46 protein-coding genes, 2 tRNA genes and 1 other RNA gene are annotated in these 50051 nt (G+C 59.7%); 27 read left to right on the top strand and 22 right to left on the bottom strand.

The window, feature by feature from the left end:
* The 9 genes from G7Y52_RS08935 to G7Y52_RS08895 form a co-directional block, all read right to left on the bottom strand.
* Window positions 1-230, bottom strand: a 230-nt coding sequence (locus G7Y52_RS08935; protein ID WP_165065509.1) for a helix-turn-helix domain-containing protein, incomplete at its 3' end; no start/stop codon positions are given.
* Between the two features lie 259 nt (window positions 231-489).
* A tRNA-Arg gene (locus G7Y52_RS08930) sits at window positions 490-566 on the bottom strand.
* Between the two features lie 44 nt (window positions 567-610).
* Entirely contained in the window at window positions 611-1165 is a 555-nt protein-coding gene (locus tag G7Y52_RS08925; RefSeq protein ID WP_241159678.1) for a hypothetical protein, read from the bottom strand.
* A 135-nt stretch (window positions 1166-1300) separates the two neighbouring features.
* On the bottom strand, window positions 1301-1759 hold the full coding sequence (locus tag G7Y52_RS08920) for a PTS sugar transporter subunit IIB (protein WP_165070612.1): 459 nt from the start codon (window positions 1757-1759) through the stop codon (window positions 1301-1303).
* A gap of 2 nt (window positions 1760-1761) precedes the next feature.
* Window positions 1762-2205: a PTS sugar transporter subunit IIA gene (locus G7Y52_RS08915; protein ID WP_165070610.1), complete on the bottom strand. Its 444-nt coding sequence runs from the start codon at window positions 2203-2205 to the stop codon at window positions 1762-1764.
* Between the two features lie 34 nt (window positions 2206-2239).
* A complete protein-coding gene (gene rapZ, locus G7Y52_RS08910) occupies window positions 2240-3178 on the bottom strand; it encodes an RNase adapter RapZ (protein ID WP_165070608.1) in 939 nt (312 codons plus the stop codon).
* A gap of 170 nt (window positions 3179-3348) precedes the next feature.
* A complete protein-coding gene (gene raiA, locus G7Y52_RS08905) occupies window positions 3349-3888 on the bottom strand; it encodes a ribosome-associated translation inhibitor RaiA (RefSeq protein WP_165070606.1) in 540 nt (179 codons plus the stop codon).
* 35 nt (window positions 3889-3923) lie between these two features.
* A complete protein-coding gene (gene rpoN, locus G7Y52_RS08900) occupies window positions 3924-5351 on the bottom strand; it encodes an RNA polymerase factor sigma-54 (RefSeq protein WP_165070603.1) in 1428 nt (475 codons plus the stop codon).
* Window positions 5352-5668: 317 nt separating this feature from the next.
* Window positions 5669-7312 carry a CTP synthase gene (locus tag G7Y52_RS08895; protein ID WP_165070601.1) on the bottom strand — a complete coding sequence of 548 codons (1644 nt, stop codon included), beginning with the start codon at window positions 7310-7312 and terminating at the stop codon, window positions 5669-5671.
* A gap of 243 nt (window positions 7313-7555) precedes the next feature.
* Here G7Y52_RS08895 and G7Y52_RS08890 point away from each other — a divergent pair, with 243 nt between their 5' ends.
* Entirely contained in the window at window positions 7556-8365 is an 810-nt protein-coding gene (locus G7Y52_RS08890; protein ID WP_165070616.1) for a phosphoribosylformylglycinamidine synthase subunit PurQ, read from the top strand.
* On the opposite strand, the gene G7Y52_RS08885 is transcribed toward G7Y52_RS08890, so the two are convergent.
* A complete protein-coding gene (locus G7Y52_RS08885; RefSeq protein WP_206215241.1) occupies window positions 8347-8526 on the bottom strand; it encodes a hypothetical protein in 180 nt (59 codons plus the stop codon). The two genes, G7Y52_RS08890 and G7Y52_RS08885, sit on opposite strands and share 19 nt — an antisense overlap.
* Window positions 8527-8628: 102 nt before the next feature.
* Between G7Y52_RS08885 and G7Y52_RS08880 the strand changes: the two genes are divergently transcribed.
* From G7Y52_RS08880 to G7Y52_RS08820, 13 genes are all read left to right on the top strand, one after another.
* Window positions 8629-8799: a hypothetical protein gene (locus G7Y52_RS08880; protein ID WP_165070596.1), complete on the top strand. Its 171-nt coding sequence runs from the start codon at window positions 8629-8631 to the stop codon at window positions 8797-8799.
* Window positions 8786-9580 carry a Nif3-like dinuclear metal center hexameric protein gene (locus G7Y52_RS08875; protein WP_165070593.1) on the top strand — a complete coding sequence of 265 codons (795 nt, stop codon included), beginning with the start codon at window positions 8786-8788 and terminating at the stop codon, window positions 9578-9580. The genes G7Y52_RS08880 and G7Y52_RS08875 overlap by 14 nt, the downstream gene beginning before the upstream one ends.
* Before the next feature lie 19 nt (window positions 9581-9599).
* Complete coding sequence (locus tag G7Y52_RS08870) at window positions 9600-10367, top strand: C4-type zinc ribbon domain-containing protein (RefSeq protein ID WP_165070583.1); 768 nt, start codon at window positions 9600-9602, stop codon at window positions 10365-10367.
* Between the two features lie 148 nt (window positions 10368-10515).
* Window positions 10516-10929, top strand: an RNA gene (gene rnpB, locus G7Y52_RS08865) — RNase P RNA component class A.
* 216 nt (window positions 10930-11145) lie between these two features.
* Window positions 11146-12387, top strand: a complete 1242-nt coding sequence (gene ispD, locus G7Y52_RS08860; protein WP_165070579.1) for a 2-C-methyl-D-erythritol 4-phosphate cytidylyltransferase — start codon at window positions 11146-11148, stop codon at window positions 12385-12387.
* Window positions 12388-12685: 298 nt separating this feature from the next.
* Window positions 12686-13039 carry an STAS domain-containing protein gene (locus G7Y52_RS08855; RefSeq protein WP_165070569.1) on the top strand — a complete coding sequence of 118 codons (354 nt, stop codon included), beginning with the start codon at window positions 12686-12688 and terminating at the stop codon, window positions 13037-13039.
* A gap of 98 nt (window positions 13040-13137) precedes the next feature.
* Window positions 13138-14271 (top strand): FapA family protein, encoded by a 1134-nt coding sequence (locus tag G7Y52_RS08850; RefSeq protein WP_165070564.1) that lies wholly within the window; start codon window positions 13138-13140, stop codon window positions 14269-14271.
* The gene (locus G7Y52_RS08845) at window positions 14271-16112 is read left to right on the top strand and encodes a glycosyltransferase (protein ID WP_165070562.1); all 1842 of its coding nucleotides are present in this window, start codon (window positions 14271-14273) and stop codon (window positions 16110-16112) included. Before G7Y52_RS08850 ends, G7Y52_RS08845 begins: the two co-directional genes overlap by 1 nt.
* A complete protein-coding gene (locus G7Y52_RS08840; protein WP_165070559.1) occupies window positions 16109-17536 on the top strand; it encodes a glycosyltransferase family 9 protein in 1428 nt (475 codons plus the stop codon). Before G7Y52_RS08845 ends, G7Y52_RS08840 begins: the two co-directional genes overlap by 4 nt.
* 136 nt (window positions 17537-17672) lie before the next feature.
* Entirely contained in the window at window positions 17673-19583 is a 1911-nt protein-coding gene (locus G7Y52_RS08835) for a flagellar hook-length control protein FliK (RefSeq protein ID WP_165070557.1), read from the top strand.
* Between the two features lie 22 nt (window positions 19584-19605).
* Window positions 19606-20442 carry a flagellar hook assembly protein FlgD gene (locus G7Y52_RS08830; protein WP_165070554.1) on the top strand — a complete coding sequence of 279 codons (837 nt, stop codon included), beginning with the start codon at window positions 19606-19608 and terminating at the stop codon, window positions 20440-20442.
* A gap of 71 nt (window positions 20443-20513) precedes the next feature.
* Complete coding sequence (locus G7Y52_RS08825; RefSeq protein WP_165070551.1) at window positions 20514-22670, top strand: flagellar hook-basal body complex protein; 2157 nt, start codon at window positions 20514-20516, stop codon at window positions 22668-22670.
* Between the two features lie 410 nt (window positions 22671-23080).
* A complete protein-coding gene (locus G7Y52_RS08820; RefSeq protein WP_165070548.1) occupies window positions 23081-23989 on the top strand; it encodes a flagellin in 909 nt (302 codons plus the stop codon).
* A 216-nt stretch (window positions 23990-24205) separates the two neighbouring features.
* On the opposite strand, the gene rnc is transcribed toward G7Y52_RS08820, so the two are convergent.
* Window positions 24206-24967: a ribonuclease III gene (rnc, locus tag G7Y52_RS08815; RefSeq protein WP_165070545.1), complete on the bottom strand. Its 762-nt coding sequence runs from the start codon at window positions 24965-24967 to the stop codon at window positions 24206-24208.
* Window positions 24968-25068: 101 nt separating this feature from the next.
* Here rnc and G7Y52_RS08810 point away from each other — a divergent pair, with 101 nt between their 5' ends.
* The 4 genes from G7Y52_RS08810 to G7Y52_RS08795 all read left to right on the top strand — a co-directional run bounded on the left by G7Y52_RS08810 (window position 25069) and on the right by G7Y52_RS08795 (window position 29142).
* On the top strand, window positions 25069-25407 hold the full coding sequence (locus tag G7Y52_RS08810) for a hypothetical protein (protein WP_165070542.1): 339 nt from the start codon (window positions 25069-25071) through the stop codon (window positions 25405-25407).
* Window positions 25408-25551: 144 nt separating this feature from the next.
* Window positions 25552-28242: a TIGR03960 family B12-binding radical SAM protein gene (locus G7Y52_RS08805; protein ID WP_165070539.1), complete on the top strand. Its 2691-nt coding sequence runs from the start codon at window positions 25552-25554 to the stop codon at window positions 28240-28242.
* A gap of 14 nt (window positions 28243-28256) precedes the next feature.
* Complete coding sequence (locus G7Y52_RS08800; RefSeq protein WP_165070537.1) at window positions 28257-28895, top strand: GDSL-type esterase/lipase family protein; 639 nt, start codon at window positions 28257-28259, stop codon at window positions 28893-28895.
* A 13-nt stretch (window positions 28896-28908) separates the two neighbouring features.
* Window positions 28909-29142 carry a hypothetical protein gene (locus G7Y52_RS08795; RefSeq protein ID WP_241159677.1) on the top strand — a complete coding sequence of 78 codons (234 nt, stop codon included), beginning with the start codon at window positions 28909-28911 and terminating at the stop codon, window positions 29140-29142.
* Window positions 29143-29184: 42 nt separating this feature from the next.
* Here the strand turns inward: G7Y52_RS08795 and G7Y52_RS08790 are convergent, their stop codons facing one another.
* From G7Y52_RS08790 to G7Y52_RS15495, 3 genes are all read right to left on the bottom strand, one after another.
* Window positions 29185-29628, bottom strand: a complete 444-nt coding sequence (locus G7Y52_RS08790) for a GNAT family N-acetyltransferase (RefSeq protein WP_165070531.1) — start codon at window positions 29626-29628, stop codon at window positions 29185-29187.
* Window positions 29629-29830: 202 nt separating this feature from the next.
* The gene (locus G7Y52_RS08785; RefSeq protein WP_165070526.1) at window positions 29831-30307 is read right to left on the bottom strand and encodes a chemotaxis protein CheW; all 477 of its coding nucleotides are present in this window, start codon (window positions 30305-30307) and stop codon (window positions 29831-29833) included.
* 217 nt (window positions 30308-30524) lie between these two features.
* Window positions 30525-32321 carry a cytochrome c biogenesis protein CcdA gene (locus tag G7Y52_RS15495; RefSeq protein WP_277424299.1) on the bottom strand — a complete coding sequence of 599 codons (1797 nt, stop codon included), beginning with the start codon at window positions 32319-32321 and terminating at the stop codon, window positions 30525-30527.
* 204 nt (window positions 32322-32525) lie between these two features.
* On the opposite strand from G7Y52_RS15495, the gene G7Y52_RS08775 reads away from it, so the two are divergent.
* Window positions 32526-32601, top strand: a tRNA-Lys gene (locus G7Y52_RS08775).
* 154 nt (window positions 32602-32755) lie between these two features.
* On the opposite strand, the gene hslU is transcribed toward G7Y52_RS08775, so the two are convergent.
* Window positions 32756-34069 (bottom strand): ATP-dependent protease ATPase subunit HslU, encoded by a 1314-nt coding sequence (hslU, locus tag G7Y52_RS08770; protein ID WP_165070523.1) that lies wholly within the window; start codon window positions 34067-34069, stop codon window positions 32756-32758.
* Window positions 34070-34327: 258 nt separating this feature from the next.
* On the opposite strand from hslU, the gene G7Y52_RS08765 reads away from it, so the two are divergent.
* Window positions 34328-34618, top strand: coding sequence for a hypothetical protein (locus tag G7Y52_RS08765; RefSeq protein ID WP_165070519.1), 291 nt, complete (start codon window positions 34328-34330; stop codon window positions 34616-34618).
* Window positions 34619-34705: 87 nt separating this feature from the next.
* On the opposite strand, the gene G7Y52_RS08760 is transcribed toward G7Y52_RS08765, so the two are convergent.
* From G7Y52_RS08760 to ybgF, 4 genes are all read right to left on the bottom strand, one after another.
* The gene (locus G7Y52_RS08760; RefSeq protein ID WP_165070516.1) at window positions 34706-35623 is read right to left on the bottom strand and encodes a manganese-dependent inorganic pyrophosphatase; all 918 of its coding nucleotides are present in this window, start codon (window positions 35621-35623) and stop codon (window positions 34706-34708) included.
* A 184-nt stretch (window positions 35624-35807) separates the two neighbouring features.
* The gene (locus tag G7Y52_RS08755; RefSeq protein ID WP_165070512.1) at window positions 35808-36755 is read right to left on the bottom strand and encodes a tyrosine recombinase XerC; all 948 of its coding nucleotides are present in this window, start codon (window positions 36753-36755) and stop codon (window positions 35808-35810) included.
* Window positions 36756-36769: 14 nt separating this feature from the next.
* Window positions 36770-38092 carry a DNA-processing protein DprA gene (dprA, locus tag G7Y52_RS08750; RefSeq protein ID WP_241159676.1) on the bottom strand — a complete coding sequence of 441 codons (1323 nt, stop codon included), beginning with the start codon at window positions 38090-38092 and terminating at the stop codon, window positions 36770-36772.
* Between the two features lie 8 nt (window positions 38093-38100).
* Window positions 38101-39432 carry a tol-pal system protein YbgF gene (ybgF, locus tag G7Y52_RS08745; protein WP_165070481.1) on the bottom strand — a complete coding sequence of 444 codons (1332 nt, stop codon included), beginning with the start codon at window positions 39430-39432 and terminating at the stop codon, window positions 38101-38103.
* Between the two features lie 366 nt (window positions 39433-39798).
* Between ybgF and G7Y52_RS08740 the strand changes: the two genes are divergently transcribed.
* Entirely contained in the window at window positions 39799-40782 is a 984-nt protein-coding gene (locus G7Y52_RS08740; protein WP_165070477.1) for a hypothetical protein, read from the top strand.
* Window positions 40783-40862: 80 nt separating this feature from the next.
* Here the strand turns inward: G7Y52_RS08740 and G7Y52_RS08735 are convergent, their stop codons facing one another.
* Both G7Y52_RS08735 and G7Y52_RS08730 read right to left on the bottom strand, forming a co-directional pair.
* On the bottom strand, window positions 40863-42131 hold the full coding sequence (locus G7Y52_RS08735) for a glycosyltransferase (protein WP_165070474.1): 1269 nt from the start codon (window positions 42129-42131) through the stop codon (window positions 40863-40865).
* Complete coding sequence (locus G7Y52_RS08730) at window positions 42131-43405, bottom strand: glycosyltransferase family 9 protein (protein WP_165070471.1); 1275 nt, start codon at window positions 43403-43405, stop codon at window positions 42131-42133. The genes G7Y52_RS08735 and G7Y52_RS08730 overlap by 1 nt, the downstream gene beginning before the upstream one ends.
* Window positions 43406-43741: 336 nt before the next feature.
* On the opposite strand from G7Y52_RS08730, the gene G7Y52_RS08725 reads away from it, so the two are divergent.
* From G7Y52_RS08725 to G7Y52_RS08700, 6 genes are all read left to right on the top strand, one after another.
* Window positions 43742-44446: a bifunctional precorrin-2 dehydrogenase/sirohydrochlorin ferrochelatase gene (locus G7Y52_RS08725; protein ID WP_165070468.1), complete on the top strand. Its 705-nt coding sequence runs from the start codon at window positions 43742-43744 to the stop codon at window positions 44444-44446.
* Complete coding sequence (gene ccsA, locus G7Y52_RS08720) at window positions 44433-45260, top strand: cytochrome c biogenesis protein CcsA (RefSeq protein ID WP_165070465.1); 828 nt, start codon at window positions 44433-44435, stop codon at window positions 45258-45260. Before G7Y52_RS08725 ends, ccsA begins: the two co-directional genes overlap by 14 nt.
* Window positions 45261-45272: 12 nt before the next feature.
* Complete coding sequence (gene hemA, locus G7Y52_RS08715; protein ID WP_165070441.1) at window positions 45273-46565, top strand: glutamyl-tRNA reductase; 1293 nt, start codon at window positions 45273-45275, stop codon at window positions 46563-46565.
* Window positions 46565-46900 (top strand): hypothetical protein, encoded by a 336-nt coding sequence (locus G7Y52_RS08710; RefSeq protein WP_165070437.1) that lies wholly within the window; start codon window positions 46565-46567, stop codon window positions 46898-46900. The genes hemA and G7Y52_RS08710 overlap by 1 nt, the downstream gene beginning before the upstream one ends.
* A 15-nt stretch (window positions 46901-46915) precedes the next feature.
* Entirely contained in the window at window positions 46916-48013 is a 1098-nt protein-coding gene (gene tilS / locus G7Y52_RS08705) for a tRNA lysidine(34) synthetase TilS (protein WP_165070433.1), read from the top strand.
* 341 nt (window positions 48014-48354) lie between these two features.
* The gene (locus tag G7Y52_RS08700; protein ID WP_165070413.1) at window positions 48355-49557 is read left to right on the top strand and encodes an integrase arm-type DNA-binding domain-containing protein; all 1203 of its coding nucleotides are present in this window, start codon (window positions 48355-48357) and stop codon (window positions 49555-49557) included.
* Here G7Y52_RS08700 and G7Y52_RS08695 read toward each other — a convergent pair.
* Window positions 49528-49896, bottom strand: coding sequence for a hypothetical protein (locus G7Y52_RS08695; RefSeq protein WP_165070410.1), 369 nt, complete (start codon window positions 49894-49896; stop codon window positions 49528-49530). The genes G7Y52_RS08700 and G7Y52_RS08695 overlap by 30 nt on opposite strands.
* Between the last annotated feature and the right edge of the window lie 155 nt (window positions 49897-50051).

Genomic DNA, 50051 nt, shown 5'->3' with positions numbered 1-50051 from the left:
TTTTTATCAAGAAGGGCTTGCAATTCCCGAATCTCCTCGCATGAGAAACAACTTGGGCGATGGCCATTGGGTTTGGCTGATAATCGTTGGTTTTCACGGTAAGCTCTGACCCAATTGCAGATGCTAGCCGGGGTATAACCTAAAATATCTGCCAATTGCCTGGCTGTTGCTTTTCCATCAAGATACGCATGAACAGCCTTGGTTCGGATTTCTTCAGATGCAAATTTCATCTCTGCAATCTAAACGATTTTTAAATAAAATAAAAGTCAAATTGCTCTAATTCAAAAAACGTGCCAAAGCATAAAAAATGCTCTGGCACGTTCTCATTTTCCGTGAAAAAAATTCTCATTTTGCGCGACAGCTCACACCCTGCTTGTGGAAGGCTGGTAGAGATAGGTGGGCACCATATGGGCACCACAAAACGAAATGAGCCCTCAAAACGAAAACAGGACGCCACATACTATTGCATGTAACGTCCTGAAATATTTCTGGTGCGCCCGGCAGGAATCGAACCTGCGGCCTACAGCTTAGGAGGCTATCGCTCTATCCGACTGAGCTACGAGCGCGTGGACCCACTTGTAGATGCTCTTGCGGGCCGTGTCAAGGAGCCTCATGGCAGACCGTGCTGCCGGGCCCACAACAGCAACGCAAGTGCTCCCAAGCCCATGAGCAGGACGCCATAGGCCTGCCGGGTACGCAATGAGAGTATGGCGCCCATCAGCGAAGCGGCGAACACCATGGGCCAGGTCAGAAAAGGCAGGGACGGCGCGGCCTGCCAGGCATGGAGCACCGAACACAGGCTGAAAATAAGGCTGTAGCATACGGCATAGAGCAGGAATTGGCCAAAGGCCCTGAACAGCGTGGCCCGCAAAATGGCCTGCCCGGGGGAAAGGCCGCATCCGTCGCCCTGGCGCCAGGCTTCCAGCCTGTCCACCAAAAGATTTTGGACGGCGCGCTGCCGGACTTCCAGGCAACTTCCCGCATAGGCAGCCGACATGGTCAGGATCAAAGGCAAAAGCAAAGGGCCGGGCTGATTCCAGCCGAAATGCGCGGCCAATGGAAACAGCAGCAAAAAAGCGAGGCCGCTGAAAGGCGGAACCACGCTGCCCAGTTCCAGCACATCCAGCCAGAGCAGCTCCAGGGCGATGCCCAGGGCCAGAGCCAACGCCCAGTCTGAGGTGCAGAAACCCGCAAGGAGAGCCAGGGATATGGGCCGGTCGATAATGCCTACAATGCAGGATGAGCGCGCCGCGCCCGCGAGGACAAAAAAAAAGCGTAGGGAAGCCCGGAGAATACAAGCTCAGAGAAGTTGATCATAGTATCCTCGCACGGTTTCCGTAGGCACGCAACGAAAGTCAAGTTGCACCAGATGCTGCCGCATGAAGCGCAGATCCTCCCTGTCCTGCGCGGAAAGGGCCACATGGGGCAGAAGCTGCAATTTGTCTGGCCCATAGTGCAGATTGCCCAGATTAAGCACCTGCATGGCTATGCCGTCGTCACAGGCTCGCCGTGCGTCCTGGCAGTTGGCAAAAAGCACGAAAGTGTCCTCGCCGCAGGCGTCCAGCGTCGCCGCCAGCAGCCGGAGGGGGATAAAATGCGTGCGAACGCGCTGCGGCACGGCCAATTCCACGATCTGTTGACGTAATGTGTCCGCGGCCAATTCATTATTGGCCACCACCAGATGCCTGGCTCCGGTATAGGGCAGCCAGGCCTCAATGACCTGCCCGTGAACCAGTCGATTATCCACACGAAACCACATTATTATTCGCCCGATTTATCGCGGGCCCTGTTGCGCAGCATGCTGCCTGCCACAACAATGCCCTTGGCGCCGGCCTCGCCGGCGAGCTGCGCAAGTTCTTCGAGCTCTTTGTCGCGTGACGTGAAAACTTTAAGCAGCATGGGCAAATTGACGCCGGTCACCACTTCCACATTATGATTTCCCAACAGGGAAAGCGCCAGATTGGTCGGCGTTCCGCCGAACATGTCCGTGAGAATGATCACGCCCGCGCCCTTGTCCAGACGTTGGGCCGCGTCATCCAAACGGCGCACGGTTTCCGAAACCTCATGCGCCACATCAACGCTGATCGAACTGCAGTCGCTCAGCGGTCCCAATATAAATTCGGCAGTGCGCAGCATGGCCGATCCGTAATCAGCATGGGATACAATAATAATCCCAACCTGCGCCGCCTTTTTTTCATCCGTCATGGCAATCCTCGTAAAGCAAAGCCTGCCAGTTTTTTCAGCCGAGTTCAAGGTGGCGGTGCTCCAGCGTAGCGGGATAATCCGCCTGGCGCAGCGCCTGCAGAATTTCTTCAGCCATGGCCACGGAGCGATGCCGCCCGCCTGTGCAGCCCACGGCTATGGCGACCCGGTAGCGCCCTTCGGCTTCCATCAGGGGCAGCATGAAAAAAAGCAGATCGAGCAGTTTGCCCTTGAATTCCTGCGCAGCGGGCGAAGCCAGGACATGATCCGCAACGGCTTTGTCCTTGCCGCAAAGGGGGCGCAAGCTTTCAACAAAATAGGGATTGGGCAGAAAGCGCAGGTCAAAGACAAAATCAGCCTCACGCGGCACGCCGTATTTGAAGCCGAATGAGATGACATTCACGCGGATGGCCCGCAAGTTGCCCTTATTGCCGCTCCAGCGTTTTTGAATTGCCCTGCGCAGATCATGGATGGAGAAACGCGAGGTGTCAATGACCAGATCAGCCATTTCCCGCAGCGGGCGTAAGCTGCTGCGTTCCGCGGAAAGCGCCGCTTCCAGCCCCATGCCCTCCCGTTCAAGCGGATGGGGACGGCGGGTGGTGGCGTAGCGGCGCATAAGTTCCTGGGCATCGGCTTCCAGAAAAAGCAGCAGCGGCCGGATGCCCTTGGCGGTCATGGCGCTCAGGGCTTCATTGATTTCATCCAGAAAATTGTTCTGGCGCATATCCATGCCCAGGGCGATGCCCTTAAAATGGCTCATGGACGGGCGTTCCATCATGTCGACCATTTCCGGCGCCAGGCTGGCGGGCAGACCGTCTACGGAAAAGTAGCGCAAATCCTCAAACACCTGCAAAGCCGTGCTTTTGCCCGCTCCGGAAAGGCCGGTGACGATGCAGGCCCGCACCGCCGCCTGCGCATGTGCCGAGGCGCTGATGCCAGGGGAATCGGGGAAGGCGTGCGGGGCAGATGTGCTCATGGCAATGCTCGATGCGAACACAAATAAACAGGGATGTGTTGCAGGCAAAATTGATTCCGCGGGCTTACTGCGGCATATCGGAAAGGGGCCCGGCAGATGATACGCAAAACGCCTGCCCTGTCGGAACGATCTTTGTAACAAAAATCGTTCCGACAGGAAATTATGTATACTTACAATACCGGATCTATCAAAGCATAGCCGGCTGTGCGCCTGCGATAGACCACATTCACGCGGTTGTTTTCCGCATTAAGAAAAACCAGAAATTCTCCGCCAATGGAGTCCAATTGCATAATTGCCTCATCAAGATGCATCGGCTTGGGCGCAAAGCGATCCGTGCCCACCACCGTCTGCGATTCCTCAGGCTGCGCGTCAAGATTATACGTAAAAACATCCACGTCGGCATTGCGAGCCGTGCGGCGCTGCTCCTTGACCCGCGAAACCTGGCGCTTGATTTGCGCTTCTATCTTGTCCGTCACAAGATCAATGGCCGCGTACATGTCCGTGGTTTGTTCCGTGGCTTTGATATGCAGACCTTCGCCGCTGACGGTCACCTCGCAGCGATGGCGAAACTTGTCCACCGTCAGAACCACGCTCACTTCCAGACCCGCGGACTTTCCGAAAAAACGGCCCAGCTTTTCCATACGGCGACGGGCATACTTCTTGAGATGATCGGAGGCCTCGAAATTCTTGAAGGCAAAAGAGATATTCATGCATTCCTCCTTGGATGGCAACGCACAACGCGGAATCAGAAGTGCTCCTTGCGCCTGGATGACGAGGGAATATCAAGCGCAGTGCGGTATTTGGCCACTGTACGCCGGGCAATGTTGACCTTAAGGCGTTCCTTGAGCATTTCGCCGATGCGCTCGTCGCTCAGGGGGGCCTTGGCGTCCTCCTCGGCGATGAATTTCTTGATCAGGGCTTTGACGCTTTCGGAACCTACATGGCTGCCGTCGTCCAATTCAAGGCCACTGTTGAAAAAGAACTTCAATTCAAAGATCCCGTGCGGCGTGGCCACATATTTATTGGTGGTAATGCGGCTGACCGTGGATTCGTGCATGCCGATGTCATCGGCAATGTCTTTGAGAATCAACGGGGCCAGTTTTGTGACGCCGTCTTCAAAAAAAGCCTGCTGATGGCGCACAATGCTCTCCATCACCTTATAAAGCGTGCGCTGGCGCTGGTAAAGGCTTTTGATCAACCAGGAAGCCGAGCGCATTTTTTCCGTGCAATACTCTTTTTCCTTCTCCGACGCCGCTTCCATGTCCATCCGGGACAAGGAAGAAAGCTGCAACTGCGGCAGGCCGTCCTCATTGAGCAGAATCACGAATTCGTCGCCCATCTTGTAGACAAAGACGTCCGGGCTCACAAAGGTGGGCTCGCCGCCGCCGAAACTGGCTCCGGGCAAAGGATCAAGGCTCTGGATGATCACCAGGTATTCCTTGAGCTCCTCCATGTCCAACTTGAACTTGCGCAGCAGGGGCTTGTAGCGTTTGGCCTCAAGATCCTCAAGGTGCGACTGCACCAGATCCAGCAAAACAGGATCGCGGTCATAATGCAGATTTTTGAGCTGCACCAGGAGGCACTCGCGCGCGTCGCGCGCGGCCACGCCCACGGGATCGAACAGTTGCACGCGCTGGAGCACCGTCTGGACTTCTTCGGGGCTGGACCTGGTCAGTGCGGCGATTTCTTCCAGCGTAGCCTGCAGGTAGCCGGAAGAAGAGAGGTTGCCGATGATCGCCTCGCCGATCTCTTTTTGGCGCTCGCTCAGCGTGGAAAGGCGCAACTGCCAGAGCAAATGGCCTTCAAGCGTGGGTTTTGCGGCATACCGGGCTTCCAGCGGCGAAATTTCCTCGGCGCTTTCGGATTCGCGCGACTGCGCAAGGCGGGGAGTGCTGGCGAATTCGCCGAGATAGTCCTCCCAGTCCGCGTCACGAGCCAGCTCCTTGTCGTAAACGCCCTCTTCCGCCGCATCCTGCCGGCTTTCCGGCTGCTCGGCAGTCGCAGGATCGTCGCCCGCGGATTCTTCAAGGAAAGGATTATCCAGCAATTCCTGCTGCACAGTCTCCAACAGCTCCAGACGCGAGAGCTGCAACAGCTTGATGGCCTGCTGCAGTTGCGGAGTCATTACAAGCTGTTGAGCCAGTTTTAACTGCTGACGAAGTTCCAGTGCCATGTCTGCTCTTTTAGCTGAGTCCGGACGAAAAAGCCCGAGAAGAGATTTTCTTGTATCAAGTACTGTGCCACACGCGAAAAAATTATGCAATAGCCGGAGGTTGCGAGCATGAAAAGAAAGAGAAGCCCGGCCTGGACTCCGGCAGAGCACAGAAAGGCACAATTTCCAAGATAAGGCGTGCTGTCCGATGGGCAAGCCCTGCCGCATCCCGGCTGCTTTCAAACCGGCGGCGTGTGCCGAAAACCCCACAGGGAAAGGCAACAGCCTTTCCCTGTGGGGTCATGCCCGGCAGGAGTGGAATTCTCAAAAAAGGCAGGTCAGGATGTTGCGTGCTGTTTGGCGGCCCTGATAAATTCCCTGAAAAGAGGGTGGGCCTGCATAGGCCGGGACTTGAACTCGGGATGAAATTGACAGCCCAAAAACCAGGGATGGTCAGGCAGCTCCATGATTTCCACCAGGGAGTCGTCCGGCGCGGTACCGCTGAAAACCATGCCTTTTTGAGCCAAACTTTCCTTGAAAGCGTTGTTGAACTCATAGCGGTGGCGATGCCGTTCCTCGATCAATGCCTTTTGATACGCCTCGTGCGCTTTGGTGCCTGAGAGAATCTTGCAGGGATACGCCCCCAGGCGCATGGTGCCCCCCTTGTCGCTGGCGGCATTGCGCTTTTCCACATTCTTGGTGCGGAAATCAAACCATTCGGTCATCAGATAAATGACTTTGTGATCCGAAAGCGGGTTAAACTCTTCGGAATTGGCGTCGTCCAGCCCGGCCACATGGCGGGCGAATTCAATGACCGCGCATTGCATTCCAAGGCAGATGCCGAAGAAAGGCACAAGATTCTCACGAGCATGGCGGATGGCTGCAATTTTACCTTCCACCCCCCGGTAGCCGAAGCCGCCGGGCACCAGAATGCCGTTACAGCCTTTGAACAGCGTCGCGGCATTGCGTTCATCCACGTTTTCAGAGTTGACGTAGCGCAGTTCAACAGCCACCCTGTTGGCCACGCCGCCGTGGATCAGAGCCTCGTGCAGACTTTTGTAGGCCTCTTTCAAATCCACATACTTGCCCACAATGGCAATGGTCACTTTGCCTTGAGGGTTGGCGCAGTCATGCACCAGCTTTTCCCAGTTTTCCAGGTGGGCATTGCGCGCAGGCAGACGCAGCATAATGGCCACCTTCTGATCAAAGCCCTCTTCATAAAATTTGAGGGGCACCTCATAGATATTATCCACATCCACAGAGGAAAAAACCGCATCCTGATCCACATTGCAAAACAACGCGATCTTGCGCCGCATTTCCTGAGGTATGCTCTGCTCGCAACGGCAAAGGATGATATCCGGCTGGATGCCGATGGAAAGCAATTCCTTGACGCTGTGCTGCGTGGGCTTGGTCTTGTGCTCGCCGGCACAGCGCAGATACGGAACCAGCGTCAGGTGGATGTTAAGGCAGTTGTCGCGCCCCAGATCCGAACGCAACTGGCGGATTGCCTCCAGAAAAGGCAGGCCTTCGATGTCGCCCACCGTGCCGCCGATTTCTATGATCGCCACATCCGGGGCGTCTTCGCCTTCAGCCAGGGAAAGCACGGTTTTCTTGATTTCATCGGTAATATGCGGGATGACCTGAACAGTGGCTCCCAAATAGTCGCCGCGCCGCTCTTTGGCAATGACCTGGTTATAAATGGCGCCAGAGGTCGTGTTGTTTTTTCGGGACATGGGCACGTCAAGGTAACGCTCGTAATGGCCCAGATCGAGATCCGTCTCGGCCCCGTCGTCGGTCACGAAAACCTCGCCGTGCTGGAAGGGGTTCATGGTGCCCGGGTCTACATTGATGTAAGGGTCCAGCTTTTGGATGGTTACTGAAAGGCCTCGCGTCTGCAGCAGCGCGCCCAAAGAAGCGGCTGCCAGACCTTTGCCCAACGAAGACAAGACGCCGCCCGTCACAAAAATAAACTTGGTTTTCATGGCCTCCCACCTTTTGCTTGAAGAGCTGATCCGCTTAACCGGATGGCAGTACACCAAAATGATTTTTTTGGCTAGCATTGACTACGCAACGCAAGCTACGTAGTGTATTTTTCCCTTTTTCAGCAAGGCGCGGCCGTCATCCCGGTCGCCTTTCTCGCCCCTGGCAGCGGCGCTCCGCGTTTTCAGACGGCTGTGTATGCCGTGCTGCTGTTTTCCGAAGATCTTCAAGGAGGCTCCACCGGCATGGCCACGGTCAACGTATTGGTAATCACCGGCTACGGCGTCAATTCGCATCTGGAAACCGCGCACACGGCGCGCCTGGCCGGGGCCGACAGGGCCGATGTGGTGCATTTTTCCGATCTGGTCGCCGCCAGGGTACGTTTGTCCGAGTATGATTTTTTGATCTTTCCCGGCGGCTTTCTGGACGGCGATGACCTGGGCGCGGCCCAGGCTGCGGCAATGCGCTGGCGGTATCTCAAGGATGCAGCCGGCACGCCGCTCCTGCAACATCTGCGGGATTTTCTGGATCAGGGAAAGTTGATTTTAGGCATCTGCAACGGTTTTCAGCTTTTGGTCAAACTGGGCCTGCTGCCCGCCCTGGGCGGCGTGCGTTTTGAGCGTCAGGTTTCCCTCGGGCACAACGATTCCGCGCGTTACGAGGATCGCTGGGTGCACTTGCTGCCCAACCCCCAAAGCCCCTGTGTTTTTACAAAGGGGCTGCCCATGCTGGCCATGCCCGTCCGCCACGGCGAGGGCAAGCTGGTTCCCGAGAATGAGGACTGTCTGCGCCGCCTGCAGGCAGAACAGCTTATCGCTCTGCAGTATGTAGATCCCGAAACCGGCAAACCTACCCAGGAGTATCCGCTTAATCCCAACGGTTCGATCCTTGCCGTTGCAGGGCTGAGCGATCCTTCCGGCCGTATTCTGGGGCTCATGCCTCACCCCGAAGCCTTTCACCATGTGACAAATCACCCTGCCTGGACGCGAGGCGAGCTGGATCCGCCCGGAACGCTGCTTTTTGTCAATGCGGTGCGTTATTTGCGCGGCCAGTAGCGCAAGATTACCTTTGACTTTTTATGAAAGTCAAAGGTGGCATTCAGGCGAAAAACGCGGTTTTCGCCTGAATGTACGCCGCGTTGCGGCGGCTGCCGCTTTCGCGTCAGCAGAGCATTTTCAAAGTGAAAATGCTCTAGCCGCAGCCCGCAGCATTCCAAAGCGGTTGACGCAAAGCGGCAGTGGCAACGCCCCTCGCCCGTTGACAAAATTCTTTCTTTGGGCTAATCTTCTCAGATTAGCAGCTAGATGGAGTAAAACCAATGTCGCGTGAATCCGAAGCAAATTCGCGCGCCGCCCTCTGCAAGGTGCGAACACTATTGCCGCAAGTTTCTGTTTCTTTGAGTACGCCGGATGATTTTGCAAGGCGCTTTCTCTGCCCAAGGCAAGAAAGTGCCTTTTTTAGTAAAGGCAATATTGATGCAACTTATTGAAATAATTAATGCCATTGAAAAAATTGCGCCTCTTGCCGCGGCAGCGTCCTGGGATCGCTCAGGCCTGCAGGTAGCTGCCCGGCGCGAGGATGTCGCGGCTCTGGCCGTCTGCCTGGATCCTACGCCCTCTTCCGTACGCAATGCCCTTGAGCTGGGCGCAGAGTGCATTCTCAGTCACCATCCTCTGCTGCTTACGCCGGTATTGCCCGCTCGGCTGGACGACTACCACGAGGTTTTGCGCCTCCTGCTGGTGGCCGATGTGCCGCTCTATGCGGCGCATACCTCCCTGGATGTCAACGGGCGCGGACCGGCCGGCTGGCTGGCTCAGGAGCTTGAGTTGCGCAATCTCGCGGTGCTGGAGCCGACAAGCGGGCAGCCTTTCGGCAATACGCTTCCTCTCGGCTTCGGTCTGGCCGGCGATCTGCCCTCCCCCCTCGGCTTTGAAGCAATTGTGAAAATCCTGGCCCGTCACCTGGACTTGTCCACAGCCGCTCTGTGCGGCCCAACGCCGGGAACGATCAGACGTCTGGCCTATTGCACGGGTTCGGGTTCTTCCCTGCTGCCCGCAGCGCGCGTGGCCGGGGCCGGGCTTTTTATAACCGGCGACGTGAAATACCACACGGCGCTTGCGGCTGAAATTTCCACGCTTGATGTCGGGCATCACAGCCTTGAAGAAGAAATGATGCGCCGCATGTGTCGTTTGCTGCGGGAGCGTCTTGAGCCTTTGGAAATTTTTTTCGTGCCTTCCAGGTCTCCGCTGCGCCCGCTTGTTGTGTCATGACTCCCAGGAGGTTTATGGTATGAGCAGTGCCTTGTATTTTGATCAGATAAAGCAGTTGGTGGAATTGCAAAAGGTCGATGACGCCATTTTTGCCGTCCGGCAGGAACTGGAGAGCGCCCCTCGTGACCTTGAGGAACTGGAGCAGCGTTTTGAAGCAGCCGATGCGCAGCGCAACCGCGTGCTGGATAAACTCGCGCACTTGCAGGAACAGCAAAAACGACTTTCTCTGGAAATCGACGACGACTCCGCCCGAATCAAAAAGAGCAAGAACAAGCTCATGCAAGTGGGCAATACACGCGAATACCATGCCATGATGCGTGAGATGGACAGCATGGAAAAAGTCAACCGCTCTCGGGAAGAAGAAAAAATGACTCTTCTGGAAGAGTTGCAGTTGCAAAATGACGCGCTGGCCGAAATTGATCGCGACTATTCTGCCCTTAAGGCAGAACTTGAAGTAAAGCGCGACGGCCTGGAGGAAAAACTCCGCAAGGCCAAGGACAATCTGGAAGAATTGAATGAAAAGCGCAGCCAGGTCAGCAAGCTCATTCCTCAGCCCGTGTTCATGCGCTATGAGTTCATTCGCGTGCGCCTGGAGCATCCCGTGATTGTCGCCGTCAAAGACGGCGTTTGCTCGGGCTGCAATATTGCCGTGCCGCCGCAGTCCTTTATTGAGTTGCAGCGTGGTCAGCAGATTCTGAGTTGCCCCAACTGCCAGCGTCTTATTTTCTGGTGCGAGCATTTCAGCATGCCTGAAGAAGCGCCTGAAGTGACTGCTCCCGTCGATTGACGCATCTGTCATTGTGCAGGCCGATTCCGCGCCATGACGTGCCTTTTGCTGCCCTCCCCTTGCGCGGCCGCGTTGCAAAAACGGCATGCTTTGCAAGGCGCTTCGCCGAGAGGAGAGAACGATCTCTGACACGCTGTAAAAAAATGCGGGAGTCGGACAGACCGTCGCTGCGGGCCATTGCGCCCGGAGAGGAAAGTCCGGGCTCCACAGGGCAGGACGCTGGGTAACACCCAGGAGGGGCGACCCTCGGAAAGCGCCACAGAAAGCAAACCGCCCCGCACCCAAAACGGCACGAAGGACGCCAGACCTTTTTCTGGCCTCCCTGCGGATTTGGGCGCGGGGTAAGGGTGAAACGGTGGGGCAAGAGCCCACCAGATGCCGCGGCGACGCGGCATGCTCGGCATACCCCGTTCGGAGCAAGACCAAATAGGGAAGGCGGTCGGCCCGGCCACAGCCTTCCGGGTAGGTTGCTTGAGGGCGCGGGCAACTGCGCTCCTAGAGGAATGACGGTCAGATGCGGCTTGCCGCATGACAGAACCCGGCTTATCGTCCGGCTCCCGCTGAAAAAAAAGATATTTTGCAGAACGTGTTGGATTGGATAAAACCGGTTTGGAGACAGCCCTGTGAGGTGATGGCCTGAGGAACATTGCGCGCTCTGCACCGGTCCTTATCCTGTTCAGAGGAATAGATGCCGGCTGTACAGCCGTGTGAAATCCGATTTGGCCCCATTGACCGGCGGCCCTCAGAGAATCCACCCTTCAGCCGCAAAGGCCGCGCCATGTCCGTTACTTCTCCGCAGGAAAAGCCGTGGGCCCTGATTCTGGCGGCCGGACAAGGCAGCCGCCTGTCCGCCGTCACCGCCGGATGCGCCAAACAGTTTCTGCCTTGGCGCGGCGCGCCGCTCTATTGGCACGCCGCCCGCGCCATGAGCCGCAGCGCCGCTGTGGCCGGATTGGTTGTTGTTTTTCCTGAAAATCAACTTGCGCACGCCGAGGAGCAACTGCGCGCTCTCTGCCGCAGCGAAGACCTGGGCTTGCCCTGCCTGGCGGTCGCAGGCGGCAGACAGCGCCAGGATTCCGTGCGCCTGGGTCTTGCCGCCCTTCCCCTGCGCGCGCGTTTTGTGCTGATTCATGACGGGGCCAGGCCATTTTTGAGCCCTGCGCTGGTGCGGAGCGTCTGCGAAGAGTTGCACCGTGGAGCGCGCGCGGTGGTTCCCTCCCTGCCTGTCACTGATACTATCAAGCTGGTTGAGGACGGGCGCGTGACCGCAACTCTGCCCCGGGAGCGGCTGGCAGCCGTTCAAACGCCGCAGGGCTTTGATCTGGCGCTTTTACGCCAGGCGCACCAGCACGCGCTCCACAAATCCCTGGCCGTCACTGACGATGCCTCGCTGATCGAAGCTCTGGGCCAGGAGGTGCGGATTATTCCCGGTGAGGCGACCAACGTGAAAATCACATATCCCGAGGACATGGCGTTGCTGCAGGCTCCGCAAATGCCGCTCCGGCCGCGCGTGGGCATGGGCTACGACGTGCATCGCTATGGCGCGGGCCGTCCACTGAAACTGGGCGGCGTGCTCATTCCGGGCGCGCCGGAGGTTCTGGCCCATTCGGACGGCGATGTGCTCTTGCATGCGCTGATGGACGCGCTTCTGGGCTGCGCGGGCCTGGGCGACATCGGCTGCCACTTTCCCGACACTGACGCCCGCTTTGAAGGCATTTCATCGGCCATTCTGCTGGATCGGGTTCTGGAAATGACCCGCGCTGCCGGGCTGACGCTTGAGCACGCGGATCTGACAATCGTGGCGCAAGCTCCCCGCCTTGCTCCGTTTCGCGAAGAAATACGCAAAAATCTGTGCCGCCTCCTGGAGTTGCCCAAGGAGCAGGTCAATCTCAAGGCCAGCACCGAAGAGAGGCTCGGCTTTACCGGCCGGGTCGAAGGCATCAAGGCCTACGCCGTGGTCAGCGCGCTGGCCGCTCCCCTGCCCCGGTCGCATGCCGCGTCCTGCGGCCGCGATTTCTGATTGCCGCAAAAAGGCCGCCCATGCACGCCGACGCCATAACGCCGCGCAGACTTTAGAGCAGATTACCTTAAGAGAAAATGCTCTAATTTCATTGGCAAACCGCTCTACTGTGCGCGAAATATCCTGCAAGCCCCGGCAAAATATGCGCGTTTTGCGGAGCTGTTGACGAATCTTGCCGCAACAGCGTATCCTTCAGCAAACTCGCGGCAAGAAATCAGGCACGGTCCCGCAGGCATGAACCTGAGAGCCGCAGAATTTTCAACACGTGCTGTGACCTGACTGCGCAGGAGGCTCAGCCATGTTTACTTTGCTTGCAGAGTCTCACACAGATGTAACCATAGTGCGCCTGTCCGGCGACATGTTGCTGGCTGACGTGGCTCAGCTCAACCAGGAACTGGATCAATATCTGCTGGCGCCCGACGTATCGCAAATAGTGCTTGATCTCAGCCGCATCGAACGGGTGGATACGTCCGGGCTGGGCGTTCTGGTAAGCGAGAGTACGAAAGTCCGCAATATGGGGCGCAGGCTGATCCTTCTTACTCCTTCCCCACAGGTGGCACAACTTTTGAAAAAAGCGGAGATAGAAGGTTTTTTCCCCACCTTTGAAAGTGAGGAAGAACTGAATGGCTATATCCCCAATGCGGCGGAATAAAAGCGTTGGCGCAAAAGGCCGGCATGTCGGCTGTGCCCCACGGGCTTGAGCGGCAAACCGGCGGCGGCAGTTTTTGCAACGCAGACGGAGGGGGCAGCGTGCAATACTATTTGCGGCATTATTTCAATCCCGACTTTGATCACCTTCACCTCAAACCGTGCGGGGAAGGCGACTCTTCGAACATTTACTGCCTCGGCTATGTGCAGAATGTGATTGACGGCCAGGTTCTGGCTGAAATCATCCCCCTGGAAGGAGCCGGCCCCAACCCCGACCCCCGGTATGTGCTGCAGAAACCTGTATTGCCTGCGGGCATCAATACGCGCGTGGATCCCGCGCATCCCAACTATCTGCTTGCCGCGGCCAATGGCTATGTCTTTTATGATGAAGACAGAATCACGGTCAAATGCCTGCTCAATGTTCGGCAGGATATAAGCTTTCAGACCGGCAACATCTTTTTTGTGGGCGATATGGCCGTGCACGGCTCCGTGCGGGCAGGCTTTTCCGTGCAGGCCAACAACATCCGGATCATGGGCATGGTTGAAGGCGGGGTTGTGCGCGCCCGCCGCGATCTGATGCTGGACGGAGGCGCCCGCGGCGGCGCCGGGCAGCACTGCCTGGTGGACGCCGGAGGCAAGCTGCTCGCGCCTTTTCTTGAAAAAGTCGAGGCCCGCACCCGCGGCAACATGGTTGTTGCGAAATACTGCCTGTACTCCACGGTCTACGCCGGAGCCAGCATGGTGGTGCGCGATCAGGTTTACGGCAGCGCCATCAATGCGTACGGCAGCGTGTATGTGGGCAAGCAACTGGGCAACAAGGCCGCCATTTCCACCAAAGTATATCTCGGGTATGATCCCGCGAGAATCCGGCACCTGGAAAAGATTGACGGCATTATTGCAAGCCAGTCCCAAGCCATTACGCATCTCAGGGCCGTGGTCGGTCATTTGCCGCCCGACGCCGGGGAAGCCAGCCAGAAGCTGGCCCGCCTGACCAGGCAGCGTGAACAGTTGATGCAACGGCGCGCTGAGTTGGGGGCCAAGCTGCATCTTGATGAAAATTACATGCAGAACTGCCGCCTGATGGTGCCGGGCAAGGTTTTCCCCGGAGTGGAGATTTCCATCGGCCAGGCGTTTATGCTGGTTGAGCGGCCATATGAAAATGTGCTTTTCCGCTTGAGCTATGACGACATCATAGTGGAACCTCTGCCGCCTGCCGCTGCCAAGGGCAAAAAATAATGAAGCCGGAAGCAGAGCCGCTTTTTGAGGCTGTCTGCCGCGGGCCAGAGGGCAAGCCCGCAGGACGGCCCGCGGATGTCATTGCCTGTGTTGCGGGCCGCCGCTTCGCCATGCTGGCGCCGGGCGGCCCGGAGCGGGAAAAGGCGTGCGTTGGGAGCATTGCGCCGGAGCAATGGCGCGACAGCCTGCCGGTGCTTCTGGGCGCGGGCATGGGGCATGCTCTTCATCTGATACTTGAAAGATCCCAGGGGCCTGTTGCTGTTGTTGAAAAAGAACAGCCCCTGCAACGGCTCACCGGCGTGTTGTCCGGACTGCCTGAAAGGTTGCGGCAACGCGTGCTGCTGGTGGACGCGGCCTCTTTGCAGGACGCGCTCAGGGACCTGACGCGCTGGCAGATGCAGCATGGCGGCAAACGCCTGCTGCCCGTGGCCCTGCCCTTCTATCTGCGTCTGGACCGCGCATACTACGGCGGGCTGCGCGACACACTCGCTGCCAGCGCCCGCTATGACTTCTGGGGCCGCGTTGTGCAGCCGCGCTTTCGCAGCGCCAGGCCCCGCGTGCTGCTGTTGACCAGCAAATATTTCCTGATGGGCGAGCTGGAGGGAGCCTGCCGCAAACTGGGGCTTGAGCACAGGCTCGTCACCCTTGGAAGCGACAACCTTGCCCATACGGATTTTGTGCAACAGTTGCTTGAAGTCGTTCTTGAATTCAAGCCCGATTGCTGCGTGACGCTCAATCACATGGGCGTGGATGTGGAAGGCGTGCTCATGGATCTTCTGGCGCGCCTTGAACTGCCGCTGGCTTCCTGGTTCGTGGACAATCCGCATCTGATCATCCACTTGTACGCGCGCTGCGTCAGCCCCTGGGCCGCTCTGTTCACCTGGGACGCCGACAACATCGAAAGCTTGCGGCGCGCGGGCTTTGAGCATGTTTTCTATTTGCCCCTGGGCACGGACCCGCAACGCTTCGCGCCGCGTGCCGCCGCGTCCGTGCCTGATGCCTGGAAGGCAGACGTTTCCTTTGTGGGCAATTCCATGCTCTACAAGGTGGGCGGTCGTCTGAAAAACGGCCGTTTTCCGCGCGGCCTGCTGCTGCCTTTCCGCACTGTTTCCCGGGCTTTCATGGAGAGCGAGCAGCGATCGGTATCGGATTTTCTGCGTGAATCCTTTCCCGAGGTCCATGCGCGCTATGCCGCCCTGCCGGACAATGAAGCCCGGCTGGCCTATGAAACGGCAATCACCTGGCAGGCCACGCGCCTGTACCGTAACGGCTGCGTGCGCAAGCTCCTCCCTTTCCGGCCTTTGCTTGTGGGCGACAGCGGCTGGAAAATCGAATTCCGGCATGAGGCCCGCCAGCCCCGCTATCTGGACGCCTTGAGCTACTATACCCAGCTCCCTTTATTTTATGGACATTCTTCAATCAATTTCAACTGCACCAGCAAGCAGATGAAAGGAGCCGTGAACCAGCGCGTTTTTGACGTGCCCGCCGCCGGGGGCTTTGTGCTCACGGACTGGCGTCCGCAGATGGAACAGCTCTTTGCGCCGGACGAGATGGCCTGCTACCATGCTCCCGAAGAAATCCCGGATCTGACGCGCCACTATCTCGCCCATCCCCAGGAGCGCCGCAGGCTTAGTGAGGCTGCGCGCAAGCGCGTGCTCGCCTGCCATACCTGGGAACACAGACTTCAGGAAATGCTTGAACATATGCGCCGGGTATACGGAACCCCCGGGGCGCGCGGCCTTTCTTCAGGTAAAACAGCAAGCCGGACCAGGGGGGCGGCGGCATTGGCGGCCGCTGCCCCGGATGCGGCCCGCAGGCCGGGCGGCAAGGCTCCCGCATGAGCGCGGATCCGCTGCTGGTTCTGCAATTGCAGCGCATGGGGGATTTGATTCTCACCTTTCCGCTGCTCACCCGGCTCAAACAGCGTTGGCCCGGGCATCCTGTCTGGGTAGTCGCGGAGCCGCAATTTTTTCGGGAGCTCATGCCGCTTGCGCCGGAAGCCGTCTTTTTTCCGCCGCAGCACTGCCCTGCCCTGGCTCGCGGCCGGTATGCCGCGGCCGTGAACCTCAGCGGGCGCCCAGAGGCCAGCGCCTGCCTGGCCCGGCTTGAGGCCGGCCGTAAAATAGGCGCGGCCGCCCTGCCCGGCGGCCTGCACGTCTTTGGCTATTGGCAGCTCTATCGAACCGCCTTGACCCAGAATAACCACAACAACGCTTTTCATTGGTCCGATCTCTCCCTGCTGGATCTGGCTCCCACGGCCAGGCTGACGGATGTGGGGCATTCGCTGCCCAAAGGCGCGGGCACGGGGCGGGTGGGCCTGATCCTCGGAGCCAGCGAGGCGGCCAAGCGCCCCGACGCCGCCTTTTGGGCGCGGCTGGCCGCACGACTGGCAAAAGCGGGCGCAACGCCGGTTTTTCTGGGCGGTCCTGCCGAGATCGGGCTGGGGCGAGAGGTCGCCAGGCTTTCAGGTCTTGGAGGAGCCAATCTTTGCGGTCGCCTCTCGCTCAGAGAAGTGGCCGAGGTCTTGCAAACCCTGGATCTGTGCGTCACGCCGGATACCGGGCCCATGCATCTGGCCGACTGGCTGGGCGTTCCGGTGCTTAACCTCTCCATGGGCCCGGTACATGCCCGGGAAACCGGCCCCTCCTCGCCCGGCCAATGGGTGCTGCGCGCCAGGATGAGTTGCGTGGGCTGCTGGCAATGCCGACGCGCCAGGCTCTATTGCAAGCAGGCTTTTACCCCCTCTGCCGTGGCAGACGTGGCCTTGGCTCTTGTGAACAAATCTCCGGCCATCCCCTCCGCAGCCTCGGGGCTGCGCGAGCCTGCGGGCCTGGCCCTGTACCGCACGGGCCGGGATTGCCTGGGCCTGCACACGCTTGAACGCGCCGGGGCTCAGAACAGGCAGGCCGTATCCTGCCGCCCCCTGCTGGAGGACTTCTGGCAGGCCGCATTTTTATTCCTCTATGATCCTTCCTTGCGGGCTTTGGCGCAACAACGCCTGAGCAACCTGCAGAACTCCTTCCCGGCGCTCGCCCATCGCCTGGGCAGCGGCTTTGCACGCCTCTGCGCCCAATGCGCCGCGCACCTCAAACGCCGCAGCCCGGCCTTGCCCGCGACATTCTGGCGCGCGGAGCCGCCTTTGCTGCGTCTTTTTGCCGGGCATCTGCATATGTTTCTGCAAAATGCCGACTATGCCCCCACCGGCTGGCAAACGGCCGTGGATCGCCTGACCGCGCTCTGCGGGCTGTTTGCCTCGCAAAAATAAGCCCTTTGCGCCCCCGGCTTCACGCAATAGGCAAGTCTTGCCTATCCTTCTGAGAACCTCTGTTATCTTACTGGAATCCATCGCTTTTTCTTTTTGGAACACTCCTTGAATACTCAGGCCTGCAAGGAGTGCGAAGATGCAAATTATTCCCGCCAGCAGCGCCGGTTTCGGTTCGGATCTTTGGAGCAATGCGGCTCAAAGCTCGCAAGGCGATTCTCCTTACGCCGATTTTCTGCAATCCATCCATGAAGCCATTGAGAGCGTACAGCGCGGGCAATCCGGCTCGGTGGACACGGCTCTGGCGGATTCCGGGGAGCAGGCCAGACCGCTGGTGCAAGGCCCCTACAGCCGCAACAGCGTTGACGGCGTGACCTATACGCTGGATGAAGTCTGCTTTACCAAAAACGAGCTTCTTGAGCTGCGCCGGGAGCTGATCAAAGTGGGCGCGCCCGCCCAAAGCCTGAAAAAATTCGATGTGCTGGCCGACCAGCCCGACGGCGCGACCCTGGCCCAGGTCCTGGCCAGCCTCCAGGCGTACGGCGATCCGTCCGACCTGAGCGATGAAGACATTACAAACATTACCGCTCTGCTGGGAAAAATCGATCCCACCGGCGATCTTTCGGCGCAGGCCCTGCAACTCATGCGGGATGGCAACGGTTCGGCCGCGCTTGGCCTGATCTCGGAAACCTTTGCCTCTCTTGCTTCGGCCGAAGGCATTGAAATCAGCCGGGACGAAGCGCTTGCCCTGGGCAGGGGCCTGGGCCTCAACCAAAACAGCCTGCAAACTCTGGCAAACAGCTTCGGCAATCAGCAGACCCTGATCGGCACAAGCGCGCAGTTTGCACATCTTATGGCCCCGGCGGCCGCGCAGTTCGCCGAGGAGGCGGCCCAACGCCAAAAGCTGGATGCCGCGCTGGAGCAGACGCTCAAGCCGATCATCAGCAAGGCCCGCAACCGCATGGAAAAGGAAAAGGCCGCCGCCGCCCTGCGCAATCGCGAAGCCGAGCAAAGCAAGATCCTGATCAACAGGACAGTGGAGAAAAAAAGCCGGGAAATTCTCGATCAGACCTTGCAAAGCGGTCGGGAGTCGGCAAATCCCGACGACGCGGAGGCGCGGGACGAAGCCATCGGCAGAAAGCTTGACCAAAGCCAAAGCGCGGCTCTGGGCGATGCGGGCACAAGCGGGAAAAACAACCGGGCTGCAAAGCCAATGGCCGGGCAAACTGCCGAAGCCTCTGCGCGCGCGGCTTCCAATGCCGAAAGCGCCGCCAACAGCCGCAACAATCCCAGTGTCGAAAACGCGGATTTTGTTCAGAGCGGCCACAGCGCGCAAAGCAAAACCGGCTATGTCGCGGGCCTGGGCAATGAAGGGGCCCACGGCGAGGCCCGCCCAGGCAGCGAACAGGGCACGAGCAGGGAATGGAGCGAGCTGCTTCACAGAATTGAGGCCAACGCCGCGCAACCCGCAGGCAGTAACGGCAATTCCGTCCTTTTTTCCATGCTTCAGGGCAATGCCGAATCGCCTGCGACGCCCGAAAACATGCCCGGCGCAAACGCCCGGTCGCTTTCCAGGCATGTGGCGCAGCAGGTGGAGCAGGGTCTGCTTACCGCGCTCAAGGGCGGGGGCGCCCGTCTGGATTTGCAGCTTCATCCTCAGGAGCTGGGGGCCATCACCATCACCCTCACCGCCCGCAACGGCGAGGTGAGCGCGCGCATCCGCTCGGAAAAAACCGAAACCGCGGAAATGGTCACCCGCCAACTGGACGCGATACGCATCAATCTGGAACAACAGGGCATCAAGGTCGACAAGATCGAGGTCCAGCTTGAAAACAGGCAGCAGGGCGACCACAGCCAGTGGCAGGATCTGGATCAGCACAATTCCTGGCAGGAAGAAGAAGCCCGCCGGGAAGAACTTGCCCGCCTGAAAAATCTTTCAGCTATGCGTAACTCATCAAGAAATATGGAAATTGAGCATTTGGAACAGCCTGTGCATTCTCTGAGCCAAACGGCAGGATATTCCACCCGCGCCTTGCACGTGGTGGCCTGAGCACAAGGGAAGGGAGCACAGCATGTCCAGCATCAATCAGGCTCTTACCGCAACCAACACTGAGTTTAATCAGGCCTTGAGCAAGCAGAAAGGCAGCGCCCTGGACAAGGACTCCTTCATGCTGCTCCTGGTCACCCAGTTCAAGTATCAGGACCCGCTCAATCCCATGGAGGATAAGGAATTTATTGCCCAGATGGCGCAATTCTCAAGCCTGGAACAGCTCATGAACCTGAATACGAGCATGGATGGCCTGACCACCGCCACCAACAACGGGCAGATGATCAACGCCACCTCCTATATCGGCAAGCGGGTGAGCGTCGGCGGCGATACCATCGGCAAGGCCGACGGAATTGTCACCTCCAGCTTCCGCTATGCGCCAGTGGACCATGTGACTGCGGGCCAGATCAATGTCTGTGACAGTGACGGCAACGTGGTGTACTCCGAGAAGCTGCCTCCCAAGAGCGCCAACGTCACCTACACCTTTGAGTGGAACGGCAAGAACAACAATGGCGACGCGGCTCCGGACGGCGTGTATCAGGTGAACATCGCCCTGCTCAACGCCAAGGGCGAAAGCGTGCTCTGCGATCAGGTGGTGGACGACACGGTCACCGGCGTGGTGAACGACAACGGGATCGTCTGCCTCGGTCTGAGCGGCGGCCAGTTGATGGCTCTGGCCAATGTGCGCCAGGTCACCAATCCACCGGTGAAGAACGATGGCAACGGTGACGGCTCAGGCACTGGCGGCGGATCGGGTGATGGCGGCGCTGACGGTTCCGGCGATACGGCGGGTTCCGGCGGCGCTGAGGGCCCTGAAGGTTCCGGCGGCGCTGAATCCGGCGACGTGGCCAGGGCCGCCTGAGTAAAGCATTCGGCGGCTTCAGCCGCCTGTCAGGAAAAAACAACTATCCCAATACATATACGGAGGAAGTCATGAGTCTCTCAGCCAGCATGTGGACCAGCGTTTCCGGCCTGCTCACGCACGGCGACAAAATGAATGTGGTGGGCAACAATATCGCCAATGTGAGCACCATCGGCTTCAAAGGCCAGCGCATGGATTTCAACGATTATTTGTACATGGACGGCGGCAGCGCCAGCGGCCCCACCCAGATCGGCGCGGGCGTGGGCATCAATGCGGTGCTGGGCGATTATTCGCAGGGCTCTTTTGAATCAACCAACTCCGCCACGGATCTGGCCCTTGACGGCAACGGCTTTTTCGGGGTGCGCAAGCCGGGCAGCGATCGAAAATACTACACCCGCGCCGGGGATTTTTACTTCAATCAAAACCGGGAGCTGCAAAATCCCCAGGGCCTGCTGGTGCAGGGCTGGGAGGTGGAAAACAAGAAAAAGATTACCTTCAATGGCGGTACCACCGCCGTGGGCGGCAAGAGCGAATCCGCCTATGTGGGCAGCGGCTCCCCCACGGACATTGTGCTGAACAGTTGGCATATCCCGGCACAGCAGACCACCAATGTGACCTTCAACATGCAGCTCTCCACAGATCAAGGCACGGACAGGACCATCAGCACAGGCAGTCCCCTGACCGCTCTCTTCGATCAGTGGAACGCCGGCAACGAACCGCCTCTGCCCAACGAAGGTTACGCCACCCAGTCCGCCATCAAGGTCTATGACGAAGGCGGCACCAAGCATGAGCTGACCACCTATTACGACCGGGTGGAAACCTCCGGCATCAAGGGCCTGCCCGAAGGCTATACGGTCTATGAATATCTGGTGACCATTCCTCCGTCCGAGGATATGCGTTCCTACGGCGGCGAGGGCTATAACGACGCCACCAAGACCTGGACCAAAGAGCCCACGAAATTCTATGACGATCCTGTGGCGGGCACCAACAAGCAGGCCGGCGTGCTCATGAGCGGCGTCATGATTTTCAACGCCAGCGGCGAGATGGTCAACCAGACCGCCTACACTTTCGGGGCCACGGGCACCCAGGACCCTAACGATCAATACGCCGGCAACCCGGACGACAAGAACTCCTGGCAGCCCACCAGGATGTCCAGCAACGGTCTGCCCGTGTTCACGCCCAATTTCACGGGCCAGCCCCTGGCCAACAGCGTGAGCGAAACCATGACCACGCCCGGCGGCACCACGCCCTTCAGCCAGGCCCAGAACTACATCGTTGAGCTGGATTTCGGCCTGCGCAACACCAGCAACAGCTGGCTGAACAACGTCACCAACACCATGAGCCTGGACGCCAACGGCAATCCCGTGACCGCGGGCGACGTGTCCCTGGGCGTGGACCCGGACGGCTACGGGTACTACGCCCTGGCGGACAATTCCTACGGAACAGATGCCGGTGGCGCTAAGGTATTCAGGGATCAGTACGGCTTCTACACCAAGGACGGCGCCGATAATGTGTACGGCACGTATAATGATGGCGGCCCTAAAAAGATTCTGCATGACGGCACGGGCTACTATTATATGGATGCCGGGGTGCAGCATACCATTAATATCACCGATCCCAATGTCACCAGAACGCAGCCTGTCAACAGGCTTACCCCTGAGATCCTCTCGCAGAAGAACAGTCTGGCCAGCCTGCACACGAATCTGGTCCAGAACGGCGTGAACCCTGACGGCTCCCCCAGATATGTGAGCCAGATGAACTATAATGACAGCGTGCCGGTAATGGCTACCGCCCAGCGCAGTGAAAACGCCTCCGTGGCCGCGGCGGGCACGGGCGTCACACGCTCTCCCTCCCAGGACGGCTATGCCTCGGGCAACCTGAGCGGCTACAGTATTGATGAAAACGGCATTATTTACGGCAAGTATGACAACGGCGCCAATCTGGCCCTCTGGCAGATCAGCATCTATGATGTGCAGAACTACCAGGGCCTGTACCGCGAAGGCGGCAACCTCTTCTCGACCACCAGGGAATCGGGCGAGCCCAGCGTGGGCGTGGCGGGCAGCCACGGCTTCGGCAAGACAAAATCCTATTATATCGAGATGTCCAACGTGGACATGGCCCGGGAGTTCGTGCAGATGATCACCACCCAGCGCGGTTTCCAGGCCAACTCCAAGGGCGTCACCACGGTTGACACCATGCTGGAAACCGTCATCGGCATGAAGCGGTAAGCCCGCCGCCTCGCCTGACATGGCCCTGTGGGGCGGTGAAGCCGCCCCACGGGTTTTGAAAAAATCTTCGCGGCTTGCGAGCCGCAGACAATGCCTTTCCAAATGAAGAAGGCAGCGTCGGGATAGCGCTGCCATTGGCTTCTTCCGTGTGGAGCGCCGACCATTGGGGTCGGCGCTCTGTTTTTTGTTGAGCGCATCCGCTTTTGGCAAACCGCGATGTGATGGAGGGCAAAAGCCGGCCGCACCACCCTGGTGCAGCGCGTCAAAATTGCAGCGCGAGCCCTGGGAAAATTTTTCCCGCCGGCACTCTTTTTATATAACTATTGGAAAATACATAATAAAATAGTGGTGGCACATGGATTGCAATACCAAGGACACAGCTTAGCCAACCCACCCGAAGGAGGTGTCCCATGTCTTTGGTTATCAACCATAATATGATGGCCGCCAACACGGCCAGAAATCTGAATTCGCATTACGCGCAACTGAGCAAATCCACGCAGCGGCTTTCCACCGGCCTGCGCGTCAACAGCGCGGCGGACGACGCCGCGGGTCTGGCCATTCGAGAATTGCAGCGCGCGGACATTGCCACCCTGCAGCAGGGCGCGCGCAACGCCAACGACGCCATTTCCCTCATTCAGACCGCCGACGGCGCCCTGAGCATCATCGACGAAAAGCTCGTCCGCATGAAAGAGCTGGCCGAACAGGCCGCTACCGGCACCTATGATTCCACGCAGCGTCTGATGATCGAGTCCGAATATCAGGCCATGGCCTCGGAAATCACCCGTATCGCCAACGCCACGGACTTTAACGGCATCAAGCTGCTGGACGGCACGCTTTCTTCCAACACGCACGACGGCAGCGGCCTGACCGCCACCGGCAAGCTGAAGGTCCACTTCGGCACGGGCAACGACTCGGCCGAGGATTATTATTACATTAAAATCGGCCAGAGCACCGCCTCCGCGCTGGGCGTGGGCAATCAGGCCATTGACCCGGAGACCGGCGAATTGCGCGCGGGCGGCACCATTTCCACCCAGGAAGCCGCGCAAAAGTCCCTGGAAGCGCTTACCCAGGCCATTGTTTCCAAGGATAAGATTCGCGCGCACCTGGGCGCGATGCAAAACCGTCTGGAAAATACCATCACCAACCTGAATACGCAGGCTGAAAACCTCCAGGCCGCGGAATCCCGCATTTCGGACGTGGACGTGGCCACGGAAATGACGCAATTCGTGCGCACCCAGATTTTGAGTCAGAGTGCGGTAGCCATGCTTTCGCAAGCTAACTCGCTGCCCAAGATGGCCATGCAGCTCATCGGCGGCTAGGCCATTTCGACATAGGCTGTGGCAGACCAAAGACGGGAGGCCCGGGGGCCGTGCCCCCGGGCCGGGTTGCGAGCCGGCTGAACCGCCGGGCAATATGCGTCTTAGCGCATAGTGCTTTTGAAACGCTCGCTCCGGCGCTTCACGGCGCAAGTAAATTTCGCCTGAGCCCAGAACGGTTTGCTAGAGCGTTTTGCTAATGAAATGAGCTAAACCGCTCTACGCTTGGGTTCCCGGTTCGCCACAAAGGCTTGCAGCGGCTTTCAGCGCCTCCAGGGCAAGGCGCGCGGCTTCCTGTTCCGCTTTTTTGCAACTGCTGCCGCTGGCCAGAAATTCCCGACCGTCAGGCAGGCGCAGCGAAACTTCAAAAACTTTGGCATGTTCTGGCCCGTGGCTGGCCAACTGCGCATAGGCCGGACGTTCCTTGAAAAGTTGCAGCGCCGCTTCCTGCAGGCGCGTTTTGTTGTCTTTCAGCCGGGGCTGCTTTCCGACCGTCTGCGGCCAATGCGCCGCAAAAATGCGGCGCACGCTCCCCCTGGCAGCCTCATAGCCGCCGTCTTCGTACACCGCGGCCAGCACCGCCTCCAACGCGTCGCTGAGAACCGCATCACGGCTGCGCCCCCCCTGATTTTCCTCGCCCTTGCCCAGTTTTATCAGAGTGTGCAGACCAAGATCGCGCGCGCGTTGCGCCAAACTCACCGTGCTCACAAGCAAAGCGCGCATTTTGGTCAGTTCTCCCTCGCGCGCCTCCGGGAAGCGGCAAAACAATTCCCAGGAAACAGACAGTTCCAGAACCGCGTCGCCCAGAAATTCCTGCCGCTCATTGTGCTTCTGGCCCATGCCGTATTCGTTGGACCACGAACTGTGCGTCAAGGCCAGTTCCAGCAATTCAGGCCGATCAAAGACATGGCCGAGCTTTTTTTCCAGAGCGGCGCGGGCTTCGGCCGCCTTTGCTCCGTTGATGGCGTGGCTGTTTCTCATGCCTCTAATCTAGCCGTTTTACGGCTGATGGCAACAGAAAATCCCTTGACATGACTTGCGCCAGTGCCTACCTAAAGCAAATTACTTATGAGGAGTTACGCATGGCTTACGATATTCGTTTGATGAAATTGGTGACGGGCGAGCTCGTCATCGGCAAATACGACCAGGAAAAAGACTGCCTCAACGAAGTGGCCGCCATCCAGAGCATCCCCACCCAGCAGGGCGTGCAGATGATGATGCTGCCGTATGGGTATCCTTTTGAAGCCAATTTCAGCGGCACGCTGGAAGGCAAAACCTTCCTCTACCGCTATGCCGATACGCCCAAGGAGCTTCAGGATAAATATATTGAAGCCATCACCAACCTCACTGTGGCGGGCGGTCTCGGCAAGCTGCAGTTCGGCTCCGCTCCGATGGGCAGCGGCAGCGGGCTGATCAAGTAGCTCGGGCACATTCGAGCTTTTCACGGGCGGCGCTCAACGCCGCCTTTTTTCTGCCCGTGCCGGAAGCGGCGGCAGGCTTTTCCGCCTCTCAGGCGCAAGCCGCGTCTCTTTCATCCCACACGCTCAAATGACCGGGGAAAAACCATGCGCTCCCTTCTGCCTCTGTTGCCCAGGCCCAGCCGCTTTGCCGGCATTGAAGACGGAGCCTGCCGCAAGGATCCCGCCGCAATGCGCCTGCGTCTGGCCCTGGCTTTTCCCGATACCTATGAAGTGGGCATGTCGTATCTGGGTCAGAAAATCCTGTACGGCATCGCCAATGCCGAACCCGCCTGGTGGGCCGAAAGGGTCATGGCCCCGGATCGCGAAGCCGGGGCAGTGCTGCGGGCGCACAACAGCCCGCTCTGTACCCTGGAGTCCGACACGCCCCTGGCGGATCTGCATTGTGTTTCCTTTTCCATCACGCATGAGCTCTGTTACACCAACGTGCTTTATATGCTCGATCTGGCGGGCATCCCTTTGCGCACTGCGGATCGCAGTCCGGATTTGCGCGTCTGCCCGCTGGTCATTGCCGGGGGCGGCGCGCTGCTGAGCGCCGAGCCTCTGGCCCCGTTCATGGATCTCATGGTTCTGGGCGACGGGGAGGAAAGCCTGCCCGATGTGCTGCGCCTGCTGGAAAAAGGTTTGGAAAAAGGCTGGACCCGCGACCGGCTCCTGCATGAGGCCCGCCTCGTGCCCGGCGTGTACGTTCCCTCCCTGTTTGAACCGGAACCGGCGGATCCCGGGCATGGTCTTCGCGCTTTGCTGGCGGATTACACGCGGCCCACGCGCCGCATTGTGACGGATTTGAACAAGGCCGCCTACCCTGCCCGGCAGGTTGTTCCGGTGGGCGCGGTGCACAACCGCCTTTCCCTGGAGATTGCCAGAGGCTGCACGCGCGGTTGCCGTTTCTGCCATGCGGGCATGGTCTACCGCCCGGTGCGCGAGCGATCTCTGGAGAATATTGCCTTCTTGCTGCAGGATTGCCTGCGCGAAACGGGCTTTGACGAAATCTCCTTCCTCTCCCTGAGCACAGGCGACTTTTCCGCCCTGAAGACGCTCTGCCACGGCGTGCTTGACCGTTGCGCGCGCGAGCAGATCAGTCTTTCTCTGCCCTCGCTGCGGGTGGGCTCCATTGACGACGAGATCATTGAGCGCATGGCCGATTTGCGCCGCACGGGCTGCACTCTGGCCCCGGAAGCGGGCAGCCAGCGCCTGCGCGACGTGATCAACAAAGGCGTCAGCGAGGACGCCCTGCTTTTGCACGCCCAAAAGCTGCTGGAGCACGGCTGGCGGCAGGTCAAGCTCTATTTCATGATTGGCCTGCCCACGGAAAACGACGAGGATCTGGCCGCCATTGCCGAGCTCTGCCGCAAAGTGCGGGATGCCGCGGGGCGCGGCGGCCCGCGTTTGCAGGTCACGGCAGCGCTTTCCCCCTTTGTGCCCAAGCCGTTCACGCCCTTTCAGTGGGAAGCGCAGATCGATCAGGCGGAAATGCGCCGCCGGGTGGATCTGGTGCGCGCGCTTTTCAAAGGCCAAAAATGTCTTAAGCTGCGCTGGCATGAGCCTGCCATGAGCCATCTGGAAGGCATTTTGTCGCGGGCTGACCGCCGCATGGCGGACGTGGTGGAAAAAGCCTACCGCAAGGGCGCGATTTTTTGCAGCTGGATGGAAAGTTTCGATCTTGCGCCCTGGCTCGCGGCCCTGGAGGAATGCGGGATACAGCCCGAAGACTGCACCGGCCCGCGCGAAGTGGGCGGCAGCCTGCCCTGGAGCCATCTGGAAGCGGGCATCTCGGAGGACTTTCTGCTGCGCGAGCGCGCCCGCGCCCTGCAAGGCAAAATCACCGAGGATTGCCGCTACGGCGCCTGCCGCCACTGCGGCGCTTGCGACACCAAGGCCGGGCCGTCGCTGCTGGCCGGAGCCGGGCCAGGAAGCGGGGCAAGTTCCGCAACAGGCGCCGAGGCCGGAATCCCGCGGTATGGCCACAGGCTTAATTTTCCGCAACGCGACCAAAAGGCCCATGAGGCCCGGCGCGACGCCGAGGGCCGCCTGATCTGCCGTGCGCAGGCGAACCGGCCGCCGCAGATTGCCCCCGCGCTTGCCGTCAAGGCAGCCCAATACAGGATATGGCACAGCAAAATGGGCGGCAGCGCCTATTTGAGCCAATTAGAGCTTCAGGCCATTCTGGAGCGGGCTTTGCGCAGAGCGGGCCTGCCCCTGGCCTTTTCGCAGGGCTTTCACCCTTTGCCCCTGCTCTCTTTTGGCAGGGCCTTGCCGGTGGGGGTGCAAAGCCGGGCCGAATGGTTTGCGTTGACTTTGCACAAAGCTCTGGACCCAAAGGAAGTGGCGGCCCGTCTCGCGCCCTTGCTGCCGCCGGGCATGGATCTGGCGCGCGTTGAAATTACAGCGAAAAGCCGCCGCACCGAACAGGCCGAAGCCGAGGCATTTTGCCTGAGGCTGCCTACGGAACGGGAAAACCAGGCTGCCGTATGCTGTTTTGAAAAATTCTTCGCGCTGGCGGGCCGGATGTACAGCCGCGAGACAAAAAACGGCCCGCGCAGTATGGACATTCGCCCCTTGCTGCGCAATTGGGCTGTCTCACGGGAGGCAGCGGACAAGGAAAACGAGGCGGGTCAGGCCGTGACATTTGTGGCTGACTGGCGTACCGGTTATTTGTCGCCCTTGTTGCTCAGCATGGCCATTCTTGAACCACTGGGCGCCGACCGTGATCTGCGCTCGCGCCTTCACTTGCTGAAAACAGCGCAGATTTTTGCCAACGCGGAAATCTATCCATAAGGATTACGCATATCATGTCACGCGCATTTACTCACGCCTGGTTCTTTTTCGGCGATTCACTGACCCTTGGGGTCAATGACTGCAGGATGCCCGGCGGCTGGGTCAGCCGTCTGGCGCTTTTGGGACGTGAAGCGGGCTTGTATCGCCTCCCCCCGGCGACATTTTACAATTTGGGCGCGCGGCGGCAAAGCGTCGCGGATCTGGCGCGCCGTTGGCGGCAGGAAGTGGATTGCAGGCAGATGCCCGGCCTTGTGCCGCGCCTGGCTTTTTGCGCCGGCGTGGTGGACATGGCCTCCCCGGGCGGCGGCCAGCCGGCCGCTCTCGCCAAAACCGCGCGTATCCTGAGGGCCATGTTGACCGAAGCCGCCTCTCTTGCGCCCACCCTGTTGATCAGCCCGCCGCCCGTGGCGGATGCCGAGGCGCGCCGCCGCATAGAAAGCCTTACTGAAGCGCAGGCCGAGCTCTGCGCCGCAATGGCTTTGCCCTTTGCCAATATCCATGCCACACTCGCGGCCTCCCGCGCCTATATGGACGATTTGAGCGACGGTCTGCATCCCGGCCCCGAAGGCTGCGCGATTATGGCTGAAACCCTGTTGTCGCAAAAGGTCGTTCAGGACTTTCTGCGCACGGATATGGAACCGGAGGTGGCGTGAAATGGGATCGTGCATGCCGTTCAGTGACGAAGATTCTTTTGCCGAACGCGTAAAAAGCCTGGCGGATGACGAGTTGCTGCAAATCTGGGAAGAAACCCAGCAGATTGAAAGCCTGCTTTCCACGGAGCTGCATACGGATTTTTCCATTGCGCCGGATTATGAAAAGGCCATTGTGGCGGAATTGCGCCTGCGCTCAAGCCGGAAGCTGCGCGCGCCGCAATCCGGCGATTGCGCCAGGAATGGTTGAACCCTGATTCCTGGCCGCGGCATGGGCAAAGGCGGGGCTTCCTCAGAGGCTTTTTTTAAGGCAGATCATATCCACGAGCCGCACGCCGCACTCCACAATGGGCTCGCGGTAGTTGACCGTGAAAAAATTTTTCAGACGATGGGAAAAGCGGAAGCCCAGACGCTCATAAAAAGCCAGAAGGCCCGGAACTTCCCCTGTTCCCACCACCATGGCGGCATATTTGCCGTGATAGTGCCGGAAAAGATACTCCACCAGTCGCGTCCCATAGCCCCGGCCCTGAAAAGCCGCGTAGGTGGCCAGATTTTTCAGCTCGCAGGTGGCGTTGCCTTCGTCGGTCACCACACAGATACTTTTTAGATCCGGATCAAAAAGCGCGAATACTTCCCCCCGCTCCAGATAGCGATCAATCATGTCCTCCTGCTCGTCCCCCAGCAAAAGGAGCTCCAAAAAGCGCTTTTTGCGCTCCGTAATTTTTTCAATGCGCATGGCAAGACTTTCCGTGGCAATGAACCCACGTCCACGACAGACATCCCGGCAAGGCGAGCTCCGCTTTTCAATCAGAGATGCGGCGCACTGCCGGTGGGAACAGTGCGCCGCATTCAGGAACAAATGCCCTGAGAGCAAATCAAGGTTGAAAATTTCGATTCTCAACCTTGATGGTGATCTGCCTCAGGCGCGTCGAAAGCGTTTACAAGGTGCTCAGCATATCCATGTCTTCACTGGAAAGCAGCTTGTCCAAATCCAGCATTATCAACAGTCGATCCTGCAATTTGCCGACCCCGCTGATATAATCGGATTCCACGCCCGCCACTACAGGCGGCGGCGGTTCCACCGTGCTCGCGGGTATGCGCAGAACCTCGGAAACGGCGTCCACGACAAAGCCCACGATAATGTTGTTGATCTCAATCACAATGATCCGTGTGTTTTTATCATGCGCTTTGGGCACAAGGCCGAAACGACGCCGCAGATCAATGATCGGGATCACTTTGCCGCGCAAGTTGATGACGCCTTCCACGAACTCCGGCGCGCGGGGAACCTTGGTAATCTCCATAGTGCGGATGATTTCCTGCACCTTGAGGATATTAACCCCGAATTCCTCTTCGCCGATGCTGAACGTCACCAGTTGCAGGAGTTCATCATCCTGCTTTTTCTGGTTTTGATCCATATCTGCTCCCTTGTCGCATATACGCTTTTCAAGCTGTTTCAAAAAACCCCGACATCCGGAGGCAACAGAACCTGGGGCCCCGACCTGCGGTTTGCGGGTACGGCCGCGGCAGAGCTGATCGCCCGGCCTGTGAGCAGTGTTTGGACAGACTTATGCAATGCACATATTCCTTATCGACAGTTCCGTAAAGTGCCATAGGCCGATAGCGAAAAAAACCTTACTTTCCTCCGAAAGTCTCGCCCAGGGCCTGCTCAAGAGCCTCCACGCCGTAAACATCCCGCAGAACCAGGGGAGATGAGGCCCCATCGCCGGCCGCGAACAATGCCGTCAAGGGGATGCTCTTGCTGCCCAGAGCCTGCAGAAGACGCACGGCATAGGCATTGGCGTCAGTCAGGTCAACGCGCACAAGCTCCATGCCGTAACGGGCCTGCCAGGCGCGCAGGCGCTCGTCCGTCAGCACTGTTGCCTCCATGAACTTGCAATTGGGGCACCAGTCGGCGGTAAATTCAAGAAGCATGGGCTTTTTGCCCAGTTGGGAGGTAAAATATTCGGGGCTGAAATCGCGCCATTGCGGCAGGGGCGCCACAGGCCGCAGTACCCAGACCACGGCGGCGCACAAAAGCAGAATGCCCGCGATGCCCGCCAGGCGACGGCGGAAGGGGGGGGCGTCCATGCCGCAATACCGGCCCCAGAACCAGGCGCAGAAGGAGACCAGCAAGAGCACGCTGAGAACCTGCATATGCTTTTCCACAGGCAGGATGGAGAGCAGATACAGTGCTGTGCCCAACAGAAAAAAACCCACAATGCGCTCAAAAACCTGCATCCAGGGGCCGGGCCGGGGCAAGATCCTTGCCATATTCGGCCAGAGGCAGAACAGCAGGTACGGCAAGGCCATGCCCAGGCCCACAGCCCAGAACACCACCATGAGAATCACCAGGGGCTGGGTAAAGGCCCAGCCCAGAACGCCGCCCAGAAGCGGCCCGCTGCACGGCGTTGCCAGAAAAGTGGACACCAGGCCGGTCAGGTAGGATTGCACGCGGGGATTTTTGGCATTTTGGCCGGGTTTGAGGTCAATCACCGGCAGGGTGAACACCCCGAGCATGGAGAGGCCCATCAGAAAAACAATGAGCAGCATGAACAGGAGGATTCCCTGATTCTGATAGAGCTGTCCCCACATCAGATCCGCGAGCCCGAGGACCAGGGCAAGCCCGGTGAACAAGGTCATCACGCCCGCGGCAAACCAGATGTTGTGCTCGCGGAAGCGCCTGAGCCCGTTTTTGTCCCCAATGCCGCCCATCAGCAGCAGACCGCTGATCTTGAAGGTGAGAACCGGCAGCACACACGGCATGGCGTTCAGCAGCAGACCGGCCAGAATCCCCAGCAAGAGGGCTTTGCCCAGGCTGGATATTTCCACGGAGGCGTCCGCATAGCGCGGCGTCAGTTGCAGATCAAAACCGTCGCCTGAAGCCGGGATCTCATGCCCTGAAGCCGCATCCGCCGCAGCCGCGCTCAGCGGCGGCGCCACCCTTCCGACCGGAGCCCTGCCCACAGCCTCGGGCGCGTCAGGCGTTTCCGGCACATGCGCGAGGCTGGGTTGATTGCCGTTAAGTTTTTGCCATTGGCCGCTCCAGGCCGCTTCCGAAATGAGGGGCATCTCCTGCGGCACTGTGCCGGTGAAACTTTGATTGACCGGCAGGCAACGGCGATTTGAGCAAAGCAAAAGGCTCATGCCGATGGTGTAGGGCTTGCCGATGGCCTGCACGGGCAGCGCCGAAAAAAACACGACCTCGCCTTCATAGACGAAAACCGTGGCTTCGGTATCATAGAAATCACGCTGCATGGTTCCGGCCGGATACCAGACGGGCAGCATCCGGCCGCCCTCAAGCGCAAAATCCAGCACCGTGGGACGCCCCGCGTCGCCTGATTCATGGGCATAGGCGTGATAGCCGGCTGGGATTGCGAGACGCATGGCAACAACAATATTTTCACCGTCGCGGGCAAACTCCACTTGCAGGGGAACGCTTTCTGCCTTTGCCTGGAAGGGGAAGAACGCAACGCAACTGAAAAAGGCCAGAAGGCATACTGCGCCAGGAACATGCCGACGCAAGATCTGAAAAATAGTTTTTAAATACAATGTATTATCTCAATTATGTTGAAATTTTCGCAAAATTGCTTGACAAGTGAGCCACATATGCGTAAACCCCTTTTCACGCCTGTCGGGTCATTAGCTCAATTGGTAGAGCAGCTGACTCTTAATCAGTTGGTTCGGGGTTCGAGTCCCTGATGGCCCACCAAAAATTTGGGGTTTGCGGCAATGCCGCAAACCCTTTTTTTCGGAGTTCAGAACAAACTCGAAGGCGTGCGACCGCGCGCGGGCATTCATTTTATCCGCACGCGACCGCCAAGTCCAGTTGCCGCGGTTGCCGCCAGGGCGGCAGGCAAAAGCATTTAAAGGATATACTGGCTCAAATCCTGATCCTTGCGCACATCCTGCAGATGCTCCGCAACATAGTTGCGGTTGACCAGCACCTGCGCCCCGGGCATGTCCGGGGCATCAAAAGAGATGTCGGCCAGAATTTTTTCCATGATCGTGTACAGGCGGCGTGCGCCGATGTTTTCCGTGCGCGAATTGGTATCCTCCGCAAAGGCCGCGATTTCCTCAAGGCCGTCCTCGGTGAAGCTGAGCCGGATCTGCTCGGTGCCCAGCAAAGCCTCGTACTGCTTGGTCAAGGCATTGTCCGGCTCTTTGAGGATGCGCAGAAACTCCTCTTTGCCCAGAGCCTGCAACTCCACGCGCAAAGGAAAGCGGCCCTGAAGTTCGGGGATCATGTCCGAAGGCTTGCTGAAATGAAAGGCTCCGGCCGCAATGAACAGGATATGATCCGTGCGGACCATGCCGTATTTTGTATTCACGGCGCTGCCTTCCACAATGGGCAGAAGATCGCGCTGCACGCCCTCGCGTGAAATGTCGGACGTTCGGTTTTGCGACGTGCTGGCGATCTTGTCGATTTCATCAATAAAAATAATGCCGCTCTGCTCCACACGCTCTTTGGCCCGCTCGCGGAGCGCTTCCTGATCCACAAGTTTGCCTGACTCTTCCTGCACGAGCACATTGAAGGCGTCGCGGATTTTCATCTTGCGGCGGCTGCGTCGCGGCGGAAAAGCCTTGCTGAACATGTCCTTGACCTGGCCGCCCACCTGCTCCATGCCCGGGATGGCGAAAATGTCGATGCCCTGGCCGCCCTGCTCCATGACTTCCATTTCCACTTCGCGCTGATCCAGAAAACCCAGACGAAACTGCTGCAGCAGTTTCTCACGGGTTGAGGCGCGTTCTTCCTGCCCGAACGAGCTTGGCAGAAGCAAGTCCAGGAGGCGGGACTCGGCGGCAGCTTCCGCGGCTTTGCGCACGCGTTCGTTTTCCTCCTCGCGCACCAGAGTGACGCCGATTTCCATGAGATCGCGCACCATGGATTCCACATCACGGCCCACATATCCCACTTCAGTGAATTTCGTAGCCTCCACCTTGATGAACGGAGCTCCGGAAAGTTTGGCCAGACGCCGCGCTATCTCGGTCTTGCCCACGCCGGTGGGGCCCATCATGATGATGTTCTTGGGAGCCACTTCGTCGCGTAATTCCGGCGCAAGGCGCTGCCGCCGCCAGCGGTTGCGCACGGCCACGGCCACCATGCGCTTGGCCTGTTCCTGCCCCACCACGAATTTATCCAGCTCAGCCACGATTTCACGAGGTGTCAAGGTGCTCATCAACTGCTCCTGCTGTTTCTGCGTACAGGCGTTACTATACGCACTCTCCGCCGCCTGGCAATGGCGAAGCGCAGATGTGTCGCAGCCCCGGTTTGCAGGCCGGTGCTGACGCGCACTGCCAGGCCCGCAAAGCATAGTTTTTTCGCCTTCAACGCCGCGGATTGCCGGGTGAAAATCATTGTTTTCATCCGGCAAACCTGCAAAACTCGCGCGCAACAGGAACTGGTTATTTTTTCCATGAAGAGCTAGCATTGCCGCATGGAAGCAATCCAGCTTGCGCGCTTTGCCGAGACGGCCGCTGAGCAAACAGCGGCATGCCGGCATATTCTTCTCAATGATGCTCTGCCGCTCTGGCTTTTTCCTCTTTTACTGCTGAGCGGCGCACTGCTGCAACTGGCTTTTCTGCGACTGCGCCGCCGCCTGCTCCTGCTTTTGGGCGCGCTTCTTGTGCTCGGCGCAGCCGCTGTTGATCGCGATCTCACGCTGGCTGTGGGCCAGATTTTTGTTGCCGCAGGTCTTTTGCGTCTTTTCGATGCCAATGGGGCCTGAGAGTAGCTGCTTTCATTAGCAAAACGCTCTAAAACCAGGGCGCAAAAAACCCCGGCGAGCCGGGGTTCTTGCGTTTACTGCGGCAGCTTATTTAAAGGCCTTTTCAAAATTGGGCACCACCTGCTTTTTACGGCTCATGACGCCGGGCAGCCAGACGGAATTGCCTTCCGGCTTGACGCCGAAAGCCTTTTCCACCACCGCCGGATTATCGGAAACGATCAGCATTTCCGAACCTTCCTTCATGATGTCCGTGAGCAGCAGGAAAACGCTGTGGCGTCCCTCGCCCTTGACCTTGGCAATTTCTTCCTGAAGACCGGCCTTGACGTTATCCAGTATGGAAAGATCCACCACTTCCAACTGGCCGATGCCCACCTTATTGCCGTTCATGTCAAAGTCCTTGTAGTCGCGGAAGACCAGATCATGCATGGAGGTGCCCTCCACCGCGCTCTTGACCTTGAACATTTCCATGCCCAGCGCCGTTACGTCGCTCACGCCCGCGATTTTGGCCAGAGCCTCCACGGCCTTCCTGTCGGCCTCGGTGCAGGTGGGAGACTTGAAGATGACCGTGTCGGAAAGTATGGCGCACAACATGCCGCCGGCGATATTTTTGGGAATCTCCACCCCGTAAAAGTCATACATATTCTTGAGCACGGTGCAGGTGCAGCCCACGGGCCAGATCCAGGCCTCAAGGGGCGTGGAGGTGGTCACGTCGCCAAGTTTATGATGGTCGGCAATGCCCAGCACTGTGGCGGAATCCATGCCCTGCGGAGCCTGGGGCAGATCCGAGAAATCCACCAGATACAATTCCTTGCCCGCCACGTCGTTGACGATCTGCGGCGCGGAAAGGCCGAATTTTTTGAGCACGAATTCGGTTTCCGGGGTGGGCGCGCCCTGAGCCGCGGGGGTGACGTCAAAACCGCGCTTGCCGTACAGATCGGCGGCGGCGATGGCGGAAATAATGCTGTCGGTATCGGGATTCATATGGCCAAGAACGAATGCGGGCATGACATGACTCCTTCCGGTATGATTCTTGAAAATAACGTAATGATGGGCCGATTTGTTATCTTTAGCACAAGGGCGCGGCCATGCCAAGAGCTTTGGCGCAAATTTCCCGGCTCCGAAGAAAAAACGGCAGATGCTTTGGACTTGAACTTCAGAGAAAAAGCCCCCAAAACGGCTCGTGATTTTTTTACTTTTTCCCTGAACGCGGATGGGCCTGATCATAGACTTGCACGAGATGCTCAAGGCTCACCTGGGTATAGCGCTGGGTGGTCGTCAGGCGTCTGTGCCCCAGAAGTTCCTGCACGCTGCGCAAATCCGCCCCGGCGGTCAGCAAATGGGTGGCAAAAGAATGGCGCAGGCTGTGCGGAGAAACCGTGACGTCCAGCCCGGCCCGGCGGCAGAGCCGGGCAATGATCCGGGCTGCCTCGCGCCGGTTGAGCCGTGCGCCGCGCGCGCCCACAAAAAGCGCCGCTTCCTCGGGCAAAGCCAGCAAGGGTCGCTCGTCCAGCCAGGCCGCCAGACTGCTGCAGGAAGTGTCGGAAAGCGGCGCCAGGCGCTCGCGAGAGCCCTTGCCCATGACCCGCAGCACGCGGGAAGTCAACTGCACGTCGTCCACGTCCAGGCCCAGCGCCTCGGAGATACGCAAGCCGGAACCATAGAGCAGCTCGGCCAGGGCCAGATCCCTGCAAAGCAAACGCGCCTTGTGAGCATCCGTGGGCGCGTCGGCCCTGGGCGCGTCCAGCAAGGCAAATGTTTCATCCACGTTCAACGCGCGGGGGTGGCGCCTTTCCTGACGCGGATTGCGCACAGCGGCAGCCACATTTTCGCCAACCTGCCCGCTGCGTTGCAGAAAACGAAAGAAAGAACGCGCGGCGGCCAGTTTGCGGGCCATGGAGCTTTTAGCCGTGCCCTTGCGAAAAAGCCAGGCCAGAAAGGCCTGAATATGCTTGCGGCTTATCTCCCCCGGCCGGGCCAGATCCGCGCCCTGTTCATGCAAAAAAACCGCCAGTTGCGTCAGATCCGCGGCGTAGGCTTTTTGCGTTGCCTCGGAAGCGCCTTTTTGCACGGCAAGCCAGGCCAGGAACGCCTCGATCAGAGGCCGGGCTTTCCCGGCCCCGTCCAGAGAAGACGGCATACTTTTGCCCGCTCTCACGGCAAAGCCTCATAGCGGGCCCCGGGCAGCCGCTTGATCCTCCCCAGCATTTCCAGACCGATCAGCAAGGTATTCAGTTCCGAGACGGAAATATCCAGGGCAAGCGCCAGAGCGTCGGCCTGCATGGCTCCCTGGGCGCGCAGGCAGGCAAGCAGCCGCTCCTTGCGCTCTTCCGGAACCAGCGCGTCGGCAGGAGGGCAAACAGGCCCGGCCGCGGGCCCGGACCGCGAATTTTTTCCGGGTACGGCAGCGGCGTTGCGCGTCGTCGCAGCCGCGGGTTCCTCCTCCGGCCTGGGAAAAGGCGCTCTTTTTTCCTCTTCCGGCAGGGTTTCGTGGCTGATCCCGAAGGGCCGCAACTGTTCGGCCAGATCCAGCAGCACGTCTTCGGCGCTGAACACCGGCCGCGCGCCCTGACGCACCAATTGCTGGCAGCCCAGGCAGTGCGCGTCCAAAGCCGGGCCGGGCACGGCATATACCTCGCGGTTTTGCTCCAGAGCCAGCCTGGCGGTGATCAGACTGCCGGAGCGGCTTGCCGCTTCCACCACCAGCACGCCCAGAGCCAGCCCGCTGATAATCCTGTTGCGGATGGGAAAGTGTTCTGCCAGCGGCAAGGCCCCGGGGGCAAATTCCGTTACCAGGAGGCCCTTTTCCGTCATTTCCCCGAAGAGCCGGGCGTTGCTCCTGGGATAGATTTGATCAATGCCGGTGCCCAGCACGCCTATGCTCCGCCCTACCCGCGCCAGGGCAGCCTCATGGGCCACCTTGTCGATGCCCAGGGCCATGCCGGAAATAACGGCTATGCCGCAGGCCGAAAGACAGCGCGCCATGTAGGATGCCATACTGCGCCCCTGAGACGTGGCGCGTCGCGATCCCACAACGGCAAAAGCCGGGGAATGCAGCAGGGAAAGGTCGCCGCGGCAATAGAGCAGAACCGGCGCGTCTGGAAGCTCGCGGAGTCGTTGCGGATAGCGCGGGTCAGACCAGAGCAGGATGTGCGCTTGCACTGTTTGCGCGCGGTTCCACTCTTCCTTTGCGGTGACTCGCCAGGAGCCGGTCGCCATCTCCGCGGCCTGACGGCGGGTAAGCCCGGCTTCGGGCCAGCGCTCCCGGGCTTGCACGGCGTTATATGCCGAGCCGAAGGTCTTGAGCAGCCGCGCGCGGGAGAGCGCGCCCAGGCCCCGGCAATGCCGCAAGGCCAGGCTGGCCCAGAATTCGGTGCGCGCCGCCTGATCCATATATGCCCAGGTCGGGACAGAGGCGGCCCTGTGGTCGATCCCGCCGCGCCCTGCAGCGTGCAGGTCATTGTCTTGCTTCCGCAAAGCCATGTTCAGCGCGCAAATCCGCGTGAGCGCGCCAGGCGGGCGGCCTCGGAATTGGGAAAATCAGCCAGAAGCGTCTTGTACTTGCTCGCCGCGCCCTGCTTATCGCCAAGGCGGCTCAGACACATGCCCGCCTTGAGCAAGGCGTCGGCATTCTTGTGATGGCGCGGATACGCGGCATTGACTTTCTCAAACTGGGCCAGAGCTTCCTGCAGCTTGCCCTGGGCATACAGGCATTCGCCAGTCCAGTATTCGGCATTGGCCGCGTAGCGGCCCTGGGGATAGTGCTGCAAAAATTCCCGAAAGCGGGCAATTCCCTCGGCTGAACGCCCGGAAAGCGCCACCTGCAATGCCGCTTTATATGCCCGGTCCTCGCCTTTTCCGGCTTTGGGAGCGGCAACGGTTTGGGGAGGCGAGGCTTGCGGCGCAACGGCACTCTCCCGCGAAGCGGGCGGCGCGCTTGTCTCGGCGGCGGCCGCGCCCAGCGGAGGCAAGCCCGGATGCTCCGGCGGCAGCGACAGCGCCGAGGGGGGCAATGCCGGCACCTGCACCGCGGCATTGCCGTCAGTTCCGCTTTGGGCGGCAAGAGGCGTGCCGGCGGCGGGCGGCGCGGAGACTCCCTTTCCTCCCGCAGCGTTGGCAGCCGGGGCTGCGTCCTTTTGAGACGTCGCAAGCGCAGGATTTTCAACCGGCGGAAGGGCCAGACTGCCGGGCGCAGGCTCGCTTGCGGCCAACTGTCCTGTAGGGCCGGCCACCCTGTCGGGGCTGCCCACCCGACCCGCAGGGCCGGCTACGCCGGATTTGCGGGAAGCGTCGGGGCTATTGCCGACTTTGGCGCGCGCGCCATCGGTTTTGCCGGGCAAGGGCGTGGGCGGCGCGGCCGGATTGATCACCCGGTCGGACGGGGACGATGGGCCTGCATCCCTTGTGGATGCAGCGGCGGACTGAGAATTGTGCCCCTTTTGCGCGCTTTGATCCGCCTGTAGTGCCCGGGCGGGCATGTTGCGCGAAGTCGGCATGCCCGCCGGAACAGAAGCAGGAGAAAGCGGCGGGCTGTAGGCAGCGGCCCTGGCGGTCTGTGCCTGAATGATCGGCACAACGGTCATGCCGGTTTTGCGACCGCCACGGGTGCGCACTTCATAGGCCCGGTTGTTGAGCATGGCGACCTGGCTATCCAGCGCCGCAACGCTCTGTTCCAGTTTTTGCAGGCGATGATCCGTTTCGCGCAGCGTCGCCTGGTTTGTGCGGTTGCTTTCTTCAAGCTTGCGCATCTGAGCCGTTGAAGCGCAACCGCCTGCCAAAAGCAGGCAGGCTGCCGGTATCATCAAGAGCTTTTTCATAGTACTCCCCACACCCTTTTTCCGCCGCAAGTCCGGTCGATCTTCAGAGCATTTTTCGGATTGAATTTGTCCAGAGCTCATTTCATACATCGTCATACAAACGAGTTATGAGGATCACTTTGCCAAAAAACGCGGTTTTTTCCAGAATCCACGCCGCTGCGCGGCGCAGCGCGCCATGTGCGGCAAGAGAGCATTTTCTCTGGCATACTGCTCTGAGAACTCTTGCGGCGACCGTAATTTTGAGGCAAAAACAGGCCTGTATGCGTTTTCCTCAGGGTACAGAACACAGCCGGTCAGCGCAATACCGCAAGGAGTAAGCATGAATATTTACAGCCGGTCCTTTTGCCGGGCGCAAGGCGGTGCTCAATGAACTCGGTGCATGAGTTTCTCCGCGTCAATCCTCTGCTGCAAACCGGTCTGGACGTACTGGGGATTGTCATTCCGCTGGCCATGCTCCTGGCTTTTGCCGGCATGGGCTTCATGTCCGCCACAGCCAGGATTCTGGCCCATACGCGTGGACGATCCTCATATGACAAATGCGCCCGCCAACTTGCTGCCCTTGGCCTGATTCTGGGCTGGCTGTTGCTGATCGGCGGCCGTATCTGGCTTTTTTTCACCCAGGAAGGCTACACCCCGGACTCTCTGCCGGGTTTCATGGTGGAGATGACCTGGATACTGCTGGGGGTGGGAGTTCTGATCGGCAGCCTCTACCATGCGCTTTGGAAACCCTTGGCCACTATGCCCGTTTTGCATGTGACCCTGGGCATTTTGAGCGGGGTGCAGGGCAGCGCGGCAGTGGTGGCGGCTCTGGCCTCAGCCCGCTTTTTGACGGCGCTTGCCCAGCCTGACGCCGCAACCATGACCCTGGGCGATCTTTTTCGGCCGGAATGGGGCTCCCCCTTCTGGAGCGCGTTATGCTATACGCCCCTGCTGATTCTGGCCATGCCTGCGGCCTTCGGCGCGCTGTGGCTCCCTCTGCGGCGCGCCCACGACGATTTCGGCAGGGATCATTATAATGCCATGATCCCCTGGTGCGCGGCCTGGGCCCGCAATGCCTGGGGTCTGTTCTGGCTTCTGCTGCTCATATCCAGCGGCATGCAGATCGCCCAGCACTGGCAGGCTGGAGCCTTCACAATGCAGGACGCGATTATCCAGACCTCCCGCCTGCTGCTCTGGCTGATTCCGGCTCTGCTCTGGACGCTGGTCTGCCGCAGCGCCATAGCCCTTCGTCACAAGTTGACTTTGCTGGCGGCGCTGGTGATCAGCATTACCTTCATGCTGCCCTATTATCTGGAAGCCACGGCCATGTACGGCCTCGTCACGCATACAGACACACAGCCCGGCATCTGAATGAGCGGAGAAGACGCTGCGACGCGCAGCGCGCAGCCGCCATGCCTGCGCTGGCCCTGGGCGCGAAGGCTTACCAAGGCTTACCGCTGCAAATATTGCCTGCGCCATTCGTCCAGAAAGAGCAGACTTGTTTCCAAATCGCTGAGCGCGCCGCTCTGTTGGCGCAAGCGCGCCAGCACGTCCTCAAAGGAGGCATGCGGCCCCAGGCCCAATTTTCGGGCCAGTTGCGCCAGCTCCGCCTGCACTTCCGCGGGCAGTTCCGGCAGGGGCGCTTTTTCCGGGCCGCTTTCCTGCCAGGGGCCCAGGCTTTGCTCACAGTATTCCAGCAAGGCGGCCATGCGCCGCGCATAGGTATGTTCCCGCACAACCCGCGCCTGGCCGCGCGCGGCGTAGGCCGCGCGCTCCTCGGGCCGGGCAAGAAAATAATCAATTTTTGCGTAAAATTCTTCCAGGCTGGCAAAGGTGGCCAGTTCATCCGGGGCAAACAATTCGGGCAGCAGCGTGCGCTCGTCCACCAGTTGAAAGGCGCGCATGGCGGCCAGCTCAAAGGTGCGCGGATTGACGAAATCCCCGTGGCTGACCAGATCGTTGGTCTGCAAACTGGAATGCAGATTAAGGTTGACCCGCGTGGCGTTATAAATTTTGACGCTTTCCTCTTCGCCAATGCGCGCGCCCTGACGCTGGACGTGACCAGCCAGAAGGCTTTCCCCTTCCCAGTCCGATCCCCAGATTTTGAAATCGCGGCCGGCCAGCCGCCGGAAGGCCAGCCGCCGGTTGGGATAGCCGGCCCCGAGAAAGCCGATGTCCGCCCCGTATTCACGTTGCTCGACCGGGCTGAGCGCAAGCGGTTTGTGGAAGTCGGGCAGGGCCGCCAGGGGCAGATACAAGGAGCGGACGCCCAGTGCCGCCAACTCCGAAAGAAAAGGCTCTTTCTGAATCACCGCGAAAACATCGTAAAGCGGCGCATAGGCTCGCCAGTAAGTAAACAGGCGGTAATCTTCCACAAACCACATGGCCGTGCGCACGCCGCTGCGCTGCAGACGCTGCAGCAGGCTGCGGCTGACCGGAGCCTGGGCCAGCGCCAGCACCAGATGCGGCTCCACGGACTCAACCTGGGCCCAGATGGCCTGAGAAAGCACTTGCAAAAAAGAATGTTCCAGTTGCGCGGCCCGGTTCGGCGTGAGCGCCAGGCCTTGCAGGCCGGTAAATGCCGGATACATCAGCGGCGACTCAAAGACATGCGCGGTGTGGCCGAGCTCACGCAGCGCAGCCGCGCAATACCGGCCAATGGGCAAGGAACCGCCGTACATGGGCAGAATCACCAGAATACGCAGGGGCGCAACAGCCATCAGCAATACCTCCCGGGCGGCAGCATCCAATCAAGGTCCTGGCACAGCCAGTCATCCGGAACCGCCGGAGCGGGTGCGCTTTCGGTCTGGAGCGCCGTAGCGCCGCAAACATCCCCCGCAGCTTTGGGCAGCCGCAAAAATTCAGTCAGCGCGGCACGGACGGCAGCCCGTTGCCGAGCCTGCGGGTCCGACCCGGCTTGCAGACGCAAGACGCAGCCAAGCGCATCCAGATTGCTCTGCCAGAGTTGCAGATCATCCGGCAAAGGCGCCTGCGATCCTGTTTCGCCCCGCAGGCAGGTGGCCAGGGAGCGCAGGAGGCCCGCTTGGCGAAAGGGAGCAAGGCAGGCTGTCGCATGGGGGCAGGGAGCCGACTCCAGACAGGGAGCGCAGGCCCGCGCTGCCTGCCAGATAAAATGCCCCCGGCCGTAAGGCCCGGTTTCATGCGCGCTTGCCGAGGAGAGAAAAAAAGCCAGCACAGGCACGCCCAGATGAGCCGCCAGATGCATGATGCCCGTATCCGGGGTGATCAATGCGTCCAGGCCGCGCACGGCGTCCACAAGGCCCGGCCAGTCGGTTTTGCCGCTGAGATCCCTTGTCCGTTCCTGGATTCGGAGCGGCAAGAGCCGCAAAAGCTTGCGGGCGGCGGCTTGTTCGGCTTTGGAGCCCAGCAGGCGGACGGGCGGCCCATCCAGCGCCTTGAAGGCCGTTTCCAGCACTGCGGCCAGCACGGGAACCGGCAGGGAGCGGCGCGATTCGCGCCCGGCCAGAACCACGCCCAGGCCTTGCCCGCCGGGCCGGGCCTGGGGATTGACCAGATCCGCCGCCACTGGGGAATCTGCAAAATGAGCCCAGAAATCCACGAGATTGAGCGGCGAAACCGCGCGCCGCTCACTGAGGCGAAAGGCTTTGCGCGCCCAGGCGGAACGCAGGATGCCCCCCGGCGCAGGGCGGTAGCCGTGCACCAGTTCCGGCTCGAAGCAGCGGCAAAGAGCCGCCGTCATGCCGGAAAAGTTGCAGTTGTACACGGCCTGAAAGTCGGTTGCCTGCCACTGGGCCAGCATTTCCCTGTTGTGTTTGAGGGCCTGATATTGCGGCTGCGCGTGCAGATGCAGGGGATGAATTTCAGCCGCCGGGTACAACAGCCGGGCCAGGGGAGCGAGCCCCGCCTCAATGCCGAGATGGACCCGGCCACGGCTTTCCAGCGTGCGGATCAGGCGCTTGCTCTGCACAAGGTCGCCGAAGCGTGCCGCTTGCAAGACCAGAAAAGCAGCCATCAGCCATCCTTAACAGATAGATATTTTCTCCGGCACAGGCCGGGCGTCGGCAGGAGAAATTCACGGCAGTGCGCAGATAACTCCCGGGGCTGCCGCCGGTCGCTTGCGCTCACTCACGGCGGCTGCGCCGCCAAATCCTCCGGGCGTTGCCCTGGGGCTTTTTGCATGTGGACGCCAGCCCAGGCTTGAGACGGCGACCGGAAGGAAAACCTAGCGCATTCATCCGCCTGAGGCAAGCCGCGCGCCCTTTGCAAAACGCCGCTCTTTGTATATTCTTTTCCTTCCCTGCATGTTCGCCGTGCTCTGCTGCCGCGGCTGAAAGGCAAAGGCCGGATTATGAATGCACTACATGCCAGCGCGCCGCTCTACCCTCTTTTTCTCTCGCTGGAGGGCAAACACTGTTTGCTGGCGGGCCTGGGTGAAGTGGGCCGCCGTAAACTCTCGGGCCTGCTGCGCTGCGCGCCCGCCTCGGTGCTCGTGCTGGACACGGCGGCAGCGGCAGCCACGTCCCCGGACGCCGTTTCGCTGCTGGCGCATGAGCATGTGCGGTTTGAAAAGCGCGCCTGCACGCCGGAAGATGTGCAGGGCCGCGCTCTGGTTTTTGCCGCCACCGGCGATGCGCGGGAGAATGCCCGGATTGCCGCCTGGTGCCGCGAGGCTGCCGTGCCGTGCAATTGCGTCAGCGCGCCGGAGCTGGGTTCTTTCCTGGTCCCTGCCGTTGCCCGGCATGAAGATCTGGCGGTCGCGCTTTCCACCGGCGGAGCCAGCCCGGCTCTGGCCCGGCGCTGGCGCAACGAGCTTGAGCTCTGGCTTGCGCCCCGGGCCCGCATGGCCTGCCTGATGGGCCGCCTGCGGCCGCTGGTTCTTGCCTTGAACCTTGAGACAGGGCAGAATGCGCAATTGTTCCGCAGGGTGGCGGCATCGCCCTTGCAGCAATGGCTGGGCGAGGGTGATTTTCAACGCTGCCGCCAGTGGCTTCTGGCGGAATTGCCGCCGGTTTTGCATACACATCTAGCGGAGTTGCTTGATGATCTCCCCTGAAGTCTCCACCCTGGTCACCCTAATCCTGTATGCTTTGGCAAGCATTGCGGGCATTGCGGGCATGGTGGCGCGCAGTCTTTTCTGGCGGCGTCTGGGCTGCTGGCTGGCGCTGGCCGGTTTTGCCTGCCAGACCCTGATGCTGGCCCTGGGTTTTCATACCTCCTTGCCCGGCGGCCTGAGCCTTGGCGCGTATCTGCAGATGCTGGCCTGGTTTGTGCTGCTCTGTGGCCTGGCTGTCTGGTTCAAAATGCGCCAGGAAACGGCGCTGCTCTTTGCCGCGCCCCTTGGATTAATACTCTTTGCCATGTCCGCCCCGTATCTGAGCGCCCTGATACATGTGCCGCCCTCGCTGAAAGCGCCCTTTTACGCCCTGCACATCGGCGCGCTCTTTCTGAGCCTGGGGCTGACCGCGCTTGCCTTTGCCGCCGGGGCCCTGTTTCTTTTTCTGGAAGGCAGGATCAAAAGCAAACAGCGCATGCGCGGTTTCTGGCAAGACATGCCCGCGCTCTCCATCCTGGATAAAATCAACGCCTTCACCACCCTGACGGCCTTTCCGCTCTATACCCTGGGCATTGTTGCCGGGCTGATCTGGGCCAAGCCGGTGTTTGGGGCCACGGTCACGGGCGATCCCAAGGAAGTTGTCAGCATCGTGGTCTGGCTGCTTTTTGCCGTGCTCTTTCACAATCGTCTGGCGAACGGCTGGAAGGGCCGCAAGCCCGCGCGCCTGGCTGTGTTCATCTTTGTGCTCTGTCTTTTCTCGATAATTGTGGTGAATACCTTTATGGTCACGCACCACGCCTTCATCCGCCGTTAAGCAGGCTGGGCTATGGACTGCGACATTTTCCTTGTGGGCCTCAATCACCGCACTGCCGGAGTGGACGTGCGCGAGCGTTTTGCCCTGACCAATTACTGCGACCAGGAGCACTGGGCATTGCCCTGCGCCGGCGCCGTAAACGAGGCCATGATTCTTTCCACCTGCAATCGCGTTGAGCTGCTTGCCGCGGGCACGGGCGACGTGTCCGGCCAGATGCTTGACTGCTGGGCCAGGGCGCGCGACGCCGACGCCCGCGAACTCGCGCCCTACGTTTACATTCACAAAAATCTGGAAGCCGTGCGCCACCTTTTTTCCGTGGCCTCCAGCCTGGACTCCATGGTCCTGGGCGAGCCGCAGATTCTGGGGCAGTTGAAGACCGCCTACCGCAAGGCGGTGGACTGCCGCGCCACCGGCGTGATTCTCAACCGTCTGCTGCACAAGGCCTTTTCAGTGGCCAAGCGGGTCCGCACCGAGACGGCCGTGGCCTCCAGCGCCGTTTCCATCAGTTATGCGGCCGTGGAGCTCGCCAAGCGCATCTTCGGGGACATGCATCCCCACAAGGCTCTGCTGGTGGGCGCCGGGGAAATGGCCGAACTGGCGGCCACGCATCTTTTGCAGGCGGGCATTGACGAAATTCTGGTGGCCAACCGCACCCTGGCCCGGGGTGAAGAGCTGGCCGCGCAGTTCCACGGCCGCGCCGTGGCCTTTGAGCGATTGACGGAACATCTGACCGAGGTCGATATTATTATCACCTCCACGGGCTCGCCCGAACCGATCATCCGGGCCAGGGACATCCGGGCAGTGCTCAAGGCACGTAAAAACCGGCCCATGTTTTTCATCGACATTGCAGTGCCCCGCGATATTGATCCCGATGTCAACGGCCTGGACAACGTCTATCTTTACGATATTGACGATCTTAAAGAAGTTGTTGAAGAAAATCTGGCCAATCGCCGCGACGAGGCGGCCAAAGCTGTGGAAATCGTCAACGAGGAAGTGGATTTCTTTGCGCAATGGCTCAACAGCCTGGACGCCCAGCCTACCATCGTCGACCTGATCCGGCGCGGCGAGCGCATGGCCCAGGAAGAGCTGGCCCGCACCCTCAAACGCTTGGGGCCGCTGAGCGATGAACACCGTGAAGCGCTGTCGGCCATGACCAACGCTCTGATCCGGAAGATGAACCATGACCCGATCATGTTTCTGAAAGGCGGCGGCATGGCCCAGGAAGGCAGCGCGCCGCGCATCAGCATTGTGCGGCGGATTTTCAATCTGGACAAGCCAGGCGGCGCCTGTGGCAGGAAAAGCTGATGCGCTCCTATCTCATTGACGAACTGAACGCCGAGGATACTGCGCGGCTGGCCCGTACACTTCAGGATATGGGCCTGGGCGCGGGCATGGAAGGCCTTTTCTGGCTTCCCGTGCCGCTGGAGCTCTTATCTCCCGTGCAGCGCGAGCATGCGCAAGACTGCGGCCCGCACGTCATGGGCCTGGAAGTCGAGGAGCGCGGCGTGCGCCTGGAACTGCTGGTGCGGGCCCGCGGCCGCCTGCGCTGCGAATGTGTGCACTATGCCTCATCCCCATTGCGGGAGTATATGCAGGCCTATCTGGATCAGCTTTTGTGCGATCTGAATGTCACGGCCTGACCTCTTACCCTTTCCATGAAGTTTTTGCCTGATCTGCGCGCACTCACCCCGGCATCGGCCCGGCTTTGCCTGAATGTAGAGCGCTTCTGGCTGCGCGATCTGGGCATGCCGCGCGGCCTGCGCCTGTTGCTGGCGCTTTCCGGCGGGGCTGATTCCACGGCGCTGGCCCTCATTCTGCGCATTCTGGCCCCGCGTCTCAAGCTGGATCTCCGCGCTCTGACCGTGCACCACGGCCTGCGGCCGGAAGCCGGGGAGGATGCCCGCTGGACCCTGCATTTTTGCGCGCAACTGGACATTGCCTGCGTACTGCGCGAGACGAATGTCGCGGCTCTGGCCGCGCAGGAACGTCTGAGCCTGGAAGAAGCCGCGCGCGCGCGGCGTTATGCCTTATTGGAAGCAGCGCGAAAAGAGCAGGATGCCGATTTTGTGGTCACAGGGCATCACAACGGAGATCTGGCTGAAGATATCCTGCTGCGCCTTGTGCGGGGCACAGGCTGGCCTGCGCTGGGCGGCATGACGGCCAGAGACGGGCAGCGGCGATTGCTGCGGCCCCTTCTTTTCACGCAGCCGGAAGATCTCAGAAATTTGCTGCGCGAATGCGGCATCCGCTGGCGGGAAGATGCCAGCAACCGGGATTGCGTCTTTACCCGCAACTTCATGCGCCATGCGGTTCTGCCCCGTTTGCGCGCAAAAAACCCGGCCCTGAACCGGACGCTGGCCGATCTTTGGCGTTTGGCGCAATGGGACAAAGAGTATTGGCAATCCACCCTGAGCGCGGCTCTTGCCGCCTGCCCCTGGCAGGAAGACAGCGCCGGCATCGTTCTGCCCCGGATGCTGCTGGCCGCCCTGCACCCGGCAGCCCGCCTGCGCCTGTACCTTGCGGCGCTGCGCCGACTTGCCTCAGGCCCGGAAGGCAGCCAAAGCCGCAGCAGCGGCCAGGCCAGAGCGCGAACCCTGCTCAAGCTCGACGAGGCTTTGCGTGAGGGACGCGGCAACACCCGCTTTCAATTGCCCGGCGGTGTGGAAGCCCGGCTGAAAAGCGGCGAAATCCGCTTTTGCAAGTACGACAAAAGCAAAAAAACAGCGCAGAAGAATAGAGCATTTTCACTTTGAAGTTACCCAACTCATTTCAGGAAGTCCAAAGATGTCTGATTAGCATGTAATTTAAATATGTTAATCAGGCATCTTTGCCTTATCCCATCCACAAAAATCCACCTGCATCCACAAAAACCGTTGGTAGACGTGTTGGTAGTCTTTTGGTAGGTCTGGGCTGTCAATGACGGCCTTTCCCAAGGTCGGGCAGTGCTGCCCCCGGCCCTGGAAAACTGAGCGGGGTTCCCCTCTCAGCTACCGGTATATTTCTTGTAATACCTTGTATTAAAAGGTTTTTTCAGAAATATGTTGGTAGCAGTCAGTCCAACCGTACCAGGAAACACCACTCTGGAGGTGGCCGGATGAAACTGACCGACACATTCATACGGCATGTCACAGCCAACGGCAAGATTCAGAAGCACTCGGACGGCGGGGGGCTGTTTCTCTACGTCACGCCCACGGGCAAAAAATCGTGGCGGCTGGCGTACCGCTTCGCGGGCAGGCAGAAGCTCCTTTCCCTTGGCCCGTATCCGTCCGTGGGCCTGCGCGAAGCGCGGGACAAACGGGAAGACGCCAAAAAGCTGCTGCGGGAACATATCGATCCCAGCGAGGCCCGGCGGCAGGCCAGAGAAGCGGCGGCGGAAGCGGCCCGCAACTCTTTCGAGGACGTGGCGCGGGAATGGTGCGCCAAATACTCGCCAAAGTGGGTTCCCTCATACCAAAAGGCGGTCATCCGCATCTTGGAGGAAAATCTCTTTCCCCACATTGGCAAACGTCCCGTCAACGCTATTACACCAAGGGAACTGCTGGCCGTTCTCCGGCGGGTGGAAGAACGGGGCGCGTTGACCATCGCCCACAAGGCATTGCGCGATGCCGGGCGGATTTTCCGTTACGCCGTTGTCACCGGCAGGGCGGAACACGACATTGCCGCCGATTTGCGCGGCGCTCTCGCCCCCACGGTCAACGGCCACCATGCGGCCATTACCGAACCCGTTGCCGTGGGCGAACTGTTGCGCAGGATCTACGCATATAAGGGGAACTTTTTCATCTCCCGCGCCCTGCGTCTTGCGCCGCTGGTTTTTGTCCGTGCCAATGAACTGATCCACGCGGAATGGGAGGAAATCAATCTTGAGGCGGCGGAATGGCGTATTCCGGCGGAGCGGATGAAGATGAAGCAAATCCACATGGTGCCGCTTTCGCGTCAGGCCCTGACGATTTTCCATGAGCTGCATGAGAAAAGCGGCGATGGACGCTTTGTCTTTCCTGGCAACCGGGCGGGAAACGACGGCCCCATGTACAGGGGAGGCCCGTTGCGCGTCCTGCGGCAACTCGGCTGTGCCACCGGCGAACATACCTTTCACGGCTTCCGATCAATGGCGTCCACCCTCCTGAACGAGCTTGGCTATAACACAGACTGGATAGAGCGCCAGCTTGCCCACTGCGAGCGCAACGGCGTCCGCGCCGCGTACAACTATGCCGAGTATCTTCCGGAACGGCGACGCATGGTTCAGGAGTACGCTGACTATCTGGATATGTTACGCGGAAAAGTACGACAGACAGCATAAAAGACAAGACACGCGCCCGCTCCCCCGGTTCCAGAGATTCCGTCTCGGACAGGGGCGCTCTTTTATCTGTGCTAACTGTTTATGTTTTATCAAAGTCCCACTCAACACCCAAGAATTTTTGTTTGTTTTGCCGCCTTTTCCCCGTTTGTTTTTTGAGGATCGGCAGGATTTTTTCGCGCCGCCGTCGACCATTCCGCAGGATTTGAGGTTGTCGCTTTCCAGCAAAAGCACCTTTTTCCCGTCTTCAAGCAGGTAGTCGATCAGGGCGAAAGATACCTTGCTTTTCCCCACGCCGCCTTTGCTTCCGCCCACATAAAAAATCGACGCGTTTATGTTCACAACTTCTTATCCGGCGAATCCGGCACGATGAAAGATGCTCTTGCCGGAGCCGGTGGTTTTTGCGGGGGAATTTCCTTTTTTTGTGCAGGAGCAACGTCCGCGCTGTCCGCAGTTTCAGATAAAAATTTCTGAATAAGATATGCGGGAATGATGAT

Origin of the sequence: Desulfovibrio sp. ZJ200 (assembly GCF_011039095.1) — a bacterium.
GTDB lineage: Bacteria > Desulfobacterota > Desulfovibrionia > Desulfovibrionales > Desulfovibrionaceae > Desulfovibrio.
The sequence above is the reverse complement of the archived record's forward strand: the minus strand, read 5'-3'. Positions and strand labels throughout refer to the sequence as shown.

What these genes read in the sequence shown, in the direction of transcription:
- G7Y52_RS08920 (WP_165070612.1), bottom strand. Translation starts at nt 1,759, where the DNA reads ATGTGGTTTCGTGTGGATAATCGACTGGTTCACGGGCAGGTCATTGAG.
- G7Y52_RS08915 (WP_165070610.1), bottom strand. Translation starts at nt 2,205, where the DNA reads ATGACGGATGAAAAAAAGGCGGCGCAGGTTGGGATTATTATTGTATCC.
- rapZ (WP_165070608.1), bottom strand. Translation starts at nt 3,178, where the DNA reads ATGAGCACATCTGCCCCGCACGCCTTCCCCGATTCCCCTGGCATCAGC.
- raiA (WP_165070606.1), bottom strand. Translation starts at nt 3,888, where the DNA reads ATGAATATCTCTTTTGCCTTCAAGAATTTCGAGGCCTCCGATCATCTC.
- rpoN (WP_165070603.1), bottom strand. Translation starts at nt 5,351, where the DNA reads ATGGCACTGGAACTTCGTCAGCAGTTAAAACTGGCTCAACAGCTTGTA.
- G7Y52_RS08895 (WP_165070601.1), bottom strand. Translation starts at nt 7,312, where the DNA reads ATGAAAACCAAGTTTATTTTTGTGACGGGCGGCGTCTTGTCTTCGTTG.
- G7Y52_RS08890 (WP_165070616.1), top strand. Translation starts at nt 7,556, where the DNA reads ATGGCCACGGTCAACGTATTGGTAATCACCGGCTACGGCGTCAATTCG.
- G7Y52_RS08880 (WP_165070596.1), top strand. Translation starts at nt 8,629, where the DNA reads ATGTCGCGTGAATCCGAAGCAAATTCGCGCGCCGCCCTCTGCAAGGTG.
- G7Y52_RS08875 (WP_165070593.1), top strand. Translation starts at nt 8,786, where the DNA reads ATGCAACTTATTGAAATAATTAATGCCATTGAAAAAATTGCGCCTCTT.
- G7Y52_RS08870 (WP_165070583.1), top strand. Translation starts at nt 9,600, where the DNA reads ATGAGCAGTGCCTTGTATTTTGATCAGATAAAGCAGTTGGTGGAATTG.
- ispD (WP_165070579.1), top strand. Translation starts at nt 11,146, where the DNA reads ATGTCCGTTACTTCTCCGCAGGAAAAGCCGTGGGCCCTGATTCTGGCG.
- G7Y52_RS08855 (WP_165070569.1), top strand. Translation starts at nt 12,686, where the DNA reads ATGTTTACTTTGCTTGCAGAGTCTCACACAGATGTAACCATAGTGCGC.
- G7Y52_RS08845 (WP_165070562.1), top strand. Translation starts at nt 14,271, where the DNA reads ATGAAGCCGGAAGCAGAGCCGCTTTTTGAGGCTGTCTGCCGCGGGCCA.
- G7Y52_RS08840 (WP_165070559.1), top strand. Translation starts at nt 16,109, where the DNA reads ATGAGCGCGGATCCGCTGCTGGTTCTGCAATTGCAGCGCATGGGGGAT.
- G7Y52_RS08835 (WP_165070557.1), top strand. Translation starts at nt 17,673, where the DNA reads ATGCAAATTATTCCCGCCAGCAGCGCCGGTTTCGGTTCGGATCTTTGG.
- G7Y52_RS08830 (WP_165070554.1), top strand. Translation starts at nt 19,606, where the DNA reads ATGTCCAGCATCAATCAGGCTCTTACCGCAACCAACACTGAGTTTAAT.
- G7Y52_RS08825 (WP_165070551.1), top strand. Translation starts at nt 20,514, where the DNA reads ATGAGTCTCTCAGCCAGCATGTGGACCAGCGTTTCCGGCCTGCTCACG.
- G7Y52_RS08820 (WP_165070548.1), top strand. Translation starts at nt 23,081, where the DNA reads ATGTCTTTGGTTATCAACCATAATATGATGGCCGCCAACACGGCCAGA.
- rnc (WP_165070545.1), bottom strand. Translation starts at nt 24,967, where the DNA reads ATGAGAAACAGCCACGCCATCAACGGAGCAAAGGCGGCCGAAGCCCGC.
- G7Y52_RS08810 (WP_165070542.1), top strand. Translation starts at nt 25,069, where the DNA reads ATGGCTTACGATATTCGTTTGATGAAATTGGTGACGGGCGAGCTCGTC.
- G7Y52_RS08805 (WP_165070539.1), top strand. Translation starts at nt 25,552, where the DNA reads ATGCGCTCCCTTCTGCCTCTGTTGCCCAGGCCCAGCCGCTTTGCCGGC.
- G7Y52_RS08800 (WP_165070537.1), top strand. Translation starts at nt 28,257, where the DNA reads ATGTCACGCGCATTTACTCACGCCTGGTTCTTTTTCGGCGATTCACTG.
- G7Y52_RS08795 (WP_241159677.1), top strand. Translation starts at nt 28,909, where the DNA reads ATGCCGTTCAGTGACGAAGATTCTTTTGCCGAACGCGTAAAAAGCCTG.
- G7Y52_RS08790 (WP_165070531.1), bottom strand. Translation starts at nt 29,628, where the DNA reads ATGCGCATTGAAAAAATTACGGAGCGCAAAAAGCGCTTTTTGGAGCTC.
- G7Y52_RS08785 (WP_165070526.1), bottom strand. Translation starts at nt 30,307, where the DNA reads ATGGATCAAAACCAGAAAAAGCAGGATGATGAACTCCTGCAACTGGTG.
- hslU (WP_165070523.1), bottom strand. Translation starts at nt 34,069, where the DNA reads ATGAGCACCTTGACACCTCGTGAAATCGTGGCTGAGCTGGATAAATTC.
- G7Y52_RS08765 (WP_165070519.1), top strand. Translation starts at nt 34,328, where the DNA reads ATGGAAGCAATCCAGCTTGCGCGCTTTGCCGAGACGGCCGCTGAGCAA.
- G7Y52_RS08760 (WP_165070516.1), bottom strand. Translation starts at nt 35,623, where the DNA reads ATGCCCGCATTCGTTCTTGGCCATATGAATCCCGATACCGACAGCATT.
- G7Y52_RS08755 (WP_165070512.1), bottom strand. Translation starts at nt 36,755, where the DNA reads ATGCCGTCTTCTCTGGACGGGGCCGGGAAAGCCCGGCCTCTGATCGAG.
- ybgF (WP_165070481.1), bottom strand. Translation starts at nt 39,432, where the DNA reads ATGAAAAAGCTCTTGATGATACCGGCAGCCTGCCTGCTTTTGGCAGGC.
- G7Y52_RS08740 (WP_165070477.1), top strand. Translation starts at nt 39,799, where the DNA reads ATGAACTCGGTGCATGAGTTTCTCCGCGTCAATCCTCTGCTGCAAACC.
- G7Y52_RS08735 (WP_165070474.1), bottom strand. Translation starts at nt 42,131, where the DNA reads ATGGCTGTTGCGCCCCTGCGTATTCTGGTGATTCTGCCCATGTACGGC.
- G7Y52_RS08730 (WP_165070471.1), bottom strand. Translation starts at nt 43,405, where the DNA reads ATGGCTGCTTTTCTGGTCTTGCAAGCGGCACGCTTCGGCGACCTTGTG.
- G7Y52_RS08725 (WP_165070468.1), top strand. Translation starts at nt 43,742, where the DNA reads ATGAATGCACTACATGCCAGCGCGCCGCTCTACCCTCTTTTTCTCTCG.
- ccsA (WP_165070465.1), top strand. Translation starts at nt 44,433, where the DNA reads ATGATCTCCCCTGAAGTCTCCACCCTGGTCACCCTAATCCTGTATGCT.
- hemA (WP_165070441.1), top strand. Translation starts at nt 45,273, where the DNA reads ATGGACTGCGACATTTTCCTTGTGGGCCTCAATCACCGCACTGCCGGA.
- G7Y52_RS08710 (WP_165070437.1), top strand. Translation starts at nt 46,565, where the DNA reads ATGCGCTCCTATCTCATTGACGAACTGAACGCCGAGGATACTGCGCGG.
- tilS (WP_165070433.1), top strand. Translation starts at nt 46,916, where the DNA reads ATGAAGTTTTTGCCTGATCTGCGCGCACTCACCCCGGCATCGGCCCGG.
- G7Y52_RS08700 (WP_165070413.1), top strand. Translation starts at nt 48,355, where the DNA reads ATGAAACTGACCGACACATTCATACGGCATGTCACAGCCAACGGCAAG.